Here is a 55,622-nt window from a genome sequence, read left to right on the forward strand (position 1 = left end):
AGACCAACACAGTCGGCTCGAGCGCCGAGGGCACTGTGTTGGTCTCGACACGCTCGCTCATCCGAGGGTCTGAACGAAGTGGCCCTCGACCAGCGGGGCAAGGGTTCAGGATGCCGGACGAACGATGCCGTGGTCGTACGCGAAGACGATGGCGGCGGCGCGGTCGCGGAGGTCGAGCTTGGCGAAGATGCGGCCGATGTGGGACTTCACGGTCAGCTCGGAGATGACCAGGCGTTCGGCGATCTCGGAGTTGGTCCAGCCGGATGCGAGGCCACGGAGGACCTCGAGCTCGCGGTCGGTGAGCTCGGAGACCTCGACCGCGCTCGACGGCGACGGCGCGACCGCTGAGCGGTAGGTGGCCAGGACGCGGCCGGTGATGGCCGGGTCGAGCCAGGCGTCGCCGAGAGCGACGGAGCGTACGGCCATGACCAGCTCCTCCGCGGGTGAGTCCTTGAGGATGAAGCCGGCGGCCCCGGCACGCAGGGCGCCGGAGACGAGCTCGTCCTCGTCGAACGTGGTCAGCACCAGCACCGGGGGCGCCGACGGCAGCGCGCGCACGAGACCGGTGGCGGTGATCCCGTCGACCTGCCGCATCCGCAGGTCCATGACCACGACGTCGGCCGGGTTGGCCTCGAGAGCCGCGATGACCTCGGAGCCGTCGGCGCACTCGGCGACGATCTCCAGCCCGTCACGCCGGCGCAGGATGCGGCGCAGGCCGCTGCGTACGAGCTCTTGGTCGTCGACCACGATCACCCGGATCGGCGAGGCTGTGTTGCCGGCGGCGGGGTTGACCGGCGTCATGCGAGGACCTTGCGTACGAGACAGTGCGGCGGGATCACCAGGTCAACCTTCCACATCGACTCCTCGGCTCCGGCCGACAGCCGGCCGCGGAGCTGCTCGGCGCGGGCGGCCATGCCGGCCAGCCCGGACCCCTCCCCGACACTCACACCGACCCCCCGCCGGGCGCCGACGAGCGGGTTCTGCACGGAGAGGCGTACGCCGTCCGAGACCGCCAACGAGACCGAGATGGGTGCGCCGGGAGCATGCCGGATGGCGTTGGCGAGAGACTCCTGCAGGATCCGGTAGATGCCCAGCCCGATGCCGGCATCGATGCGGGAGAGGTCGCCGGAGGACGAGAACGTGATGGTCTGGCCGGCGCTGCGACCCTCCTCCACGAGCCGGACGACGTCCGCAGCCCCGGGCAGAGGAGCCGTCCCGGCGCCGTCGGCCGACAGCACCCCGATCGTACGCCGGATCTCGGTCATCGCTCGGCGCCCGATCGTCTCCGCCTCGGTGAGCGCGGAGACCGCCTCGTCGGGGTCGTCGCCTTCAGCGACTGCGCGTCGAGCGGCGGTCAGGTGGAGCAGGGTGATCGAGAGCGAGTGCCCCACCAGGTCGTGGATCTCGCGGGCGATCCGGGTGCGCTCGGCCTCGGTGGCACGTGAGTGTTCCTGCTCGCGGGCGAGCCGCTCGGCGCGCAGGGCCCGCATCTGGGCGAGGATCAGGAGCCCAAGGATCCAGCCGACGAACAGCAGCAGGAAGTGGACGCCGACGCCGCTGGGGGTGTTCGTGGCGAAGACCCCCATCACCATGGCCGAGGCGGCCGCGTAGAGGGTGCCGGTCCGGAAGCCTTCGCGGACGACCATCTCGAGGGCGAGCGGCACGAGCACGGCCGGCGCGAAGTCGTGCTGCGGCCAGAACGCCGTCGCTGGCTGCGACATCAGCCAGGCCGAACCGGCCAACGTCGGTATGAGGTCGACGGCCCACATGTGGTGCTTGAGCCATTCGCCGGTGTTGGGGATGAAGAAGAGGCTCAGCGACGGGACGGTGATCACCAGCCCAGCGAGCACCATCTCGCCGGCCGCCTCGCGCTGGAGCACCGCGACGGTGACCATCGCGACGAGCCCGGCGGCCGACAGCAGCGGCGCCCACCAGGGGATGTCGAGATCCTTGCTGCGTACGCGTCCCTCCAGGAAGTCGCGCACGTCGCGAGCAAGGCTCTGGGCACTCATGTCGTCCAGTCTAGGAACGCGTGACCTGGGTCGCATCCGACCGTGGCAGGCGGTCGACCTGCTACCAGGGTAGGAAGCCAGGTGCCTGACAGCGTCCGATGTCTGGGGCTGATGTGGGCAATAGCGTCGTGATCACCCCGGCGCCGGAGGTCGAGCTTGTCGAGACCCCTGGCCCAGGACAGACCCAGCAAGAGGACGGTGAACACGATGACGTGGACGCAGACCCATGAGCGGTTTCGCTTGCTCAACGAGGCGGAGGCCGAGCTGCGGGCCGGCTTCTCGCGCCGACTGCCCTGGTCGGCGGCGTATGCCGATGCCTTCGGCACCCCCGAACGCCTGACCCAAGCCCTCCGCCATCGTTGGCGGATCCGTTTCCAGGCGCAGCTGGACCCATCGCTGTCGCAGGACGAGTACGAGGAGACCTTCGCCGATCTGCTCGCCGACCTGGCTCCGCTGATGGGCCGGATCGGCACCCACGAGTTCAGAGAAGAGCTGACCGATGCCTCCGCTTGAGGCGTCACCGCTCGAGAGACCCCGGTCGTACGCCCGCTGGGCCCTATCCCACGGGATCAGCCGAGCGGTGCTGAGCTCCGCGTCGTGGCGCGGCGACCCGCTCGCGGGGCTGATGTGGTCCCGGGACACGCCGGACTACGGGCCCCTGCGAGCGCGTGGCCCGATCCACATGCAGCCGTTCATGGCCGGCACGGTCTCGTACGCGGCTGCCAACGAGATCCTGCGCAGCAGCGACTTCGGCGTCGGCGATGGCCAGGCCGAGCTGTCGGTGCCGCTGCGGTGGTTGCTCGCCAAGGTGAGTGCTTCCGATGCCCTCGGCCCGTTCGATGCGCCGTCGATGCTCGCGGTCGACCCGCCGCTGCACACGCGCTATCGCAAGCAGGTCTCGAAGGCGTTCACTGCCCGTCGGGTCAGCTCGATGGCGGAGACGGTCACCGCCGTCGCGGGTGAGCTTCTCGATCAGATCGACCCGCACGAGGGTCGGGTCGACATCATCCAGGAGTACGCCACGAAGCTCCCGCTCGCCGTCATTGCCGAGCTGTTGGGGGTGCCTGACTCGGAGCGGGCGGACATCCTCCGCTGGGGCGACCAGGCCGCCGCCATCCTCGACCCCGGCCTCTCCTGGCGCGACTACTCGCAGGTCGAGGCCGCGATGCGGTCCCTGCACCACTGGTTCGAGGACCACGTACGCCGTCTTCGCTCCGACCCGGGCGACGACCTCCTCAGCGCCCTGGTGATCGCCGGCGATCTCGATGACATCGAGCTTCACGCCGTCGGGCTCCTGCTGCTCGGCGCGGGCTTCGAGACCACGGTCAACCTGATCGGCAACGCTGTGGCGGCGTTGGACGGCCACCCGGACCAGCGCGACCTCCTCCTGGCGGACCCGTCGTTGGTCGACGGTGTCGTCGAGGAGACTCTGCGCTGGGATCCGCCCGTCATCGTGACCGTCCGCGAGGCCTATGCGGCGGCGAGCGTGGCGGGCGTCGATGTCGCCAAAGGCACTGCCGTCGCCGTGGTTCTCGGCGGAGCCAACCGTGACCCTGCGGTCTTCGGCGACCCCGACACGTACGACATCACCCGGCCCAACGCCGACCAGCACCTCTCCTTCTCCGCCGGCACCCACTTCTGCCTCGGCGCCAGCCTCGCCCGCCTGGAGGCCCGCATCGGCCTCCGTCTGCTGTTCGAGCGTCACCCGTCCCTCCGCGTCGCAGGCCAAGGCGTACGCCGCAGCACCCGCGTCCTCCGCGGCTACGCATCCCTGCCCGTCGCACTGTGAGCCGTGGTGTACTACTCCTACTGAGGCACCCGCCGGGGGTGCGTACGGAAGCCTCGGGAGGGCGGACCATGGGTGACAACGGACAGGTAAGCGTTGACGCGGTCAGGTTGGACAACGCTCGAAAGGCCTTGGAAGACGAGCGTCAGTTGGTGATCTCGGAGCGAAAGGCGCTCGTCGACCCGGTCGCTGGAATGTTCGGCGGGTCTGCCCGCGGCGAGTGGCTCGCTGGCGTCGTTGCGAAGGGTCATCGGAACATCGACCGATCCCTCGGCGAGACCGCGGAAGGCCTCAAGTCGACCAGTGACGGCATTCATGAAGCGATGGTCGCGCTTGAAGGCGCGGACGTCGACGCGGCGGTCACTGCGCAGAAGTTCGCCTCCGCTGTCGCTCTGATGAGTAATCCGCTCTCGATCTTCGACAAGGCAGGACCGGGCAAGTACTTCGCAGTCTGATCGGCTTTTGGCGAATCTCAGAGCCGCTCGAAGGTCGGCATGACTTTAGCGATCAGGGCGTTTGCGCCCTTCCGATCGATGTCGCTCTTGTTGAAGTCCCAGTTCACAGTGATCTGCTGTTCACCGTCCTCAGTCACGGTGGCGTAGCTGTCGTTCCAAGTCCGATCCTTCTCGTACTGGAAGTGGTAGAAGAGCGCTCCATTGATCGTGACGTCTGGGAGACGCTTCAGACGAGCGGCGCCACTGGTGGTCAGCCGATCCTTCTCATAGCCTGCAATGGTCTCGACGTTGGATGTCATGTCGCCGCCGCCTCCGAGGTTGCTGGCAAGGAGGTTGCCGAAGCCAGGTGAATAGCCGAGGTCATCTTGAGGAGCAACCATCGAAACGGTCTCAGCCCCGCCAGCCTCGATGGTCCAATCTGGTGGAACCTGGAGCCGAGCAGCGTCGACCGACGCCTCTTGCCAATCGTTGGGAACGGGAGATGCGGTTGGCGACTCGCTGGCAGCAGTGCTCCCACTTGTTGTGCTCGGGGACTCCGGGTCGTTTCCTGTAGACGACGCGCAACTGGTTCCAGCGAGGGCAGTAGTCAGGATCAACGCGGTCACCGCGATCGTCCGAGAGGTCGTCATGGGGGAGACTCTAGAGCAAACGGCTGCGCGAGCCTGGCGTCGCGTACGCCCATGCTGTCTACTTTGTAAAGGGGGCAGTCCGGTGCCCCAACTGAGTCCTCGGGAGGGACGATGACGGTCAAAGGTCCATGGATGCAACGCCTCGGTGAATACGTACGGGGAAGTAATCCTGAAGCGATCGAGTCGATGGTCCGAAGTTGGGAACGTGCTACCGACAGGTTTGATGCGGCCGGCAACACCATGATCAGCAACGCTCCACGCGTTGAGGACGGGTTCTCTGACACTTCGTTGTCGGGTGCCGCCGCAAGGCGTGACATGGAGACGTCGGGCAAGGAGACCAACAAGAAGCGCGATGTGCTCGAGAAGGCGACAGCGGCGCTGTGGATTGTTCGTGACCGGATGAAAGAAGCGCAGGAAGCGCACAAGCGGCTGGAGGTGACACTCCCGTCCTCTCACAACCCGGTGCCACCGGAATCGTCCTTCAACACGAAGCCGGGTGGTGGCACGTCGACCGCCGAAGCCACGGCGAACCAGCAGAAGTACGCCGATGCCAAGCAGGACTACGCCAAGGATGAGGCGGCGATCGCCGATGCCGAGCGTGAAGCTGCGCAGAGGGTTCAGGCCGTCGATGTCTCCGTCGAGGAGGCGGAGCCAAAGGTACGCGCGTTGTACGACGGCGGCAGCGACTCCAACGCGCTGCCTCCTGGCACCTCGACGCAACCGGGTTCCGCCAGCCAGGTTGCGGCGGCGCAGGCGCGCATCGGAAAGTACAACTCCGGCACCCTCTACCCCGGTGGCATGGGCCACGAGCTGATCGCTCAGGAGAAGGCCAACATCGAGGCGCACAAGGCCGAGAACAAGCCGGAGTGGAATGGCACCGATTGGGTCAACGCCGACGGGACCCGTGCCCCCGCCACCTCGTACGCGATGGTCGAGACAGCTGATGGCCTCGCTCCGCTGGGCGGCGGTGCCGGCGGTGCGGGTGGAATGGCCGCCCTTGCGATCGCTGGCGGCGGTGCACTCCTCACTGCCGGTGTGGCCAAGGCGATGGCCAGCAGGTCCGGCGGGGGCACCGCAAAGGCCGCCACTGCCGGCGCCGCCTCGCGGTCAGCCGCCGCCAGGTCCACAGCCGCCAAGGCAGGCACCGCCGGGGCCCGCGCGGGAGCAGGCGCTGGTGCGGGTGCCCGCGGTGCGGGTGCTCGTGGCGCCGGAGCGGCGGGCGGGCGCGGCACGGGAGCCGGGGCGCGCGGCGGTGCTGCTGGAGGACGCGGCGCTGCCCGCAGCGGTGCTGCTGGCCGAGGAGCGGCCGGTGCAGGTGGCGGTCGCGGCGGCAAGAAACGGGATCAGAACGGCAGCCAGAACCAAGAGTGGGAAGCCGACTACACCGACGACTGGACCGAGACCGCAAGCGACGTCCTGGACCCCAATGCATCCCGCGGCTGGGTCCCCAACACAACGCAGGGCGACGACTCCGGCAACGGACGCTGAGAGCGCCAGCACGAAGGTGCGGCGCAGCTAGCGTTGCGAACAAGGATGTTTAAGGCTCCGAGTTCGGGGTAAGAGTGTGATGAGAACACACGCGAAACTCTCGGGGGGCGCGCATGAACGTACAGATCATCAGGTCTGATGTGGGGACATCGTCCGGGGCGATCAAGCCTGCTGCTGGCCATGTGAGGAGGGTCATCTTCGGGTCCCTGCCAGCGAAGATCGCCGGCGCCATTGTTGGTGGCACCGCTTCGGCACGACCAATCGGCTTGAGGATGAAGGAAGGCCGATCACGACTAGGGGGTCAAGACCGCGAACCTCTCATCATGATCGGACGCCGGATGACGCTCCCGGAAACGAGGCCCTTCAAACGGCACAAGACCACCGAGCGCGGTGACGCCGGAGCGGCTGGTGGCCAGGGTAGTCGAGGTAAGGATGAGGAGAACACTGCCGCCGACGTGGGCTATCAGGCCAACTACTCCAAGGACTGGGTCGACGACGAGTACGAGAACCTCGTCCAGCAGCAACGGCAGGATGCCGAGTTTGGCAAGTGCTGTGCGGGTGGGCCCGAGAAGTATGCGCCCCTGCTGCGCGCCGCTCACACCCATCACGCACGAACGATTCGGGCTAGAATCGCAGAGCGACCGTGCGTGGCCAGCGGGGGCCTGCAGTGAGACACCTCGGGGGATCTGAGTCGTGACGACATATACAGGCACTGATAGCGACGGATCAATTCAAGTCGAGATGAACGATCTGCGTCGAGTGCGCCGAATCAGCGTGCACTCGCTTAGCGACGAAGGTCGGTTGGCGGAGAGATTCTGGCAGCTTCTGCATTCGGCCTACGTTCGGGCTGAGGCCTCTCGCCTTTCGGACGTCTGGACGTCGGGAGAGCAAGATGCCTCGCGACCGTATCGGTCGCCCGTGGCCTGTGACCGACAATCGCGCCGTGGACACATACGGGTTGAATTTACGGCGGCGGGCAACCCTGTCAAACCGATCGTTGATCCTGATTGGCTTCTACGGGCCACTCTTTCGGAAATTGGCGACGAACTCGAAGAGGTGTTTTGTCAATGAGTGGAACGAATGGCGTTTGCGTCCAGACCGACAAACTGCGCCGGGCAGCGACTGTGTGGACGAGCGATGTTCCCAGTGGCCTAGGCGCGGCTTCGACCGAAGCCAGTGTCGGGGAAGGTGCGGGCGCCAAATACTTCGGAGTGGTTTTCGCAGCGGTTCAGAGCGTCCATGACGATTTCATTCAGTCTGTGGTGGGTTGCCTGATTGATGCCAAGGGTGCATGCGAACAGGTCGGCGAAGGCCTGGAGAATGCGGCCAGAATTCTGGACGAAACTGACGAAGCCGTCGAGGAGGGCGCGCGACAGCAGGAGCAAAGGGTAGCCCGTGTCTGAGTCCCCGGTAGTAATTCCTTTCGATCCGTACGATGGTGCGACAGTTGTCGGGCAGGCGACCAACCTGTTGCTGTTTAAAGACCCGTTCGAGTTTGCGAGAACAGTTCGAGCCGGCATCCAGGCACTGAAGGATGGTGTTAAGGATGGCAAGAATGCCGTCGAGAAGAAGATCGATGCGCTTGGGGAGCAAGAACTAATTGAAATGGGATTCATCAAGATCACAGGTGGGGACTTGTTGGGTGCGGCGATACCCGGTCTCGGTCCACTTGCCCACGTGGTCAGAGAAGGTCTCAAGCGTCAGCTCGATCAGACCCTCGACGGTGTAGACCAAGCTATAGATGAGGTTGAAGCCGCGCTCGACAAGTTCATCGACCTCGTTTTCGGTGACCCGGGAAGGTTGATGTCTATCGCCATGTCGTATCGGCAGGCCGCGAACACGATAGAGCAGACCGCCAGCGATGCCGAGGGTGATTCCAAAGATCTCGGAAAATACTGGGAAACCGGAGGCTCATATATCGGGTTTGAGGCATTTGAGCTTGCTTACGAAGATCAGATCGAAGCGATGCGCCTGTTTCCGGAAAGGCTCAGAAGTGCGGCCGATCTCCTCTCGCAGCTTGCTGAAATGATCAAGAGAGCTTGGTCTGGGGTCGCTCAAGCAGTCAAGGCGCTTGAAGTTGGAATTGTTGACACGATTGCTTCAGCCTTCGACGGCGGAAACCTGGTTCTTATGGAGATCGGCCCTATCTTATCGTTCGTGGCACGTGGAAAGGAGTTCATTAATGGGTGCCTTCAGCCGCTTCAGGAGGTGAACATGAATGCCGAAACTTCGACCTACATGAGTTGGACCGCGCTGTCTGATGCCGGCGCGGGCGTCGGAACCGATTGGTTGTGGCCCGCCCTCGATCAAGACAACTCGGCGGAGCTCTCGGACCCTGACCAATGGAAGATGCGCCCGAACATGAAGGACTCACGACAGTAATGCAAGCAAGGAAGTCAATTGCGAGCGCGTTGATTGTAGTATTCGTTGGATTGTCTTTCTTTCTCGCTGGTTGTTCGAGCGATAGCAAGGCTGAGATCGAAGCGATTCGCGCTTATGGGGAACTTGATTCCGGCAGGATCACAGAGGTCAAGGTTCCTAGTGGTATTCTCAAGTTTCGCGATGAACCCGTGGATTCTTTCCCCGACGAGGTTCGCTTTTCCAGTGACCCGGAAAGTGTAGTCCGTCTTGCGTGGTCTCTTGAGCGGTATTCTCCCGAGGTCGACGCACTCATGCATCCAGACGCTGCGGACGTGACGATATCGATTGCGTCAGGTGGCTCCAGCGCTAAATTAGTGAAGAGTGCCGACCAGTCCGAATCGCTTACGACTGGGATGGATTCCTTCTATCTTGGGATTCCACCCGGCGATAGCGAATTGGAACTCAAAGTGGACTTCGATGGAGTTGTCCAAACGGTTTCCCTCGGTGACCCGATCGATTCAAATGGATCTGTCATGGAGCAATATTCCTTCGCTGGCGGGGAATCCGCTGTTTCCTGTGCGCTCGACGATTTCGGTCGCGAAGGGCCAACGAGCTCTGAATTGGATTGCTCTGGTCAATACTTGAGGCTTCCCTATCTCGCTGAAAGGGGATGGGCGGCACCTGAGACTGAGTGGGTTGTGGCAGATGTCGAGCTAAGCGTTCCCTTGCGTTTGAACTCATCGACAGGCGGCGCTCCGCGGTTCGTGCCTGAGTCCGTCGTGGTCGGCGTCGATAGTTCGGCGGCTCCGGAAGATGCCGAGCCCATTGCAGTGGGCGACGGTAGATCGGATTCGGTCGAGTCTGTCTGGCGCACAAGCATTGGCCAGTCATTTTCGATCCCGCTCGAGGTCGAGCTTTATGCAAAGGTGGAGTCAGATTCGCCATCTGGGGGTGCCCCGGAGCAGCTTTATCGGACAACCGGAGAGGTGGTTGTCAAGTGATGGCGCAGGTCGACGAGGCATGAATTGTATAGGCGCGCGGCGCTGACCATCTCAGTGCGCGAAGAGCTTCCGAGGAGACCTCTCTGGCTCCATCCGTGGGACCGGAGCCAGCCGAAGAGCGGGTCCTTGATCCGGCTGGTCTCGAAGGAGTAGATCACTGGCTGGAAGCCGACCTCGGGCTGGTCGCCGCCGGTTGAGGACCGGTTGAGACCGCCGAACTGGAACGTCCCGCTCTTCTCGACGCGTTTGCCGGCACGCCATTCAAGCTCGCCGCTGAGCTTGAAGCCGTCGTCGTCGGTGAACTCTGCCTTCCACTCGGCGGACCGGCGGGAGTCGCTGTAGTAGAAGGTCCCGTCGGACTCGTTGAGCGTGACGGTGAGACGGTAGGACTCGTCGGCATGAGTGACCTGGGTCGGATAGAGGCTCGTCACCTTGGCGATGTCCCACCAGCCGGTGATCTGGTTTCCCTGGGCGTAGTAGCTGAAGGGTTGATCCGGGAGGTTCAAGGTCACGATCTGTGGCAGCAGCTTTGCTAGCGGCGTTGGCATCGGTTCAGGCACCCTCGACCTCGATATGGAAGTCAACCGTCGACCCTTCGACTGCGGTCACCTCGACGGCGACGCCCAGCTCGTCAGTGCCCGCGGTGAGCGTGCACGTCATGGTTTCACCGACCGCGCCGGCGAGATCGCCTGGGCAGTCGATCTCGTCGGGCTTCTGACCGACCTCCTCCTCGAGCATGGTGGAGATCCGTTCTTCGAGCTGGATCTCGTCGACTGTCGCCCCCGACGCACTCGCGTCCTTGGTGGCCTCAGCGACCTCGTAGCGGAATCTGAGGTCGGTGCCGTCGACCTCGGTGACGGTCAGTGTGACCGGGATGTCGTCGCTGCCGTCCTTGATGACGCATTTCATGGTGGTGTCGGTCTTGCCCTTCAGATCGCCGGGGCAGTCGACCTCGTCGGGTTTGGTCCCCGTCTGGTCCTCGAGTGCCTGCGAGAGCTGGCTCTCGACATCTGCCTCGTCCATGGACCCGCCGATGTGGAAGGAGGCAGAACATGCTGTGGCGGCCATGAGCACCGCGCCCGCGAATGCGCCCGAGATGGCGCGTTTGGCTGTCATGAAGTCATGTAATCACTTTGAGATCGATCTTCGATCGTTTATTTCCATCACCGGCCGCAGGCGTCATAGACGTACGCAGCCTCGTTCTGATCCACGAGGTCGCGGTCGCGGAGGATGGTGAGCGGAGCGCGTTCGGGATCGGCGCAGACGTCGGCGAAGGTGAGGTCTGCGCCCGTCAGGGAGTCGGGGTATTCGATCTGGAGCACGTGGTCGCCGTAGACGTCGGTGTAGGCGGCGCACTCGGAGTAGGCGCCGCACTCCTCGACGACCGCGAAGTCGAAGCCCAGTTCGTCGTGGGCGGGGCGGGCGGCTTCGGCGGCATTCTTCTGGGCGATCGCGAGACCGAGTTCGTGGGCGGCGGTGACATATGCCGAGGCCAGGGCGAGGGCGCCCTCTTGCGAGATGGCGTCGAAGCGGGTCCAGGTGTCGAGGTTGTCGATCTCGATGGCGTCGAAGCCCGCCTCGGCACATCCGTCGACGACCGGGGTGATCACCTCGAGGATCGACGCGCGGGCCGAGGCGGCGGAGGGATCGAGGATGAGCTCGTCGGGCCAGTCGGGATCGCGTACGGGACTGCCGGCGCCATCGCGAAGGATTGCCTCGGGGCGATCGGACCAGTCGGACCCGGGCTGGGTCTGGAAGCCGTTGACGTAGCAGACGTTGTAGGCGCCCTCGAGCGGGGCAGCGGAGGCGTCGCGTACGACGACGTCGATCGGGGTGCCGTCGGAGAGTTGTTCCGAGGTGCCGCCGAGCTGGTAGTCGAAGACGCCGTCAGTCGGTGGGAGCGCGACATCCGCTGCGGGGTCGGCAGCTGGAGAGGAGCTGCAACCCATGAGGGCGAACAGGGCCACGAACAGCACGAGGACCGGGCTGCCAACGGCAGCCCGGCCCTGCGTACGCGTGAGCGGATCAGTGGAGAACCGTAGGAGCGGCAGCTCCGTGCTCGGCCTTGGTCTTCGGCAGGAACCACGCGGGGATGAGCGTGGCCAGTACCAGGATCGCGGCGATCACGAAGGTGGTCGAGAAGGCCTCGGCCATCTCGACCGGGATCGCCTTGAAGATCTCGGGCAGCTTGGCCGGGTCGAGGCCCAGCGCGGCGGCGGCCTCACCGACCTTCTGCTGGTTGGCCGGGTCGGTCATGAACTTCTCCAGGCCATCGGCCGGGACTCCGAGCTTGTCGGCGAGGTCACCTGCCGCGGAGACCGATTCCTTGCCAGCGAGGGCGTTGGTGAGCAGCACCGAGAAGAGCGCGGTGCCGGCAGAGGCGGCGACCTGCTGGACGATGTTCACCAGCGTCGTGCCTCGGGCGATGGTGTGCTCGCGCAGCGTCGCCTGGGCAGCGGCGAAGGTCGGCATCATCGTCGCGCCCATTCCGAGGCCCATGATGAACAGCGACCCGAGGAGATACCAGTAGGGCGTGGTGTCGTCGAGCTGCGAGAACATGAACATGCCCACCGCGATCGTGGTGAGACCGCTGAGGACGATCTTGCCCGGGCCCATCCGGTCCGCGAGCATGCCGGCGAGCGGCATCGTCACCATCGCGCCCAGACCCTGGGGCGCCAACAGCAGCCCGGCGTGGAGGGCGTCCTCGCCGCGTACCTGCTGGTAGTAGAGCGGGAAGAGCAGCGAGGCACCGAAGAACGCCATCGCGAAGATCGCCAGGGTGATCACCGCGACGGTGAGCTCCTTGTTGCCGAAGAGGCGTACGTCGATCAGCGGGTGGTCATTTCGGGACGACATCGCCCACGGTACGAAGGCTGCGATCAGCAGCAGGCCCACGATCATGAACGAGAGCACCTTGGTGTCCAGCAGCGTGCCGGCCTCGGGGATCGAGGAGACGCCGTAGAGGAACAGCGCCAGACCCGGGGACAGCAGGATCATGCCGAGGAAGTCGAAGGACTGCGACGGCTCGACGTGGTCCTTGGGCAGCGCGCGCCAGGCGTACACCAGAGCGACGGCGCCGATCGGGACGTTGATCAGGAAGATCCAGTGCCACGAGGCGGAGTCGATCAGCGCGCCACCGATGATGGGTCCGAGGATCGGGCCGAGAAGCATGGGCACACCCAGGATCGCCATCACGCGACCGACCCGCTCGGGGCCGGCGGCGCGGGTCAGGATGGTCATGCCGAGCGGCATCAGCATGCCGCCGCCGAGGCCCTGGATGACTCGGAAGGCGACCAGCATCGGCAGCGTGGTGGCCAGCGCACACAGCACCGAACCGAGCACGAAGAGCACGATCGCGGTCATGTAGAGGCGTTTGGTGCCGAACCGGTCTGCGGCCCAACCGGTCAGCGGGATCACCGTCGCCAGGGCGAGGGTGTAGCCGGTCATCGTCCAGGCCACCTCGGCAGAGGTGGCGTCGAACTCGCGCTGGAAGGTCTCCAGCGCGACGGAGACTACGGTGATGTCGAGGATCGACATGATCGATCCGAGCACGACGACGCCCGCGACGATGAGCACGCTCTTGTCGAGGTGGTCGTCCGGCGTCTTCTCAGGCTTGGCAGAAGTTTCTGTCACGGGTTGTCAGCCTACGTGCGGGTCGATAGGTTCCCTAGCCATTATTTGCGTTTGAACGGTGACCTGGCTCACCCGCTGGTTTCTCGCGGCGAGCGGCCCCGGCGAGCATGACGACCTTGACCACCCGGTAGATCGGGCGGATCAGCCAACCGGGCAGCGTGCCGTGCCGCTCCTCCTCCCAGACCCGCGCACGCGGGTGGGAGTGCAGGAGCCGGTCGACCAGCTTCGGCGCCTCTGCAGGCGGCGCACCCGCGAACACGTCGATGCGGCAGACATGCTTGATGTTGGCGTACCCGTACTGCGCCGGGTTGACCAGTCTCAGCGGTGCACCGTGGTCCCCGTCGAGCGGCCGGCCATCCAGCCGGTCGGCGAGCAGGACATCGTCGGCCAGAAGATCTTCCAGCTCCGCCACGAAATGCTCGCCGTCGAGGCCGCGCACCGTGACGTGGGTGACGATCGTGCCAGGTACGACGGCCGGTGCGACGTGCCGCCGATAGACGTCGGCGAAGGCGGCGCCCTCCCAGTGCAGGCCGGCCACGGACCAGCCCGCGACGCAGTGGAAGTCGGCATCGACGTCGTGACGACCGGCGCCGACGAGCTCGTCCACGGCGACCTCGACCGGCGCCGTGAGCGCTCCGCCGAAGACCACCGTCGGATGTTCGCCGAACGCCGGTGGGGGCTGGTCTATACGTCGGCCGAAGCGTGGGAAGAAGTCGATCCGCTTCTGGCCGGGCGGGAGGGCGGCGCGTGGGTGGGTGGTCTCAGCCATGTCATCCACCGTGACAGTGCCCCGGCACGCCGCGCCTCAACCTTGGGGCGCGGCCACCTCATCCTCGAGGATGAGAAACCGTCGGCGGTGGCGGATACGGTCGTATCCATGTCCTTCGTACCCGTGACCGGCCGCGCCGTCTTCCGGCCTGCGCAGCCGCCGCGGGACTCGGCCGTGGAGTTCGTGGACTCCCGGCGGTCGGTGTCGTTGCCGATGCGGGCCGCGCTGCCGGTCCTGAAGAAGGCGTACGCCGCCTCCGACGTGCATCCTTCGGTCGCTCTGGTCGCGTCGGCAGCCCATCTCGGACTCCGGTTCGTGGCCGCCGGGCAGCTGGAGCCCGGCGGTGGCTCGTGGGCGGTCCGCTACAAGCCGGAGGACGACGAGCGGGTGCGGCTGCTGGCCGCGTCGCGCGCCTATGGCGACCTGGACGGCGAAGCGGCCGAGCTGCTGGTGCGGGAGATCGTGGCCGCGGTGGCGGACGCGGTGCCGACCTCGGCGCCCAAGGCCTCCGGGTCGGGGGCGTTCCGGGAGTCGCTGCAGACCCGGTTGGCGCGCTACCGGGCCGATGAGGGGCCGGTGACGGCCAAGCTGCCCTCCTTGGTGCGGCTCTCGTTCCGGGTCGAGGCGCCGGAGGAGGATCTGCTCGAGGGATCGCTGACGTTGGTGCCGCAGGTGCACGACGAGGCCGACCCGCTGCACGTTGTCGATGCTGCGCGGTTGTGGGATGAAGAGGACGATCACGGATTCGGCCCGCGGGCGCGTACGCATGCGCAGGTCGCTCTCCGGGGAGCGGCCGAGGCCTGGCCGGTCCTCGACCGGCTGCTCGATCTGCCTGTGCCCTCCTCGGTGACCCTGTCGACCGATGAGGTCGTCGGGCTGCTCGAGGACGGCGTCGAGTGGCTCAAGGAGCGCGGCGTCGACGTCCTCTGGCCGCGGTCTCTTTCACGGGACCTGACCACGTCGGTCGCGGTCGACCGGGTGCCGTCCTCCTCGACCGCCGCGCGCGAGGACCTGATGCGGGAGTCGCCGCTGGGTGAGAAGGGCCTCTTCGCCTTCCAGTGGCAGATGGCGCTCGGTGGCGAGCCGCTCGATGCCGCCGAGATGGACGCCCTGGCGATGGCCGCGGGGCCGATTCTGCGGCTGAGAGGGGCATGGGCGGTCGTCCATCCTTCGGTTCTGCGGCGGGCGCGCAAGCGGCTGCTCAAGCGGATCAGCGGCGTCGAGGCGCTGGCTGTCGCCCTGACCGGCCAGGTGCCGGAGGAGGTCACCCAGGCCGCGCCCGGCGAGAAGGTGATCATCGGAGCCTCGATCGCGCGCCTCCGCGACGAGGTGATCGCGGCGACCTCGGGGCCTGCTGTCGAGGTGCCCGCCGGTCTCCAGGCCACGCTGCGGGGCTATCAGGTCGAAGGGCTGACCTGGCTCGCCGGCATCACCTCGCTCGGGCTCGGTGGCTGTCTGGCCGACGACATGGGGCTCGGCAAGACGCTGATGACCATCGCGCTCCACCTCCATCGTCAGAAGGAGCACGCAGGCCCGACCCTGGTGGTCTGCCCGGCGAGCCTGCTGGGCAACTGGGAGGCCGAGATCGCCCGGTTCGCGCCCGAGGTGGAGGTGCGCCGCCACCACGGCGCCGAGCGCGACGCCGAGGGTGCGAGCGGCGTGGTGCTGACGACGTACGGGACCATGCGGCGCGATGTCGAGCTGCTCTCGGCGGTGCCGTGGGGGCTCGTCGTCGCCGACGAGGCGCAGCATGTGAAGAACGCCGCCTCGGCGACGGCGAAGGCGCTCCGCGAGATCCCCTCGCACGCCCGGGTGGCGCTGACCGGCACCCCGGTGGAGAACAACCTGACCGAGCTGTGGGCCCTGCTCGACTGGTGCGTGCCGGGTCTGCTGGGCAGCCGGCTGGCCTTCCGTCGCGCCTGGGCGAGCCAGATCGAGGCGGGCGCGGACGTCGGGAAGGCGAAGGAGTTCTCCGCGCTGGTCGGCCCGTTCCTGCTGCGGCGGCGCAAGTCGGACCCCGGAGTGGCTCCCGAGCTGCCGCCCAAGACCGAGACCGACCACCTGCTGACGCTGACGCGGGAGCAGACCGTGCTCTACGAGGCCTACGTGCGCGACGCGATGGCCCGGATCGAGCGGCTCGACGCCGACGACCCGCAGCGGCGTGGGCTCGTGCTCAGCCTGCTGACCGGGCTCAAGCAGATCTGCAACCATCCGGCACAGTTCTTGAAACAGGAGGGCGGTCGGATCACCGGACGGTCGCAGAAGGTCGACCTCCTCGACGAGCTGGTCTCGACCGTCCTCGCGGAGTCGGGGGCGGTGCTGGTCTTCACGCAGTACGTCGCGATGGCCCGTCTCCTCGAGGCCCACTGGGCTTCCGCGGGCGTCGCCCACCAGTTCCTCCACGGCGGAACCCCGGTGAAGGAGCGCTCACGGATGGTCGAGCGGTTCCAGGACGGCGAGGTACCGGTCTTCCTGCTCTCGCTCAAGGCGGGCGGCGTCGGGCTCAACCTGACCCGTGCCGACCACGTGATCCATGTCGACCGCTGGTGGAACCCGGCGGTCGAGGACCAGGCCACCGACCGGGCCCACCGCATCGGCCAGACGCGTACTGTCCAGGTGCATCGGCTCATCACCCAGGGCACCGTCGAGGAGCGCGTCGCGGAGCTGCTGCAGCGCAAACGGGTCCTGGCCGACGCGGTCCTCGGAGGCGGCGAGGCCGCGTTCACCGAGCTGTCCAACGCCGAGCTCCGCGAGCTGGTCAAGCTCGGTCCTCAAAAGCGCCAGAAGCGCCGCCGGATCGCCTCATGAGCACCCGATGAGCTCGGTGCTGACCTTCGCCCGCGAGCCGCACCGGCGCGGCATGGTGCGGGTCGAGTCGTGGTGGGGGCGGGCGTTCCTGAGGGCGATCGAGGAGCTGGCGTACGACGAGACCCAGCTCTCCGGCGCCCGGTCGCTCGCCCGCTCGGGGCGGATCGGCGGGCTGGTCATCGAGGCCGGTCGGTTCGCGGCGGCGGTCGAGGACGAGCGCGGGCTGTGGACCGTGACCGGCACGGTGCCGGTGCTGTCCGGTGACGCCGTCACCGCGCTGTCGGAGGTCGTCGGTGCCACAGTCGAGCGGACCGAGGCGCTCCTATCCGGCGAGCTGCCGCTCGACGTGGCCGAGCATGCCGAGGAGGCGGGGGTCGAGCTGGTCCCGTACGGCGAGGAGCTCACGGTGGCCTGCACCTGCGGCTACTGGCATGTGGTGTGCGGCCACTCGCTCGCGGTGATGCATCAGCTCTGCTGGACCGTCGACCGCGACGCGTCCGTCCTGCTTCATCTGCGCGGAGCGGAGCGTGACGAGCTCCTCGATCAGCTGCGTGACGGGATGCGCAGGCACCGGCCGGCGGGGCCCGCCGCCGCCGATGTCGCCATGACCGGCGAGTCGTCCCGAGATCAGGTCGACGACGTCGAGATCGCGCTCGACGCGGTGCTCCGGGCACGTCACCTGCTCGAGGAGTGAGATGCCCATGGAGCCCACGCGATAACCTCATGCAATGACCTCGGCCCCGACGAAGACCAGGCGCGAGCAGATCCTGGACACCGCGGCCGAGCTCTTCGCAGCCCGCGGCTTCCACGGCGTCTCCGTCTCCGAGCTCGGCGCGGCCTGCGGCATCTCCGGTCCGGCGCTCTACAAGCACTTCCCGAGCAAGGACGCGATGCTCGCAGAGATGCTCGTCTCGATCTCCCAGGAGCTGCTTCGCGAAGGGCGCGCCCGGGTGAAGGCCGCCTCGGGCACCGATGCGGCCATCGAGGCGCTGATCGACTGGCACGTCGACTTCGCCCTGCGCGACCGCGCCCTGATCGTCGTCCAGGAGCGTGACTGGCAGTCGCTCCCGCACGAGGCGCGGGAGCAGGTGCGCACCCTGCAGCGGAAGTACGTCGACCTCTGGGCCGACCAGCTCCGCGACCGCAACCCGTCGCTGACCCCCGACGCCGCCAGGGCCATGGCCCACGGCGTCTTCGGGCTGATCAACTCCACCCCGCACAACCGGGTCCTCCCCGAGGAGGCCACTCGCGACGTACTCGTCAGGATGGCCCGCGCGGCTCTGGCCTGACCGCGTCGTCGACGGAGCTCTGCCGACGAGCGGACAGAGACTAGGCTCCCGTCGTGCACTCCACTCTCGAAGACTCGGCTCGACAGCAGCGACCTCACCTGGGAAGGATCCTGATCGCCCTCGCCCTGGGGGTCGCCGTCGGTGTACTCACCTCGCTCCTGCAGAAGTACTTCGACTATCCCTGGCTCGCCCTGGTCAACGCCGTGAGCCCGTGGCTCACGACCGCGTTCGTCGCGGGAGCGCTCCAGCCGCGACTCTTGACCGCGGTGGTGGCGGGGGTGGCTGCGACGTTGCTGCAGGTCGTCGCCTATTACGTCACCGCAGACCTGCGCGGCTTCGGCGTCTCGACGAGCTACGTCGTGGTGTGGTTGCTGTGTGCGGTGGTGGGTGGCCCCATCTTCGGGGCTGCAGGCCACTCGTGGTGGCGCGCGGCTCCCGCGGGTGTCGGAGCGGCCCTCCTGGTCGCGGCCTATGCGAGTGAAGCCGTGGTCGGCTACCACTTCCGGTTGGGTTACACGTCTGCCGCGTGGCTGTTCGGTGCCATCGCCCTCCTCCTGGCTGTCGGCCTCGGCCGGCATCGCAGCCAGTACCCCGCGCTCGCGCGCTGGCTGGTGCCGGCCCTCGTCGCCGGGGTCGTCGGGCAGGTGGCCGTGGGGCTGGTGCTGTAGCTGCCCCGGAATAGCGCCGGGAGCGCTCTTGTCACCGGAGGTTAATAACCGTTAACCTCGACCTCATGGCGGCAAACCTGCGGGAGCTCACCGACGAGCTGCGTGAGCGGCTCGAGCGCGTACGGCAAGGCGGGAGCGAACGCTCCCGGCAACGGCACACCGACCGGGGCAAGCTGCTCCCGCGCGACCGGGTGGACGGGCTCCTCGACCCCGGGTCACCGTTCCTCGAGGTCGCTCCGCTGGCGGCGTACGGGATGTACGACGACGCGGACGAGTGGGCGGTGCCGTCGGCGGGCGTGGTCGCCGGGATCGGGCTGGTCAACGGCCGCAAGTGCATGGTCGTCGCGAACGACGCGACCGTGAAGGGTGGCACCTACTACCCGCTGACCGTCAAGAAGCACCTGCGGGCGCAGACGATCGCGGCGGAGAACAACCTCCCGTGCATCTACCTCGTCGACTCCGGCGGCGCGTTCCTGCCGAAGCAGGACGAGGTCTTCCCCGACCGCGAGCACTTCGGGCGGATCTTCTTCAACCAGGCCAACATGTCCGCGCGCGGCATCCCGCAGATCGCCTCCGTGATGGGCTCGTGCACCGCCGGCGGCGCGTACGTGCCGGCGATGAGCGACGAGACCGTGATCGTGCGCGACCAGGGCACGATCTTCCTCGGCGGGCCGCCGCTGGTGAAGGCGGCCACTGGCGAGGAGGTCACCGCCGAGGAACTCGGTGGCGGGCTCGTCCACGCCAGTAGGTCCGGCGTCGTCGACCATCTCGCCGACGACGACAAGCACGCGCTCGAGATCGTCCGTGGGATCGTCTCGACGCTCCCCGCCCAGGAGGCGAGGCCGGTCGAGGCCTACGACGAGCCGGTCGAGTCTCCCGAGACCCTCGCCGACGTGGTGCCCGCCGACACGAAGACCCCCTATGACGTACGCGAGGTGATCCGCCGCATCGTCGACGGGTCGAAGCTGCAGGAGTTCAAGGCGCTCTACGGCGAGACGCTGGTCTGCGGGTTCGCCCACATCGAGGGACAGCCGGTCGGCATCGTCGCCAACAACGGCATCCTCTTCTCCGAGTCGGCGCTCAAGGGTGCCCACTTCGTGGAGCTGTGCAACCAGCGCGGCATCCCGCTGGTGTTCCTGCAGAACATCACCGGGTTCATGGTCGGCAAGGAGTACGAGAACAAGGGCATCGCCCGCGACGGCGCCAAGCTCGTCACCGCCGTCGCCTGCTCGGTGGTCCCGAAGTTCACCGTCGTCATCGGCGGGTCCTACGGCGCCGGCAACTACGGCATGTGCGGTCGTGCCTACGACCCGCGGTTCCTGTGGATGTGGCCCAACGCGCGGATCTCGGTCATGGGCGGCGAGCAGGCCGCCTCGGTGCTCGCGACGGTCGCTGGCAAGCCGGACGACGAGGAGTTCAAGGCGCCGATCCGGGACCAGTACGAGACCCAGGGCTCGCCCTACTACGCCACCGCGCGGCTGTGGGACGACGGCATCATCGACCCCGCCGACACCCGCCGGGTGCTGGCGATGGGGCTCGCGGTGGCGGCGAACGCGCCCACGCCCGAGCCGCGCTACGGAATCTTCAGGATGTGACTGGAATGGTTGAGTCAGCGATGTTCGAGAGTGTTCTGGTCGCCAACCGTGGCGAGATCGCGCGCCGGGTCTTCCGAACCTGTCGTGAGCTGGGGATCCGGACGATCGCGATCTACACCGCGCTCGACGCGGACGCCCCCCACGTACGCGACGCCGACGAGGCCGTCGAGGTCGCGTCCTACCTCGACGCCGACGCGGTGGTGAGCGCCGCCGTCGAGGCAGGTGCCGCGGCGATCCACCCGGGCTACGGCTTCCTCTCCGAGCGGGCCGAGTTCGCCCGGGCGGTGGCGAAGGCCGGGCTGACCTGGGTCGGTCCGACGCCCGAGGTGATCGAGCAGATGGGTCGCAAGGACGCGGCCCGGGAGATCGCGGTCGCCGCCGGCGTACCTGTGGTTCCGCGGGGCGAGGACAGCCCCTACCCGCTGCTGGTCAAGGCCGCGGCCGGTGGCGGCGGCAAGGGCATGCGCATCGTCCGCGCGCCCGAGGAGCTCGACGAGGCCCGCGCGGCTGCCGCCCGCGAGGCGCTGAGCGCGTTCGGCGACGAGACCCTCCTGATCGAGAAGTACGTCGAGCGTGGCCGCCACATCGAGGTGCAGGTCTTCGGCGACACCCACGGCGACGTCATCCACCTCTTCGAGCGCGACTGCTCCGTCCAGCGCCGCCACCAGAAGGTGATCGAGGAGGCGCCCGCCCCGACGCTCACCGACGAGCAGCGAGACCTGGTCCTGACCAGCGCCGTCGCGCTCGCGAAGCAGGTCGGCTACACCGGTGCCGGGACCGTCGAGTTCCTGCTCGACGACGCCACCGGCGAGGCCTACTTCCTGGAGATGAACACGCGTCTCCAGGTCGAGCACCCGGTCACGGAGGAGATCACCGGCGTCGACCTCGTGGCCCTCCAGCTGCGCGTCGCGGCCGGTGAGCCGCTCGGCGTCACCCAGGACGACTTACGCGTCGACGGCCACGCCATCGAGGTCCGTGTCTACGCCGAAGACGCCTTCGAGGGCTTCCTGCCGCAGGCCGGCCGCACCTCGATCGTCCGTTGGCCGTCCGGTGCGCGCGTCGAGCACGCCCTGGAGAGCGAGCAGGTCGTCTCGACCGCGTACGACCCGATGCTCGCCAAGATCATCGTTCACGGCGCCGACCGCGAGGAGGCCCGGGCGGCGATGGTCAAGGCGCTCGACACGACCGCCGTCCTCGGGCTGACCACCAACACCGGCTTCCTACGTGTCCTGGCAGCCTCCGACGCGTTCCGTGACGCGGAGATCGACACCGCCTGGCTCGACCGCAACGACGTGCCCGCCCCCGACGCCGACGTGCCGCGCACGCTCGTCGCCTGGATCAGCGCGATGCTCTCGGCGGTCTCGGACACCACGACGCCGTTCCGCGCCGACGGCTGGCGCCTGGCCGGTTCCCCGGCGCCGACCATCGTCGACCTCGACCGTAGCGTCACCGTCGACCGCCTCTCCGGCCGCGTCGCCAGCGATGGCGTCAGTCACGTGGTCCGCCAGATCAGCGCGGCCGACCACGTCCTCGTGGCAGTCGTCGACGGCGTACGCCACTGGGCGGCCGTGGTCTCGACAAGCTCGACCACCGGTGGCCGGGTCGCCGAGATCGTCCACCAGGGCCAGCGCTTCGACCTCTCCCCGCCCGACCGCGTCGCCGGCGCCGCCGCCCACCACAGCGACGGGGCCGTCGCGGCCAAGATGCCCGGCACCGTCATCGACGTCCGCGTCCAGGTCAGCGACCAGGTCGAGGAGGGCCAGGTCCTCGGTGTCATGGAGGCGATGAAGATGGAGGTCTCCCTCAGGGCCCCGTTCGCCGGCACCGTGACCGTGGTCGGTGTCGGTGCCGGCTCGCAGGTGCCGCTCGGTGCGGAGCTGTTCGTGGTATCGCCCGATGCGGAGTGATCCGTCAGTACCAGCTCTGGTTCTGACTGCTGTTGCACTCGGCCAGGCCCCCGACGTACGGGTCCTCGATGCACCAGCCGTAGGCCTGGTTCTGGAACCGGATGGTCCCGTCGGCCCAGCGCTTGATCCACCAGCTCTGCTGCTGGCTGTCGTTGCAGGGGAGGCTGCGGAGGAAGATGACGCCGGTGCCGGTGCCCAGCTGGGCGTGCAAGCACTCGCCGGTCCTGGCGTTCTGGAAGCGGCGGGTGCCATCGTTCCAGGCTTTCACGATCCACTGCTGTGTGGTGACGCCGGCACAGGCCGCGGTGCGCGGCTCGGTCGTGGTGTCCTCGAGGCACAGCCCCGTGGCCTGGTTGCGGTAGGTCTGGGTTGCCGCCGAGGCGGGTGTGGTGAGGCCGGCGACCAGCCCGACCGTAGCGATGACCGCGGCAAGAAGCACGGCCGCCGAACGACGCAGCCCGTGCGACCGCACCATGGTGAGATTCGACATCTGAGGACCTTCCTTCGCTCTCGCCCCGGTCCGGATGGAGCGGGGACCGTGATCGACGATCCCGTACGGCGCTCTCACATCTCTGTCTCTTGTCTGTCAGTTTCGACGGGCTCCCCATCCACATCCGCGCGTTAGGTTGACCGAATGAGCACCCTTCCGACCGTCGTACGCCAGGACGGCCTCCCTGCACAGGTGACGATCTACGAGGTCGGTGCGCGTGACGGCCTCCAGAACGAGAAGACGGCGATCGACACCGGCGTCAAGGCAGACCTGATCACCCGGCTGCTCGATGCGGGGCTGAGTCCGGTGGAGGCGACGAGCTTCGTGCACCCGAAGTGGGTGCCGCAGCTGGCCGACGCCAAGGAGCTGATGACCGAGCTGGTCGACAGGCTGGGGGACCGGGCGCGGGAGCTCCCGGTGCTCGTGCCCAACGAGAAGGGGCTCGACCGTGCCCTCGAGCTGGAGCTTCGTCACATCGCGATCTTCGGCAGCTCGACCGAGACGTTCGCCAACAAGAACCTCAACCAGACCTTCGATGGTCAGTGGGCGATGTTCGAGCCGACGATGAGCCGCGCGAAGGCCGCAGGCATGACCGTCCGCGGCTACCTGTCGATGTGCTTCGGCGACCCCTGGGAGGGTGAGGTCGGGGTCGCGAAGGTGGTCGAGGCGGGCAAGCGGCTCTTCGATCTCGGTGCCGACGAGCTCAGCCTCGGGGACACGATCGGCGTCGCGACCGCCGGTCACGTGAAGGCCCTGATCCAGGCGTTCGGAGACGCCGGTGTCACGACCGACCGCCTCGCGCTGCACTTCCACGACACGTACGGTCAGGCGCTGGCCAACACCCTCGCCGGGCTGCAGTCCGGCGTGACCACCTACGACGCCAGCGCGGGCGGCCTGGGCGGTTGCCCCTACGCCAAGAGCGCGACCGGCAACCTCGCCACCGAGGACCTGCTCTGGATGCTGGACGGACTCGGGATCGAGCACGGCGTCGATCTCGGCAAGGTCGTCGACACGAGCCGTTGGCTCGCTGAGCACCTCGGCAGGCCGAGCCCGTCGGCTGTCGTACGTGCTCTGCCGTGAGTAGGTCGGAACAACCCCTAGACTGCCCCCAAGAGTGACGGCCGGGTGACAATCGACGGACCGCCGCGACAATCTCTACTAACTTGGTGCAGAATAGCGGGATCATGGCGCGCAAAGTCTTTCTCCACGTCGGCGCTCCGAAGACGGGCACGACGTACCTCCAGGACAGGTTGTTCCACAACCGGGTGTCCCTGGAGAAGCATGGCGTCTTCTACCCGGTCGGCGGTCAGCCCGACTTCTTCCGGCCGGCGCTCGATCTGATCGACCGTCCGTGGGGCGGGATGCGGAAGACCGTTCACGGCGAGTGGGACACGCTGGTCAGGCGCGTGCGCCGCAGCGAGTGCGAGACGATCCTGATCAGCCATCACCTCTTCGCAGGGGCGAGGCCCGACCGGGTCGAGAAGGCGATGACCGACCTCGGTGAGGGCGGACGCACCGAGGTGCACATCGTCTACACCGCCCGCGACATCGGGCGGGTGCTGGCGGCGGAGTGGCAGGACCAGGTGCAGCGCGAGCGCAAGGTCACCTTCGCGCGCTACCTCGAGCGTATGCAGATGGCGAAGCAGTCGCGCTCGGCCGCCTGGTTCTGGCGTACGCACGGCCTGCCCGACGTCCTCAGCCGATGGGGTCGCAACCTGCCGCCGGAGCGCGTGCACCTGGTGACCGTGCCGCCCGACGGGGCGCCGAGCGAGGTGCTCTGGCGCCGGTTCTGCGAGGTCGTCGGGATCGAGGAGTCCTGGACCCCGATCGACAGCGACCGGCACAACCAGTCGCTCGGCCGTGCGGAGGCGACGCTGCTGCGCCGGCTCAACGCACGGCTCGAGTCGCAGGAGCTGCCGCGCGAGGACTACCGCCACATGGTCACCGAGGTGATCGCCAAGCGCACCCTCGCCCACCGCGAGGGTCGCGAGCGGGTCACCATCCCGCCGTCCGCCCTCGACTGGGCCGACCAGGTCGCCGAGTCCTGGATCGAGTGGGCCGAGCTGGCCAAGGTCGACATCTCCGGCGACCTCGAAGACCTCCGCCCGCAGCGACCCGAGCCCGATGCCGCGTGGGTCGACCCGGACACGCCGCGCACCAAGGATGTCGCCGACGCGGCGATCGACGCCCTGGTCGCGGTCGTCGTCGAGGCTGCCCGCACCACCCCGCCCCCGCGTTCGGTCGCGTCCCGCGCTGCCGGTGTGATGCGGCGGGTCAAGGGGCGACACACCTGATGCCTGCGTCCCGCGGTTGGGGATGGGCCGCGCACCTGCGCGAGGGCGGCACGACGCCGTGGGCATCCTGGTCCGAGCCCGCCGCACCCTTCATGGCCGCTCACCTTCCGGGCGCCGAGGTGCTCGAGCTGCTGCGGCGGCTCAACGAGACGGGCCCGTTGGAGCCCTCGCGGGTCGAGGCCCTGCTGCGTACGAGCCCTCCCGGCCGTGGCCGCCGAGACCTCCCTCTGCTCGGGGACACCGAGACCAGGACGTACGGTCCGCCGCCGGTCGATCCGGCGACGCTGTCGTCGCGGGAGCTGCTGCGGGCGGCGAGCGTGCTGCTCGCCGAGGACCTGCTCGAGACCGAGGAGGAGGTCCCGGCGCGGCGCCAGCCGTGGTGGTCGCGTCGGCCCGGGAAGACAGCGGGCGACCGGCAACAGCTCCCCTACCGTCTGGTCGGGTCGCCGTGGCTCACGCTGCCCATCCGCGAGGAGCTGGAGCGGCAGGGCAGGCTGCCCGACGGCGACGGCTACACCGTCTACGTCCTCGGTGGCCCGCTGGACGAGATCGCCGCCGGGGCGTGGAAGTTCCGCACCTTCACCAACCGGGTCAACCCCTGGAGCATCTGGATCCGCGACGCCCAGTGGCGAGGCTGGTTCGGTCCTCGTGCCGACCTGCCCCGGATCGCCCGCTGGTGGGCCGATCGGGTCGGGAAGGACCGCGTCGAGATCGTCACCGACCCTGCGCTGCTGCCCGGCCTCCTCGGCGTCGACAGCGTTCCGGGCCCTTGGGCGATCTCGGCCGAGGCGAACGAGGTCGCTCGGGTGATCGGGCAGGTCCTCTGCGTACGAACCGATCTCGAGGCCCAGCGGAAGCTGCTCATCGACCAGCTGCGACCGCGGTTGGAGAAGCTCGAGCCGCTCCTCCCGGGAGCGCGGGAGGTCGGCGTTCCGGCAGAAAGTTTTGATTGGGTCGAAACACAGGCGCGGGCCCAACGTGATGCGCTGGTGCAAGCCGGATACGCTCTCCACGGAGACCCTGACCGGCTGCTCCCCTCCGGGACAGCGACGCAGGGTCCCGACGAGCGCCGGGCGCTGGCGCTCGCGTTGTCATTGCTGGCGGGGCGTCCTTAGAGGAGTAGAACGTTGGAGACTGGGCGGCGCGTGCTGCTTCACGTCGGCACCCCGAAGACGGGCACGTCCTATCTTCAGGATGTTCTCTTCCACAACCGTGAATCCCTCGCTGAGCAGGGAGTCCACTACTTCGCCGACCGCTTCGATGCCCATTTCCTGGCGGCCCTCGACCTGATGGACCTGCCCTGGGGCGGCATCGAGGAGGAGGCGACCGGCGCCTGGGACGCGCTCGCCGAGAAGGTGCGCGCCGTCGAGAACGGCACCGTGATCATCTCCCACGAGATCCTGGCGAGCGCCTCCTGGCAGCAGGCCAAGCACGCGCTGGACTCGCTGGGTGACTCCGAGATCCACATCATGCTCTCCGCGCGCGACCTGGCCCGGCAGATCCCGGCCGAGTGGCAGGAGAACGTCAAGCACCGCTCCGTGGTGACCTACTCCGAGTTCCTCGAGGAGATCCGCGACCCAGACCGCGAGGGGCGGATCGGGTCCTGGTTCTGGGGTGTCCAGGAGCTGCCCGACATCCTCGACCGATGGACCCAGGGTGTCGCGCCCGAGCGCGTCCACCTGATCACCGTCCCGCCGCCGGGCGCGTCCTCCTCGCTGCTGTGGGAGCGGTTCTCGGCTGCCTTCGGTCTCGACGACCTGACCATCGACTTCGAGGGGATCGACCGCGGCAACCCCTCCCTCGGGGTGCCCGAGGCAGCCCTGCTGCGCGAGATCAACCTGGCGGTCGTGCCGGTCATCGAGCCGGCCGACTACCGGCCGTTCGTACGCGAGTTCCTGGCCCACCGCACGTTGGCCAAGCGCCGCGACTCCGCACGCCTGGCGCTCTCCCCCTCGACCCTGCCCTGGGTCGAGGCGCTGTCCCAGAGCTGGGTCGATGCGCTGACGGGACGTGGCTACGACGTGGTCGGCGGACTGGACGAGCTGCTGGTCCCCGCCGACCTCGCAGGCAAGCCGTTCATCGACCCGGACACGATCTCCTCGCGCGAGGTGCTCGATGCCGGTGTCGCCACCATCGACGCGCTGCTCCATGAGGCCATCAGGCTGCGCAAGTCAGAGGCCCGGCTGGAGGACGAGGTCGCCGAGCTCCGCGCCGAGCTCGACCACACCCGGACGCTGGTGCCGAAGCAGCGTGCCCGTGAGGGGCTCGAGCGGCGCTGGTGGGGCCGGGCGGTGCTGAGGCTCTACCGGCTGGTTCGGCGCCCTGCCGGCTGATGATCTCGGTCTGGTTGTCCGTCTAGAAGGGCCTCGCGGTCCGCTGGCCGCCTGCGTATGGGTCGGGTGGATGTGTGTCCGTTGGTCTCGTGTCTGGTTCCAGCACGGGTGGGGCCAATACCGGGTTTGGGTTGGGAGATTTAGAAGCAGGGTGTCCGGGTTGTGTGCCATTTGGGTGTCTTGCGGGCTTCCAGCAGCGGTTCGGGTTGGGTTTGGGATACCTGTTCCTGATTGGGTTTTCGATCCCTTTCCTTTTGAGCTCTCGCGTGCCTTTGGTCACATAATATGTTATGGTGGGGGTAGGCGTGAACGTGAAGGCCGACCACCTCGACAGAGGCGTGCCTCTCAGCCCGGCAGACAACGGGCGTGGGGTATTCCAGGGGATCCAGGGGCGTGAGCGCTGAGCTGCGAGGGTAAGTAATAGCCCGTACTTGACGGGCCTCCGGGACCAGCGAACCAAAGGGTGGATCTGCGTGGGTGCGGATCCTTTGAGTTCGTACGTCGGGAGGTGACCATCGCGATGAGCACGCTGCAACAGCCCCAGCATCCCGTGCTGAAGGCCGTCGTCACGATCACCGACACCCTCGATGAGGTCACGGACGCGAACCCCACGTTCATGGCTACCGATCAGAAGGCCGCCGCGCTCCTCGAGATCGCCCGGGCGAAGGCCCAGCTGGCGGAGCTCGAACTACGCGTGATGGCCGCTGCCGACGATGTGGCTGCGGAGAGCGCGGCTCGTGATGTGGCCGCGTGGCTGCATCACCACACCCACCAGCGCCCCGAGGCCCTGCGCGACGACCTCCGGCTCGCGCACGCTTTGGACCGGACCTATGGCCGGGTTGCTGCGGCGATGCGTGCCGGGGACTGCAACCTTGTCCAGGCACAGGTGATCGTCGCCGCTCTCGACGACCTGCCTGCCGATCTCGACCCCGAGATCCGTGTGAAGGCCGAAGAGGCCCTGGTCGCCTACGCGACCCAGTTCGACCCCACGCGGCTGCGCCGCCTCGGGCGCCGGATCCTGGACCTCATCGCCCCGGAGATCGCCGAGGCCGAGGAAGCCAAGCGGCTCGCGGCTGAGGAGGCCCACGCTAGGAAGAAGACCCGGCTTACGATGCGCCGTATCGGCGACGGGACCACGCGGATCTCCGCGGTCATCCCGGACGCTGCCGCGGACCGGTTGGCGACCAACCTGGAGGCGTTCGCCTCGCCCCGGCGTGATGACGGGACCCGCACCGAGACCGGTGAGTACCTGCCCTACGACCGACGGCTCGGGCGTGCGTTCTGCCAGATGCTCGAGACCCTCGACCCGGGCCGGCTTCCGATCCACGGCGGGGATGCGACCACAGTGATCGTGACCATCGACCTCGACCAGCTCCGCACCGATGCCGGCATCGGCCAGATCCTCGGCGGCTCCCCGATCACCGCGGCTGAAGCCAGACGCCTCGCGTGCACCGCCGGCATCATCCCCGCCGTACTCGGAGGTGCCTCCGAGGTCCTCGACCTCGGCCGTATCCAACGCTTCTTCACCGCAGCCCAACGCCGAGCCCTGCTACTCAGGTCAGCGACGTGTGAGGCCGAAGGCTGCGACATCCCCGGCACCTGGGCCGAAGCCCACCACTGGATCGCCTGGGCACAAGGCGGGCCCACCGATCTCGACAACGCAGCCCTGCTCTGCAGTCACCATCACCACCGTGCCCATGACCCGGCGTATCTTCACGAGCGCCTGCCCAACGGTGACATCCGCTTCACCAGACGCAGATAGGCCTACCGGATCGGACCCGGGCCCTCGGGGATCCAATGCCGCCGTCGACAGGCGAAGGCGGTGAAGGCGCCATGCTCGCGCTTGCCCGCCGTGGCCACTGTCCACTGAGGCGGCGCTGACCTGCTTCCTCGCACTACGATCGCCGAATGGTTGCGGTGGCCGGCTCGATCCGGCGGGTGTCGGCGGTCGGATCCTCGGGGTCGGGCAAGTCGACGGTCGCCAGGAGGCTGGCGGACATCCTTGGCGTGCCGTACGTCGAGCTCGACGCGATTCATTGGCGTCCGGGGTGGGTGGAGGAAGAGCCGGACGTGTTCGTGGACAGGGTCCGCGAGGCGACTCGCGCTGACGCTTGGGTCATCGACGGGAACTACCAGAGCAAGGTCGGCACCTTGGTGTGGGAGTCGGCGGAACTCGTCGTCTGGATCAATCCGCCGCGGTGGCGCGTGATGGTGCAGGTCACCCTGCGTACGCTGCGGCGGGCCGCGAGGCGTGAGGAGCTCTGGAACGGCAACCGCGAGGGCTGGGGCGGCCTTCGGCTCTGGAGCTCGAGCGACTCGGTGATCCGCTGGGCATGGGACTCGTACGCTCCGCAGATCGAGAGGTACGAGGCGGCGATGGTCGATCCGCGCTATCGCCATCTCCGGTTCGTCCGGCTTCGCTCGAGGCGGGACGTCGAGCGGTTCCTCGAAGAGGTGGGACGGTCAGGGCTGCACGGCGGCAGGCTTCCGGGTGAAGGTCAGGTGGGTGACGCCGCTGGGTGAGGAGACCGACTCGATGTCGTAGTCGTTCTCCGTGCCCTCCAGGCCGTCCCAGAGGCGTACGCCGCGGCCGAGGACTATCGGGACCTGGACGAGATGCATCAGGTCGACCAAGCCGGCGGCGACGAAGTCGCGCACCACCGTTGCGCCGCCCCCGATGCGTACGTCCTGGCCATCGGCCGCCTCGAAGGCGGCGGCCAGTGCCTCGGCCGGGGGAGCGTCGAGGAAGTGGAAGGTGGTGCCACCCTCCATCTCCATCTCCAGCGACGGACGCGGTCGACGGGTGAGGACGAAGGTCGGCGAGTGGAACGGCGGGTTGGGACCCCACCAGCCCTTCCACTCGGGGTCGTCCTGCCAGCCCGGCGGTCCGAACTTGTTCGCGCCCATGATCTCGGCGCCGATGCCTTGGCTGTGCCGCTGCGCGAGAGCGTCGTCGACGCCCGCGGAGCCGGCGGCATCCCAGAAGCGGGTGGCGAACATCCATTCGTGCAGGCGCTCGCCGGCGTGGCCGAAGGGCGCCTCGGCCGACTGGGGCTCGCCGGTCGCGAAGCCGTCGAGGGAGATCGAAAGATTGTGGACTCTGGTGAGTGGCATGGGTTCCTCCGTGGACCATGACGGCGCCGAGGTCAGCTCGTCGCCGGGTCGAGCGTACTGCTCGCGGACGGAGACGACGACGCCTTTCTCCGGGCCGCCGTGATGGAATCACGAGGTGTCGCGCCGTCGGAGCGCGGTATGGCTCGGAGGGTGACGATGACCGGCTCGTTCTGGTGGGACCTTGCGATCGGTGTCGCGGCCGCCCTGCTGCTCACCTGGATCGGTCTCGTCGTCGCCTTGCTCGTCGTCCGTCCGCGCGGCGAGCTGCTGCGCGAGGCACTGCGGATCCTGCCCGATGTGGTGCGGCTGCTGCGTCGGCTCGCGGCCGACAGGTCGATGCCTCGCGGCGTACGGCTCCGGCTCTGGCTGCTGATGGTCTATCTCGCCCTGCCGATCGACCTGGTGCCCGACTTCATCCCGGTGCTGGGCTACGCCGATGACGCGATCATCGTCGCCGCCGTCCTGCGCGGCGTCGTCCGTCGAGCCGGGATCGACGCGGTTCGAGCCCACTGGCCAGGCACCGAGGACGGCTTCGCCGCGCTCGTGCTGGTCGCAGGGCTCGATCGGGACTAGCCCGCGGACGACGTCGTCCTTGACTCCGTTCCAAGAACAGGGTTTGGGATGTCCGTATGGCTACCAAAACCGTCACCAGGACACTCGCCACCAGAACATTCAGTGGCCCGTTGACGCTCATCCGACAGCACGGACGGGCCTACGCGTACCTCAACCTCATGGCCTACGGCCTGCTTGTGGCCGGGATGATCCTCGGCGCCCTACGTCCCGAGCTCAACGCGATGCTCACCGGCTCGATGGACGAGTCCGGTCAGACCGGGCTCGTCGTCTCGCTGCTGGCCCGGCCGTGGCTGTTCGCGCTGGTGATCCTGGGGGTGAACCTCGGGAAGGTGGCCCTCGGCTTCGTCACGCTCCCCTCGATGGTCGTGCCCTTCGCCGGGATCCCCGTCTTCGCCTACTGGGCATTCACCACCGGAATCGTCCTGGCTCCCGTCGACCACAACACCACGATGACGCTGATCCCGCACTCGCTCACGATGGTCATCGAGCTCCAGGCGTACGTGCTGCTGCTGCTCGGGGCGTACGTCCTGGGCCTGGCGTGGGTCCGCCCGGCGAGCGTCGGCGTGACCACGCGGCGGCGCGCGTGGGTCCGGGGGCTGCGACTCTTCGGGAGGATGTGGGTCCCGGCTCTGGCGCTGTTCGTCGTCGGGGCGGTCTACGAGGCGTACTCGCTCCGCTACCTCCTGCCGCTGCTCATCAACTCATGACACTGGCATGATGCGGCGCATGGCGTGGAGCACTCGGGAGCTGGCGCGGATCGCGGGGACGACGGAGAACTCGGTGCGCTACTACCACCGGGTCGGGCTCCTCCCGCATCCCGAGCGTGCGGCGAACGGCTACAAACGCTACGAGGTGGCCCATCTGGTCCAGCTCCTGCGGATCCGGCGTCTGCGGGAGCTCGGCGTCCCGGTGAAACGGATCGCCGCTCTGGGTCCCGGTGACCCGAACGCGACAGAGAACATCCGAGCGCTCGATGCCGAGCTGGAGGCGCGCATCGAACACTTCCAACGCGTACGCGAGGACTTGGCGCAGCTCGTCTCGCACGGCGCACCTCTGGAGACTCCGGCCGGCTTCGCCTCGTTCGCCTCGCAGCTCTCCTCGACGCAGCAGGCCCTGCTGGCGATCTACGCGCAGGTCTTCGACGCCCGGACGCTCGCGGCATTCCGGCAGGCGCTCCTGCATCAGGAGGACGCCGACGTCGAGTTCGACCGTCTCGCTGCCGAAGCAGACGACGCGACCGTCGAGGACCTCGCCGAGAGGTTGGTCGAGACCACCCGACGGCAACGGGAGCATGCCCCCGAGCTGGCCGATGCGCTGGACCGTTCGCCGCTCGGCCGGTCCACGGCCGGCCTCGTCCTCGCTCACGCTCTCGTCGACCTCTACAACCCCGCGCAGCAGAGAGTGCTGCAACGCCTCGATGCGCTCATGCCGCGTCAGGAGTGAGACTGCTCGCCTGGATATCGCGGCACCTTCGCAGGGAGAGCCCGAGTCGTACGCTGGACCGGTGGTCGAACGTATCGATCGGAACAGCGTGGTGGCTTTCCGGCTGGCCTCGCACCATCTCGATGTCCGGCTCGGCGAAGCGGACCTGCTGACGCCGCCCGATGTGGCGTGCAGGACAGCCCACCCGGCTCGGCGCTGCTCGCCTTCCACGCGCGGGTCGAGGGCGTGACGGCCGATGTGGTCGAGGCGACGCTCCAGGACAGGAGCATTCTGCTGACCTGGAGCCTGCGGGGCGCCCCTGCACATCGAGCTCGAGGCGTTCCAGGCGTTCACGCCGCTGAGCCGCAAGCGGCAGGAGGCGCTCGTCGCCGAGGCGGAGAGCCTCGCGCCACTTCGGAACGCGTACGCGGTCACGGTCGACTTCATCGACTGAGGGCGCGCCCGGTCAGGCGGGCCAGTAGGTCCCGGTGGCCAGGTAGGTGGCGCCGTTGACGATCAGGAAGAGGAACGCCGCGGCGAGGAGAGCGGTCATGACGTACGCGGCCGGGCGGGCGGTGCGACGAGCGAACCTGATCGCGCGCTGGACCGGGCGGGAGTCGCGGCCGGCGGCGAGGGCGAGCACGACCAGGCACAGCGGGGCCTGGCTGATCAGGAACCATCCGGTGAAGACGGCAGCGACAGCGAGCATGCTCTGCATGCTCGCGCCGACCGTCGCGACGCCGAAGAAGCTGGGGTCGGTCAACGCGCTCACGCCCCAGAACGTGCCCATCAGGCTCATCCCGATGGGTCCGGCCAGCATCGGCCTCGTCCTCTCCGGCTTCGTGTCGTTGCGGTGGGCCCAGCGGTAGGCGGCCCAGAGCCCGACGCCGGCGGCGAGGACCAGCTGCACCGTCAGACGCACCGGGTCGGGGACCGTGAACAGGTCGCGCAGCCAGGCGGCGACGTGCTGGACGGATTCACCGAGCACGATCCCGGTCAGGACGGTGGCGAGCCAGGCAGTCCCGAAGAACAGCAGGATCACGCGGCGCCGGACGCCGGCAGCCAGCGCTGGTACGACGACGAGGGCACCGAACGGATCCAGGCCGGCTATTCCGAACCCGATGATGCCGCCGATCGCAGCCAGCGGGTTCACGAGTGCATCCCCGGCACGGCCGGCACGAGCGGGGCGAAGAGCGCCACCAAGCGGTCGACGGCGGCATCCTGCTCGATGACGCCCGCCTGGATGGCGGTGACGAGGTTGTCGGCCGCACCCAGGAACATCGTCAGCAACGCGGTCTCCTCGCCTGCGGGCAGGCCGAGCATCTCCCAGATCCGGGAGAACGCATCGGGCACCTCGAAGAAGTGATCCTCGACCTCCTCGGTCGCGGCGCGCGCCGCGGAGACCGTCTCGTAGACCGCGCCCGCTCCCAGGCTGTGGTCGACATAGGTCCGGGCCAGGACCGACAAGAGCTCGGCCGGCGACGCCCCGTCCCGGCGTGCGTCCTCGAGCGCGCCGATCACTGCCGCCTCGTAGTCGGCCACGACCTGGCGCTCCATCAGGGTCAACAGATCGGTGAGGGAATCGAAGAGACGGTAGGCGATCGGCTTGGAGACCCCGCAGGCCTCGGCCACCCTGGCGAGCGTGACCGCGCGCCCGCCTTCGGCGCGGGCGATCTCCACGCCTGCAGCCACCAGCAGCTCTCGCCGTTGCGCGGCAGGCAGGCGCGTCGAGCCACTCACGATCGTTCCTCCGGGGCATAAGTTACTGTCCGTAACATTAACAACCAGGAACAAGGCGCTCGGCTCCTGTTGTCCCCGGTGCGCGACGCCGGCCGATGGTGCTGAATAGGCGCATGTCTTCGTCTCCGCAGGTCGTGGTGTGTGGTCCCGCGTCCTGGAACCACCTGATCGCGCTGGACCATCTGCCCGCGCCGGTGCCTCACATGCAGTTCGCGCGCCGGTCCTGGCACACGGTCGGGGGCACCTCCGCGGGCAAGGCGCTGCATCTCGCCGGGCTCGGCGTCGACGTACGTCTGTGGGCTCAGCTCGGCGCCGACGAGGACGGCGCGCGGCTGAGAGAGCGGCTCCGCCGGGTCGGTGTCGTCGTGGAGGCGATCGCCAGCGAGCAGACCGAGCGGCACGTCAATCTCATGGCCGACGGGGGAGGCCGGGTCTCGTTGTACGTCTCGACCCCCTCGTCCCCGAGTGCCGACGCGGTCCGGGCGGCGGTGAGCGGGATCGCCGCCGCGGATCTCGCGGTGATCGACCTGAGCGAGCTGGGCCGGCTGGTGCTCGAGGCGATGTCGATGCCGTCGGTGCCCCAGACTCCGCTGTGGATGGACCTGCACGACTACGACGGGTCCACCGTGTTCCACGAGTCGTTCGTGCGCGCCGCCGAGGGCGTGTTCATGAACGACGACGCCACCGACGACCCCTGGAGGTTGATGGCCTCCTGTCTCGAGCGCGGTCCTCGCCTCGCGGTCTGCACTCTCGGAGCGAAGGGTGCGATTGCACTGGAGGCGGATGGGACCCGGCACGAGGTGGCAGCGGTGCCCGCCAACGTCGTCGACACCAACGGCGCCGGCGACGCCTTCATGGCGGGCTTCCTGGCCGCGAGGCTGCGTACGGAGCCGGTCGCTGTCGCTCTCCGGGCCGCGGCAGAGCAGGCCCGGGTCGCGATCGAGACCGAGCACCTCCACCCGGCGCTCGACCGGGTCTGTTAGCCGGCGGTCTCCTCGGCAGGATGTGCCGGCACGGTCAGCAGGGCCAGCATGGCGATGACGGCGGCGCCGGCGAAGGCGTAGAAGCCCCACGGGTAGGCGATGCCGGCGGTCAGGAGCGCGCCGCCGAGGAACGGCCCGACGATGGCACCGACTCGGCCGATGCCGGCGGACATGCCGAGCGCCGTGCCGCGGATCCGGGCGGGGTAGAGATGGCTGACGAAGGCGTAGACCAGCACCTGCGCGCTGAAGACGAAGATTCCGGCTGCGAGCACCGCGCCGTAGACCAGGAAGCTGTTCTCCATCTTGATCGAGAGCAGTGCCAGCATCACCGCGGCGACGCCGAACCAGGTCACGACCGTCGGCTTGTTGCCCCTGGCGTCGGAGATCAGGCCGGCGAGAACCAGGCCGATCACGGCACCGACGTTCAGGGTGAGGAGCAGACCGAGGCCGGCGTCGAGGGAGTAGCCCGCCTCGCCCATGATCGTGGGCAGCCAGGTGTTCAGGCCGTAGACCAGCAGGAGCCCGCAGAACGATGCCGCCCACAGTCCCAGGCTGACCCACAGCAGGCGGCCGCGAACGACCTCGGAGGGGCGTACCTTCTCGGTGGCGACCGTCTCCAGGTAGGCCTGCGACTCCGGGAGCTTCGCCCACATCACCGGGACCGTCAGCAGGCCCGCGACACCGCCGATCACGAACATCGCCTCCCAGCCCAGCTGCGGGATCACCCAAAGAGCCAGCAGGGCGGTGAGTACGGCACCCACGTGATAGCCGGTCATCATCCGGGTCATGGCGGTGCCCGAGCGTCCCTGGCGGGCGTGCTCGCTCATGAACGCCAGCGCCGTCGGCAGGCAGGCGCCCAGGCCGAGCCCGGCCAGGAAGCGCAGCGCGATGAACACCGTGGCGTTGGGGGCGAAGGCGACGGCAAGGGTGAGCAGCGAGAACAGCGCGATGCTGCTGATCAGCGTCATCCGGCGGCCGAAGCGGTCGGCGAGCGGGCCGATGGCCACTGCGCCGATGCCGACGCCCACCAGACCGAGCGTTGCGGCGGTGGTCAGCGACGCTCTGGTGAACCCGAGGGCGCCGGTCTCGGCCAAGGTCGGGATCACCGCGCCGAGCACGACGAGGTCGTAGCCGTCCAGGGCGACGGCGAGCCAGCAGAGCATGACCGGCCAGAGGCTACGGGTGCCGCCGCGGGCAGCGGTCGACGATGTGGTTGGGGACACATTCATGGGACGAACCTAAGAGGAGTCGCCCCTGTGACCGCCGCCACGACTTCCATCCAGTGGAAAGCCCGGGCAAATTTTTGTCAAAGTCGCCGTCCGATCGACTGAGCGGCGACGCGGAGCGCGCCGTACAACCGCTGCTCGCTCCCCTTGAGCGAGGGAACCACCAGGCCGAGGGCGGCGACGACCCGGTCGCGCTGGTGGATGGGTACGGCGATCGAGCAGGCGCCGAGGGTCATCTCCTCCCGGGTCGTGGCATAGCCCTTCTCGAGCACCTGCCGCAGCTGCCGACGGAGGGTGCCCGGCTGGGTGATCGTGTAGGACGTGATCCGAGTGAGCCCGCCCAGCACGGTGTCCTGGACCTCGCCAGGGGCGTGGGCGAGGAGGACCTTGCCGACCCCGGTGGCGTGCAGCGGAAGGCGGCCGCCGACCTTGCTGACCACCGGGACGGACTGATTGCCGCGCAGCCGGTCGAGGTAGACCACCTCGGTCCCGTCACGTACGGCGAGATGCACGGTGGCGAGGGTCGCGCCGTAGAGGTCGTGGAGGAACGGCTCGGCGACCTGACGCAGTCCGGTCTCGGCAGGCGCGAGATGGCCGATGTCCCAGATCTTGCGGCCGATGACGTACTCGCCGGTTGGCAGCCGATCCAGGGCGCCCCACCGGGAGAGCTCGCCCAGGAGCCGATGAGTCGTGGCGAGCGGAAGGTCCGAGCGCGCGGCGATGTCGCTGAGCGACATCGCGCGGTGCTGCTCGTCGAACGCGCTCAGGATCGCCAGCGCCCGGCTGGTCACGCTCGTGCCGGCCTGCCGACTGTTCCCTGCCATCGTTGCGGAGGCTACTACCTCAGCCCCCGAAGGCGGGGTGCAGCGGCTTGCCGGAGCCGCCGGACCGGGTGGTCGGGGTGGCCTCGATCGGATCGAAGGTCCACAGCGCGTACGCCCCCGGGCCGACGTGCAGCGTCGAGCTGCCGATCGTCTCCGTGTGCGGCTCCTCGGCCGGCTCGTTGAGGGCGAGGATGATGTGGCGTACGCCTGCTTCCTCGGCCGGCACCGGGAGCAGACGGATGGTGGTCATGCCGTCGAAGGCCAGGACACCGCCGTTCTTCAGGACGCGGATAGTGATCCCGGCGGCCCGCCACAGCGGCACCATCTTCTCGATGTCGGCTTCGGTCGTGGCGATCTGGATGCCGATGACGTCGCGCATCTGGTGGTCGAGGTAGCGGTCACGGTTGTAGCGGTCGCGGCTGACGTCACCCTCGTAGGCGGCCGGCGGGAAGCTGAGCCGCGGGTCGTCGAGGAACTCGTCGCGATACTCCATCGCCCAGGAGAAGAAGGTGTCGTAGGCGGTCGTCGTGTAGGTGACGTCGAACCAGGGGATCGGCTCGCCGTCGCCGAGATCGGTCACCTGGGTGAACTCGACCGGGTCGACGCCGAGGTGGTGCAGGTTGTCAGTGGCGGTCGCCAGGTCGCCGTCCTTGTCCGCCGAGACGGCGAGCCCGGTGTCACCGGCGACCGCGTCGGGGGCGTCGCCCGGTCCGAAGAACTCCAGGTAGGTCTCCTTGCCGAGCAGGTAGCGACCGGTCCAGGTCTGGCTCCCGTCGTTGCCGGTGTTGATCCGACGGTCGGCGAACTTTCCCAGATACTCCGAGTGCTCGATCGCGTCAGCCGTCTCCCGGTCGACCATCGCCCAGGCGTGGTTGAAGGCCAAGAGCGGGTCCTGACGCTCCTGCTCCTCGGCTTGGGCAGGGGTCGCTGCCCCCGAAGCGATAACGAGTGCGGCGGTCGCAGCCGCGATGAAGCCCGAGATTCTCCATGGAGTCCGCATGGCTCCCAGTTTGGTTCACCCGGACGTTCCTGTCCTCGAAATGTCGCCGTAGGTCAGGCGCCGTAGGTCAGGCACCGTGGCTGGCGGTGGCCATGGTGGCGCCGAGGCCGATCATGACGACTCCGCCGCCCGCGCTGAGGCCATCGAGGCGCTTGGGCTTGCGGGCGAACCAGGCCTTGGCCCGGCTCGCCGCGACGACCCACCCCGAGTCGCAGGTGAAGGCCATCGCCGAGAAGATCGCGCCGAGCAGAAGGATCTGGGGGACCGCTGGTGCCGAGGCGTCGATGAACTGAGGCAGGAAGGCCAGGTGGAAGACGATCGTCTTCGGGTTGGTCGCCCCGACGATCAACCCGGTGCGGATCGCTCCCCAGGCGGTCGTCTGCGCGACGTCCTCGCCGTGGAGAGCGGCCCGGGCGTCGCCTCGGTGGCGGATCGCCTGGACGCCGAGATAGACGACGTACGCAGCGCCGACCAGTTTCACGACGGTGAACGCGGTGGCGGAGGCCGCCACCAGCGCGCCGAGGCCGACGGCCACCGCCAGGACCTGACCGAACTGCCCGAGCGCGTTGCCGCCCACGGCGAGGACCGCCTCGCGGCGGCCGGCGGTCAGGGCGCGGCCGAGCGCGAAGAGAACGCTCGGGCCGGGGATCAGGATGAAGATGACGGAGGCGAGCGCGAAGGCGGCGAACTGGTTCAGGGTCGGCACGTCAGTCATTCTGCGGCAGGGTCGTAGCGGCGTACGAATGATTTCTGGTGGGCGAGACGCGCTGCGCCGAGTCGGCGCAAACTGACGGGTCCCGCGTCGAGTCGGCTCGTCATGACGAGCCGACTCGGCACAGGGGACGTGCTGGGTCAGCTGCTCTGACGGGCGGCGCGGATCTGCTCGACGAGGATGTCTCCGTGGCCGGCATGGCGGGCCAGCTCCTGGATCATGTGCACGTAGACGAAACGCAGCGTCACCTGCTTCCCGTGCCAGGGGAACTCCTCGTCCAGCTCGTGTGCGGCGGCGACCTCGCGCGAGTGCTCGCAGGCGGCCAGGTAGGCGGCCCGGACGGACTCGACGGTGTCCTCCGCATCGAGCACGAAGCTCTCGTCGACCGTGTCCGGCAGCCCGATCTCCTTGCGGGAAACGTTCGCGACGCGCGAATGGAACCACACCTTCTCCACGAAGGTCGCGTGCTTCACCAGCCCCAGCGGGGTGGTCAGCGACGGGACCAGCTTCCGTCGCGCCTCCTCGTCGTCGAGGTCCTCGAGGATCGTGCTGATCTCACCGCGCTGGATGTCGACCATTCCTTCGAGAAGCGTGCGTTCGTCAGCCCGTCCGATGCTCATGTGTGCAGGTTAGTGCCCGAGCGAGAAGGTCTGAGCCGTAGCCTGATCCCATGTCGACGGAGGACGCCGGACCGGTCTTCGATGGTGTGAAGATCGGTCGTCCGGCCACACGAGCGCTGTTGGCAGCGGGCTATCGCGCACTGTCGGACCTGCCCGACGACCTGGACACTCTGCTGACGCTCCACGGTGTCGGGCCCAAGGCGGTGCGTCTGCTGCGCGAGGTGCTCAGCAGCGCTCCCTGACGTACGCCTCGGCCTGTCGGCGATCCCAGCCACGCGCCTCCTCGAGCCCGCGAACGAGCATCGAGACGTACGCAGCCGACGGCAAGGTGTGCGGGACAGCGTCGAAGCCGTGCGGCGCGGTGAAGGTGAGCATCGGGAGGCCGTCGCGGCGCCCGACCTCGATCAGGGTCTCGTAGTGCCCCGGTCCCGCCTCGTGGCGGCCCTCCTCGAGCCCGTCGATGACGACCTTCTCGATCGGGTCGCCGGGGGCGGGCGGCCGGTCCATCTCCTGGGCGGCGATGTCGGCGAACTGCTCGGCGGTCATCCGGAAGGCCCGGGCAGCGGTCCACGACCCGGCCGCGTCGTGGTCGTAGAACGCCACCCCGCCGGTCCACGTCATCGACTCGCCCGCGAAGTAGAGGCGTCCGGGGAGGTCGACGGCGACGTCGTCGACCGGCATGGCAGGCGTACGGGCCCCGACGTACGACCGCAGCGCCCCCACCGGTTGGCCGCCGAGGACGTAGGCACCGAGACGGTCGCGGCACATGTTGGATCCATAACTGACGTACCAGACCTCTGAAACCATCGCGGCGCAGCCTACCGAGGGCGTGGACCGAGGGGGCCGACGCCTAGAGAACGGCGAGAACTCCGTCGGCGTACTTCTCCAGCTTCGCCTCGCCGATCCCGCTGATCGTGCCGAGCTCGTCGCGGCTGGCCGGTAGACGGGTGGCGATCTCGCGGAGGGTGGCGTCGTGGAAGACGACGTACGCAGGCACGCCCTGCTCCTTGGCGACCTCGCCGCGCCACGCGCGCAGGCGCTCGAAGACCTCGGCGGCCTCCGGGGACAGGTCGGCGGCTGCCACCTTGGGCTTGCGCTCGCCGGAGCTGCTGCGCCGGGCCTGCCGCGGCGGCTCCTTGCGGAGCATCAGCTGCTGCTCCGAGCGGAGCACCGGACCGGCGGCGTCGGTCAGCGAGAAGACCCCGTAGCGGGGGTCGACCGCGAGCATCTCCCGGGCCAGGAGCTGGCGGATGACCGAGTGCCAGTCGCTCTCGGCGATGTCGGTGCCGATGCCGAAGACCGAGAGCTCGTGGTGGCGGAACTGGCGGACCTTGTCGGTCTCCTTGCCCCGCAGGATGTCGACGATCTGACCCGCCCCGAAGCGCTGTCCGTTGCGCTCGCGGTCGAGCCGGATGACGGTGGAGAGGACCTTCTGGGCGGGGATGGTGCCGTCCCAGGACTCCGGCGGCGTCAGGCAGGTGTCGCAGTTGCCGCAGGGCTCCGTGGCCTGGCCGAAGTAGCGCAGCAGCTGCACCCGACGGCAGTCGACGGTCTCGCACAGCGCCAGCATCGCGTTGAGGTTCTGGCCGAGCCGGTGCTTGTGGGCCCGGTCGCCCTCGGAGGTCTCGATCATCTGCCGCTGCTGGACGACGTCGGCCAGCCCGTAGGCCAGCCACGCTGTCGACGGCTGTCCGTCACGTCCGGCTCGGCCGGTCTCCTGGTAGTAGCCCTCGACCGACTTGGGCAGGTCGAGATGGGCCACGAAACGTACGTCCGGCTTGTCGATCCCCATCCCGAAGGCGATCGTGGCGACCATGACGATGCCGTCCTCGCGCAGGAAGCGGGACTGGTTCTGCGAGCGGGTGCGGGCGTCGAGGCCCGCGTGGTAGGGGAGCGCGGGGATGCCGGCGCCGACCAGGGTCGCGGCTGTGCGCTCGACCGAGTTGCGGGAGAGGCAGTAGACGATGCCGGCCTCGCCTGGGTGCTCGGCCCGGATCAGGTCGAGGAGCTGCTTGGCGGGCTTGTCCTTCGGGGCGATCCGGTACTGGATGTTCGGCCGGTCGAAGGAGGCCACGAAGTGGCGGGCGTCCTCGAGGTTGAGCCTGGTGGCGATCTCGCGGCGCGTCTCCGCGGTCGCGGTCGCGGTCAGCGCGATCCGCGGCACCTCCGGCCAGCGCTCGTGCAGGTGGGAGAGCTGCAGATAGTCGGGCCGGAAGTCGTGACCCCACTGCGAGACGCAGTGGGCCTCATCGATGGCGAACAGCGAGATCTTGGCCTGGTCGAGCAGTCGCCCGGTCTCCGGCACCCGCAGCCGCTCGGGAGCCAGATAGAGCATGTCGAGCTCACCGGCGAGCAGCGCCTTCTCCACCTGCTGCCGCTCGTGGGGCATCTGGGTGGAGTTGAGGAAGCCCGCGCGCACCCCGAGCGCGGAGAGCGCGTCGACCTGGTCCTGCATCAGCGCGATCAGCGGCGAGATGACGACTCCGGTCCCGGCCCTCACCAACGACGGGATCTGGTAGCACAGCGACTTCCCACCACCGGTCGGCATCAGCACCAGCGCATCACCGCCGGTCGCCACGTGCGCGACGATCTCGGCCTGGTCGCCACGGAACTCGTCGTATCCGAAGACACGGCGCAGGACATCCAGCTCCGGGGTCAAGTCCGCGCCTCGCGCGGTCGCTTCCTCGCTCACGCGAGCGACCCTACCGGCCGCCACCGACACCTCAGACGCTGATCTGCTCGCGTTTCACCGTGGCCCCGTCGACGGCGGTGGAGCCGTGGGCGCGCTCGAGCGCGGCACCTTCGACGTCCATGTTCGGGAGGATGCGGTCGAGCCACTTCGGTAGCCACCACGCGGAGCCGCCGAGGAGGTGCATCAGGGCCGGCATCAGCAGCATCCGGACGATGAAGGCGTCGAGCAGCACACCGAGGGCGAGGCCGAAGCCCATCGAGCGGATCATCACCGACTCGGCGAAGACGAACCCGCCGAAGACCGAGACCATGATCAGCCCGGCCGCGATCACGACCGAGCGCCCAGCCCGGAAACCCTGGGCGACGGCGAGGCGGGCCGGCGCGCCGTGGACGTACGCCTCCCGCATCCCGGAGGCCAGGAACAGCTGGTAGTCCATCGCCAGGCCGAAGAGGATCCCGACCAGCAGGATCGGCAGGAAGCTCAGGATCGGTCCGGTGCTGTCCAGGCCGATCAGCTCGGCGCCGATGCCCTTCTGGAAGACCGCGACCACCAGGCCGTACGTCGCCAGCAGGGAGAGCACGAAGCCACCGGTCGCGATGAGCGGCACCAGGATGGAGCGGAAGACCAGGATCAGGATCAGCAGGGAGAGCCCGACGACGACGCCGAGGTAGGGGAGGAGTACGTCGGTGAGCCCCTGAGACACGTCGATCGCGACCGCGGTGGCGCCGGCGACGCCGAGGGTGATGTCGCCGTTGACCGCCGGCATGTCCCTGATCGTGTTGACCAGCTCGTTGGTGGAGACGCTGTTGGGGCCCTCCTCGGGGACGACCTGGAAGGCGGCCGTACGACCGTCCTCGGAGACCGCAACGGGAGCCACAGCGCGGACGTTGTCGAGGTCTGCCAGCGTCCTGGCGACCGTAAGCTGCGCCTGCTGGACGCCGGACTCGCTGAGCCCGTCGGGCAGCTCGGCGGCGACCAGCAGCGGGCCGTTGGCGCCGGCGCCGAAGCTGTCCTCGGTGATCGTGTAGGCGGTCTTGGCCAGCGAACCCTCGGGCTCAGAGCCGCCGTCGGGCAGGCCGAGGCGCATGTCGAGAGCGGGGACCGCGAGGGCGAGCAAGGCGATCACAGAGGCGATGACCGTGACCAGCGCGCGCCAGGTCGGCATCGGCTTGGCGCGGGCCTCGGCGGCGTCCTGTGCGCTGACCTTCTTCTTCGCCCGCTTGGAGACGATGCGGCCGCCGACGAGCCCGAGGATGGCCGGGGTCAGGGTGATCGCGACCAGGACGGCGATCGCGACGCAGGCGGCGCCGACCGATCCCATCAGGCCGAGGAACGGGATGCCGGTCATGTTGAGCGCGACCAGCGCGACGATCACGGTGGACCCCGCGAAGACGACGGCGGTGCCGGCGGTGCCGTTGGCGAGCGCGATCGACTCGGTGACGTCGGAGCCGTGGAGCAGTTGCTTGCGGTGTCGGTTGAGGATGAAGAGCGAGTAGTCGATGCCGACGGCGAGGCCGAGCATCAGGCCGAGGATCGGGGTCATCGAGGCCATCTGCACGACGCCGGAGAGGGAGAGCGCACCGAGGGCGCCGATGCCGACGCCGGTCAGTGCGGTGACCAGCGGGACGCCTGCGCCGATGATGGTGCCGAGCATGACCAGCAGGACGATCGCGGCGACGCCGACACCGACGATCTCGCCCGGGCCCATCGGGTTGGGTGGCTCCTGGGACAGCTCGGCGGAGACGCCGATCTCGACCCCCTCGACCGGGTCGTCGGTGAAGTGGTCGACGGTGGCCTTCTTGGTCTCCTCGGACATCTCCAGACGGCCGACGGAGTAGGCGACGTTGACCAGTGCGGCCGAGCCGTCCGCGGAGACCATCCGGATCTCCTCCGAGAGTTCCAGCAGCTGGGCGCCGTTCTGGGCCTCGGCGGCGTTGGTCTCGAGGTCGGCGGCGCTGTCGTCGAGCTTCGACTGCTGCTTGTCGAGGGCGGCCTGCTGGGCGTCGATCTGGGTGGTCGGCAGCCCGGCGGCCTCCGTCTTCGCGCGAGCCTCGTCGATGTCGGCCTGCGCCTTGTCGAGCTTCGCCTGAGCACGCTCGAGCTTGCTGCGGCCGGCCTCGATCCTGGCCTGTCCCTCGGCGACCTTCTCGGCCTGCGCCTCGCGCTGGGCCTCGGTCTGGAACGGGTCGGTGACCGCGGCGACGTCGGGGAGGTCCTCGGCACTGGTGATCAGCGCCTGGATCTCCTGCTTCTGGGTGGAGCTGAGCGGGCTGCCGTCCTCGGTCCGGAAGGCGATGGTGCCGGATCCGCCGGCCAGGTCGGGCAGCCCCTCCTGGAGCTCGTCGACCACCTCGGACGACGGCAGGCCTGGGATGTCGAAGGTGGTGGTGAGCTCGCCGGACCAGGCGACGTACGCCCCGGCAGCGCCGGACAGCGCCAGCACCCAGGCAAGGATCACCAGCCAGGCGCGGCGCGCGGCCGTCTTGCCCAATCGATACAACAGCTCCGCCATGGCGGCATCCCTCCGGTAATTCGCAACGGTGCGTCCAGTAAATCACCTGTGTCCTGACGGACAAGGATCGTCGAGGGAGTGATGGGTCACATCCAAGTCTTCGCCACGGGATGGTGAAGGCTCTTAGGATGCCGTTCATGCCAGCGTCAACAGGAGCTCGCCGTCGAGGAGCCGTACGCAGCGAGGAGGCTCGTCTCGCGGTGCTCGAGGCGACCGGGCGGCTCTTCGCGGCCCGGGGCTACGACCACCTCACCATCGAGGGCATCGCGGCCGAGGCTAGTGTCTCCAAGCAGACGATCTACCGCTGGTGGTCGTCCAAGAGCGCGGTCGTGGCCGATGCCCTCATCGAAGACATGCTGCTGCCCGACAGCCCGGTCGTACCCGACACGGGGGACATCCGCGCCGACCTGATCGCCTGGATGCAGGATCTCATCGACCTCGTCGCCCAGCCCGGCAACGACGGTCTCGTCCGGTCGCTCGTCGCCGCAGCCTGCGAGAGCCCCGACATCGGCGCCCGCCTCAACGACGCCCTCGGCATCACTGCGACCGTCTCCACCCGCATCGAGGCCGCCGTCGCGGTCGGTCAGCTGCCGGCCGATCTGCCGGTCATGGAATTCGTACGAGCCCTCGTCGGCGGGTTCGTGCTCCACTCCCTCGAGCGCACCGAGCCCGCGCCGGATGCTGCCGAACGCCTGGTCCGGGCCCTGCTCCACTAGGAACTACCCAAGAAAGAGGGCGTGCGGGCCGTTCGTCCGGGCTACGGTGGAAGGTATGCCGAAGGTGCCTCCGCCCGTCTATGTCGCAGTAGGCCTGGCCGCCCAGCATCTGCTCGCTCCACGCCGCCGACCGACCCCGGTGAGATCTGTCGCCGCCGGTGCCCTCGCGGCCGGATCGGTCTGTGTGGCGGCCAGCGCGGTGCATGCGTTCAGTCGCAAGCACACCACGGTGAACCCGCTGGTGCCCGAGCGCAGCACCGCCGTCGTGGTCGACGGCCCGTTCCGCTACACCCGCAACCCGATGTACGTCAGCATGACCGGCGTCCTCACCGCTCACGCGCTGCTGCGCGGCGGCTGGCTCCCGCTGGTCCCCGTCGCCGCGTTCGTCGCGGTCATGGACCGCATCCAGATCCCCGCGGAGGAGCACGCGCTGTCGTGGAGCTTCGGCCGGACCTACGAGGAGTACCGCCGCGCTACGCCCCGCTGGCTGGGTCCGCCCCGGAGGTGACACGGCGTGGCTGAGCTGCTCCACACTGTCCTAGACACCACCGAAGTACGCCGCCTCGCGGAGTTCTACCGCCAGCTCCTCGGCCTCGTCTACCGGCCGGGCGACGAGGAGCCTGGCGAAGACGACTGGCTCGTCCTGACCTGGCCCGACGGGCGTCGCGCGCTGGCGTTCAATCGGGTCGACGAGTCCGAGACGGCTCCGTCCGGCTGGCCTGCGCCTGGGGCGGTCAAGCACATGCATCTCGACACGGTCGTGGGGTCTGTCGAGGAGCTGGATGCTGAGCATTCTCATGTGCTCGGGCTCGGGGCTGAGCTTCGTTATGACCGGTCTGATGATCCTCAGGAGCCGTTGCGGGCTTATGCGGATCCTGCTGGGCATGTCTTCTGCATCTTCGTCCGCTGAGACCACGCCCCGCTGGTCGAGACCGTGCCCCGCTGGTCGAGCCGCCGGAGCCGCTGGGCGGAGGCGTGTCGAGACCTCCCACTCCCGCTGGTCGAGCCGCCGGAGCCGCTAGGCGGAGGCGTGTCGAGACCAACACAGTTCCCTGCCGGAACGCTCAGTCCCCGGTGGTCGAGCTTGTCGAGACCTCCCTGCCGGAGACGCCCCACCCGAAGGCCGGTCAGGGCCGCCGACCGACTTCGAGGATGTTCTCGACCCGGCCCGGAGTCAAGGACGGCCTTCGGCCGCCGGCTACGCCGGCCGCATTCGCGGTCCTTGACACCGGACCACGTCGAGAAAAAAGATGGCTGGCTATCGGGGCGGCGGCCCGGGTGTGGCGCAGCGCATTCTTGCTTCGGAACGGTGATGTCGTGGGGTGCGAGGGTGGCCCTTCGGGCCACTTGTAGTCCACAAGCACGAGGCCGTTCGCTCACCGCGAAAACAGCGGCTGACCTGCGCATATAAGTAGATTCGTGCGGGCTGAAAGAGTAGAATCAGACCCATCACAACACGCCCCTAAACACACCGGAGAGGAGGGGCGGCGATGAGTCTCGAACCCGAGATCAACCACTGGGGCACCAACCCCAAGGACCCGATCGACGCAGAGCTCGCCGCCCTCGAATCCTCCCTCGACAACCTGCTCACTAGGAACCCTGCCTATTGGCGCACCGGTGAGAAGAAGGACCGGTTGAAGCGTCTGGAGATCATCCAGGCCAAACAAGCCGCGTTGCGGCTGCGGGTCCTCGCTGTCTCGGGTGACATCGCCGAAGAGACCGGCGCGAAAGACGTCTCAGGGTGGATGTGGACCGACCTGTTGGTCGACAAGAAGGTCGGACGTTCCGAGGTGAAACTCGCCGCCGGACTCGCGAAGTACGAGCTCGTCGCCGCCGGCCTAGCCGAGGGGGTCGTGTCCCAGGACAAGGCCCGGGTGATGGTCAAGGCCCTCGAGGTGATCGAGGCCGACCCCGAAGCCAGCACCGAGAACCTGGTGCTCGCGGAGAAGCTGCTGGTCGAGTACGCCACCGAGATGACCGCGACCAAGCTCGAGATCATCGGAAAGCGGATCCTGGCCGAGGTCGACCCCGAACGGTTCGAAGCAGCCGAAGCCAAAGCCCTCCAGCGCGAAGAAGAACGCGCCCAGCGGCGTACGTTCTTCACCTCTCGCGCCAACGGCGACGGGACCGTGGACATCCACGCCCGCGTTTCGAACGCGATCGGTCACCGACTCCGGACCATCCTGGACTCCCTGGCGCAGCCGAGGAAGCTCTCCGCTGAGGACCGGGGCCGTAAAGCCCCCTATGACCGGCTGCTGGGCCAAGCGTTCGCTCGGGTCATCGAGACCTACGACGTCGACCAGTTGCCCCGCCACGGTGGCCATGCCACCACGGTGTTCATCACGATGAGCGTCGAGGACCTCCGCAAGGACCTCGGCACCGCTGCGTTGGGGTTCGATGGGGAGCAGATCACCGCCGCTGAGGCGCGTCGGATGGCGTGCAACGCCGACCTCATCCCCGTCGTACTCGGCACAGGTTCCGAGATCCTCGACTTCGGCCGCAGCATCCGCCTGGCCCACCCGGTCCAACACCGGGCACTGCGGCTACGGGACAAGTGCTGCCAAGCCGAAGACTGCGACGCACCAGCCGCGTGGACCGAGGCACATCATCTGAAACCCTGGTCGATAGGCGGCCTCACAAATCTCGCGAACATGGTGTTGCTGTGTCCCAGCGATCATCGCCGGATCCACGACCCCAACTACGACTATGAACGCCTCCCGGACGGACGGATCCGGTTCACCCGCCGCGTCTGACCGCGCTGCGGCCTGCTCCGGCCCACGGATCCGACCTTGTGAAGGGTTTCACGAGGTCGGACCCTCTGTCCTAGCCGACGACCTAGTGGCCTCGGCGCGGCACGGGAGCGCCCTTGGGAAGGGTTCACGAGGTGTCATCGTCTAGTGCAGCGCCCCCGACGAACGTCCCCTGGCAGGGCAGGCCAACCCCGGTCCCCAATCCCGCACCCGACCCAAACTCGCTGCGCCAAACCCCGCCGCCGACCCGATAGCCAGCCAAATTTCTCGCCGGATCCCGGTGTCAAGGACCGCGAAGCGGCCGGCGAAGCCGGCGGCCGAAGGCCGTCCTTGACTCCGGGATCCGGCGTGAACACCATCCAAAACGGGTCGGCGGCCCCAACCCAACAAAGACGACCAGCCACAAATGCCCGAAAACTCGCCACCCAGGTCAAGAACACATCGCCCACCACCGCATAGCGCTATCGCACACGATCCCCGGCCGCCGCGATAGCGCATGGGCAACCCGCCCCGACCGTGGCACCATCGAGATATGACCATGCCGGGAGTGCTTCGGCCCTACGTCACCTCGCTGGTCACCTACGACGTGGACTTCGGGGCGCCGGGGGTGCACCGGGGGATGCCGTCGACCGAGATCACCTTCGTGCTGTCGGTCGACGAACCGCTGGTCACCTCATGGGGGAGTGGCACTGAGCCGGTGACGGCATGGTCGCTGGTCTCCGGGCTGCACACTCGGCCGGCGGCGATCCATCACCGCGGCCACCAGCGGGGCGTGCAGCTCGGGCTCACCACTGCAGGGGTGCGGGCGCTGTTCGGGATGCCGGCGGCGGCCTGGCGCGGCGAGCTCCTGGCCCTCGACGAGGTGGCCGCACCAGGCGGCGTACGCGATCTTCCGGAGCGGCTCGCAGGGGCCGATCCGCAGACCTGGGGGCAGTTGGTCGTGGCCAGGCTGGTCAACGCTCTGGCGCGCCACGGCGAGCCCGGGCCGCGGGCGGAGGTCGGGCGGGCGCTGGCGTTGCTGACCGGGGGAGCGGGGGTGCAGGAGGTGGCCGACGACGTCGGCTACAGCCGACGGCGGATCAGCGACCTGGTACGCGCCGAGACCGGCGTCGCGCCGAAGCAGTTCCAGCGGCTGGCGCGTTTCGACCGGTCGCGCGGACTCGTCGGCCGGATGCCGCTGTCGGAGGCCGCGATGGTCTGCGGCTACGCCGACCAGGCGCATCTGACCCGCGAGTGGCACGAGTTCGCCGGGTGTACGCCGACGACCTGGCTGCGCGAGGAGTTCCCATTCGTTCAAGACCTCGCCGACCGGCAGCCGGTTGACTCGAGGCATGAGCAAAGAACTTGTTGAAGACGTAGCGAAGATCAAGTACTGGCAGTCGATGGCGTTTCAGGACGCCGAGGCGATGTTGACGTGGCTGAGCGCGATCGGCTTCGTCGAGCACGCCACCTACCGCGAGGACGGCATCGTCGTCCACGCCGAGTGGCTCTGGCCCGCCGGGGGAGGACTGATGTTCGGGCAGGTACGCGACGAAGGGGTCCTGAAGGCCACCGGAGGCTCCTCCGCCTATCTGATCGACGAGGACCCCGACGCCCTTTTCGACAAGGCGGTCGCCGCCGGAGCCTCCGTGGTCCGGCCGATGGTCGACCAGCCCTACGGCGGCCGCGGCGGCACCGTCACCGACCCGGAGGGCAACTCGTGGTCCTTCGGTAGTTACCAGCCGTCATAGGTGCTCCGCGATATCGCACACCCTGGTCGGCAGCCGCGATAGCGCACCACCAGCCCTGAGACGAAGAGGTCCCGGCCGTACCGACCCTTTAGCCTTGGAGCCATGAGACAGGCCTACGAGTCACGGGCCGGGGGAGCGCTGACCGGTCCGGTCGAGATCGTCGGCGTGGGGCTGCTGGGCACCTCGGTGGCGCTGGCGTGTGCGGCGGCCGGACTCGACGTGCTCCTCAACGACGCGGTCGCGAGCCACGTACGCACCGCGACCGGCCTCGGGGCCGGCCGTCGCCGCAAGCCCGGCGACGCCCCGCAGCTGGTCGTCGTCGCGGTCCCGCCGGCACATCTCGGTGAGGTGATCACCCAGGTCCTGGCCGAGAACCCCGACGCGGTCGTCACCGACGTCGGCAGCGTGAAGGCATCGCCGCTGGCCTACGTGCGCGAGCACAGCCGCGACGACGTACGCCGCTACGTGGGCGGGCACCCGATGGCCGGCAGCGAGCGCTCCGGACCGTTGGCCGCGACCGCGACCCTGTTCGAGGGACGCCCCTGGGCGGTGACGCCGCACGCGGACGCCGACCCGGTCGCGACCGAGCTCGTCGCCGAGCTCGCCAGGCTGTGTGGCGCGGTCCCGCTCACCCTCAGCCCAGAGGACCACGACCAAGCGGTCGCCCGGACCTCCCACGTACCGCACCTGATGGCCGCCCTGGTGGCCGGTCGGCTCGCGGTGGCGCCCGAGGGACACCTGGGCCTCAGCGGCCAGGGCGTGCGCGACGTGACCCGCGTCGCCGCCGGCGACCCCGGCCTCTACGGCCAGATCGTGGCCGGCAACGCGCGGGCGGTGACCGATCTGCTCACCGAGCTCCGCGCCCAGCTCGACGAGATGATCTCGGCCGTCGGCAACGGCGACGCCGCTGCCCTGGACGTACTTCTCAAGGAGGGGCAGGCCGGCACCCGGGCCATCCCCGGCAAGCACGGCCGACCCCAGACCGCCCAGGCGAGCGTCTACGTCACGGTGCCCGACGAGCCGGGCAACCTGGCCAGGCTCTTCGCCGACGCGGGGGAGAGCGGCGTCAACATCGAGGACGTACGCATCGACCACGACCCCGGCCGCCCGGTCGGTGTCATGGAGCTGATCGTGGCCGCCGACGCGGCCGACCGGATGCAGGCCGTTCTGGAGTCCCGAGGTTGGGTCGCTCACCGGTAGGCTCCCGCCCGTGAGCAGCAGCAATCCCACCACTGACCCCGCAAGCATCGTCATCGCCGTCGACGGCACGTCCGGCTCCGGAAAGTCGAGCACCTCCCGCGGGGTCGCCGACCGTCTGGGGATGCGCTATCTCGACACCGGTGCGATGTACCGGGCGATGACCTGGTGGATGCTCAGCAACGACATCGACGTGCACGACGCCGAGGCGGTCGCGGCCGCGGCCGGCAAGCCGGTGATCACCTCCGGCACGGACCCGCTCGGCCCCACCATCGCCCTCGACGGCGGCGACGTCTCGGTCGAGATCCGCAGCGACCGGGTCAACGGAGCGGTCTCCCCGGTCGCCACGGTCCCCGAGGTCCGGACACGCCTGGTGGCGCTCCAGCAGCAGGAGATCCGCGATTCGCTCGCCGCCGGCTCCGGCATCGTCGTCGAAGGCCGTGACATCGGCACCGCGGTGTGGCCCGAGGCCGATCTGAAGCTGTACGTCACCGCAGACCCGGCCGCGCGTGCGGCGCGTCGCGCCGCCGAGGAGGGCGGCACCGACGCGGAGGCTGTCCGGGCGTCGCTGGAGAACCGCGACAAGATCGACTCCACGAAGGGCGGTGCGGCGGTGCCGGAGGGCGCCACCCACCTCGACACCACGCCGTACACGCTGGAGGAGGTCATCCAGCAGGTGGTCGAGCTCGTCGAGACCACTGCACGCGGCACATCCGACAAGGCGGGGGAGTGAGCGCGAGCCCGCACGCGGGTACGCCCCGCAGTGAGCTCCCGCGCACGGATGACGTTCCGCACCCGAGCCGGTGGGCGCTCTACCACATCAACGTCTACGCCCGGTGGGTGATCCGGCGCCGCTTCGACGTGCGGTTGCACGAGACCGACAACATCCCGAAGACCGGTCCGGTCGTCTTCGCCTCCAACCACATCGGGATCATCGACGGCCCGCTGCTGGCGATCTTCACGCCGCGACCGGTGCACGCGCTGACGAAGCTGGAGATGTTCGAGCACTGGTTCCTCGGCCCGTTCCTGCGCTGGGCGGGGCAGATCCCGCTCTACCGCTTCGGCAGCGACCCGACCGCGGTGAAGATGGCGCTGCGCGTGCTGCGTGAGGGCAACGCGATGGGGATCTATCCGGAAGGCACCCGCGGCGCCGGCGACCTGGCACACTTCAACCGCGGAGCCGCCTACCTCGCCCTCGCCTCGGGCGCCCCGGTGGTGCCGGTCGCCATGTTCGGCAGCCGCGACCCGGGTGGCGGGATCTCGTCCCTGCCGCACAAAGGTGCTCTGATCGACATCGTCTATGGCGAGCCTTTCCACGTGGAGCGCGTAGGCTGGCCACGTACCAGGGAACAAGTCGGGCATGTGTCGGGTTTGCTCCAGAAGCACATGCTGGTCCAACAGGACCACGCGATGGCGTTGACCGGACGCGAACTGCCCGGTCCGCTACCTACCGAGGAGAACGATGACTGACCCCGACGTTTCGTACGAGGACGTACGAGACCTGAACGAGACCGACGAGACCCCGACCGGCCCGCAGCCGGTGCTGGCGGTCGTCGGCCGCCCCAACGTCGGGAAGTCGACCCTGGTGAACCGGATCATCGGACGCCGCGAGGCCGTCGTCCAGGACGTCCCCGGGGTGACCCGCGACCGGATCTCCTATGACGCCAACTGGAACGGCAAGGGGTTCACGCTCGTCGACACCGGCGGCTGGAACCCCGACGCCCAGGGTCTGGCCGAGCGGATCGCCGCCCAGGCCGAGATCGCGGTGTCCCTGGCTGACGCCGTCCTCTTCGTCGTCGACGCGACGGTCGGCATCACCGACGCCGACGAGGCGGTCGTACGCATCCTGCGCAAGTCCGGCAAGCCGGTCATCCTGGCGGCTAACAAGGTCGACGACATGCGCACCGAGGCGGAGGCGGCCGGGCTGTGGAACCTCGGGCTCGGTGAGCCGTGGCCCGTCTCCGCCCTCCACGGCCGTGGCTCCGGCGACATGCTCGACGCGATCCTCGCGGTGCTTCCCGACCCGCCGCCGATGCCCGAGGGCGCCGAGATCGGCGGTCCGCGACGTATCGCGCTGGTCGGCAAGCCCAACGTGGGCAAGTCCTCCCTGCTCAACAAGCTCGCGAAGGAGGAGCGGGCGGTCGTCGACAACGTCGCCGGCACGACCGTAGACCCGGTCGACGAGCTGATCATGCTCGGTGACCGGGAGTGGCGCTTCATCGACACCGCCGGCATCCGCAAGCGGGTCAAGGAGTCCTCCGGGCACGAGTACTACGCCTCCTTGCGCACCACGACCGCGATCGATCGTGCCGAGGTGGCCGTACTCGTGATCGACGGCGGGGAGAAGATCTCCGAGCAGGACATCCGCATCCTCCAGACGGTCCGCGAGGCCGGTCGCGCGCTGGTCATCGCGTTCAACAAGTGGGACCTCGTCGACGAGGACCGCCGCTGGCAGCTCGACCGTGAGGTCGAGCGCGAGCTCGTCCAGGTTCAGTGGGCCCCGCGGATCAACGTCACCGCCCGAACCGGATGGCACGTCGACCGCTTGGTCCCGGCGCTCGACAAGGCTCTCGAGGGCTGGGAGACGCGGATCGGCACCGGCGCGCTCAACTCGTTCCTCGGCCGTCTCGTGGCCGAGCACCCGCACCCGGTCCGCTCCGGCAAGCAGCCCAAGATCCTCTTCGCCACCCAGCCCTCGACGGCGCCGCCGACCTTCGTCCTGTTCACCAGCGGCAAGCTCGAGGCCTCCTACGAGCGCTACATCGAGCGCCGGCTGCGCGAGGAGTTCGGCTTCGTCGGCACCCCGATCGTGCTCCAGCAGCGGGTTCGGGAGAAGCGCAAGCGCTAGTGCTCCGCGGGAGCGGGCGCCAGCTGAGCGTCCGCCCCCGCGTGCACCCAGCCGTTGTTCGCGGCGTGCCAGCCCAGCTGCATCCGGGTCTCCACGCCGGCCAGGTCCAGCAGCGCGCGAACCCTGCGCTGCACCGTACGCAGCGACGTACCCAGCTGTTTTGCGACGACCGCCCGGTCGGTGAGCCCGGCGAGCGCGTGCTCTCCCGCACCAGCAGCGCACCGACGACATCGCCCGAGAAGGTGGCCTCCGCGTTCGGGATCAAGCGCTAGCCGAGCGAAACGGGCCCGCAGGTCACCACCGGTGACCTGCGGGCCTGACGTACGTCCTAGGCCGGCTTGGCCTCGAGGCGCTCGAGCACGCCCTGGTAGAGCTTGGTCAGGGACGCGACCTCCTCGGGGGTGAACGCGTCGAACATGACCTGGCGGATCAGCTTCACGTGCTCGGGGGCCGCGGCCTTGATCGCCTCGAGCCCGGCAGGGGTGAGATCGACATAGGCACCGCGCCGGTCGTCGAGGCACTCACGACGTTCGACGAGACCACGCGCCGCCATCCGCATCACCTGACGCGAGAGCCGGCTCTTCTCCCACTGGAGCTTGTCGCCGAGCTCGAACATCCGCAGCGAGCGGTCGGGGACGTCGGTCAGGTTGACCAGGACGTCGTAGTCGGCGAGGGAGAGGCCGTTCTTGGCCTGGAGGTCGCGGTTCATCCGAGATGTGAGCTGTGCGTTGACGGCCAGCCAGGCACGCCACGCGACCTGTTCGTCATTGCTGAGCCACTTGACCTCATCCATGAGGGCTACCTTACCGAGTCGTGACCGGCGCCTTCAGCACGACCGTGGATCGGCGGCCTGACGGCGTCGGCTACGAAAACGGTTGATGCAGAAACTAGACTCTGTTCCGGCCCCTTGGGCGCCGGCCACGTAGGGCGGGTCGGGCTCCGGCACCGGCATGAGGAGAGCGATGAGCATCGACCTGGACAACATCTCGAAGGACCGTCAGCGGATCAAGAAGGAGTACCTCCGCGAGGAGGCCGTCCGCCCCGCCAGTACGGCCCGCGGGATCCATCACACCGCGCTGCTCGCCTCGGACGTACGCAGGTCGATCGACTTCTACCAGGGGCTCCTGGAGTTCCCGTTGACCGAGATCTTCGAGAACCGTGACTACGCCGGCTCCGACCACTTCTTCTTCGACGTCGGGGCGGGCAACCTGCTGGCCTTCTTCACCCTGCCCGGGCTGGACCTGGGGGAGTACGCGGAGGTGCTCGGCGGGCTGCACCACATCGCGATCTCGGTGACCGCGGAGAAGTGGGACTACCTGCGCGCAAAGCTGGACGACGCGGGGGTCGACTACCTGATCGAGTCGAAGTCGTCGATCTACTTCGCGGGACCCGACGGCGAGCGGCTCGAGCTCCTCGCCGACCCGCTGGGGGAGATGTACGGAACC

General features: G+C 68.5%; 58 protein-coding genes (1 of these 58 running past the window's edge). 37 read left to right on the plus strand and 21 right to left on the minus strand.

The window, feature by feature from the left end; translation table 11 throughout:
- Positions 1-105 precede the first annotated feature (105 nt).
- Both H5T77_RS03890 and H5T77_RS03895 read right to left on the minus strand, forming a co-directional pair.
- Positions 106-801 carry a response regulator transcription factor gene (locus tag H5T77_RS03890; protein ID WP_292645296.1) on the minus strand — a complete coding sequence of 232 codons (696 nt, stop codon included), beginning with the start codon at positions 799-801 and terminating at the stop codon, positions 106-108.
- Positions 798-2,012: a sensor histidine kinase gene (locus H5T77_RS03895; RefSeq protein WP_292645299.1), complete on the minus strand. Its 1,215-nt coding sequence runs from the start codon at positions 2,010-2,012 to the stop codon at positions 798-800. The genes H5T77_RS03890 and H5T77_RS03895 overlap by 4 nt, the downstream gene beginning before the upstream one ends.
- A 207-nt stretch (positions 2,013-2,219) precedes the next feature.
- On the opposite strand from H5T77_RS03895, the gene H5T77_RS03900 reads away from it, so the two are divergent.
- From H5T77_RS03900 to H5T77_RS03910, 3 genes are all read left to right on the plus strand, one after another.
- Positions 2,220-2,525 carry a hypothetical protein gene (locus H5T77_RS03900; protein WP_292645301.1) on the plus strand — a complete coding sequence of 102 codons (306 nt, stop codon included), beginning with the start codon at positions 2,220-2,222 and terminating at the stop codon, positions 2,523-2,525.
- Complete coding sequence (locus tag H5T77_RS03905) at positions 2,512-3,801, plus strand: cytochrome P450 (RefSeq protein WP_292645304.1); 1,290 nt, start codon at positions 2,512-2,514, stop codon at positions 3,799-3,801. Before H5T77_RS03900 ends, H5T77_RS03905 begins: the two co-directional genes overlap by 14 nt.
- Before the next feature lie 68 nt (positions 3,802-3,869).
- Positions 3,870-4,253, plus strand: coding sequence for a hypothetical protein (locus H5T77_RS03910; RefSeq protein ID WP_292645306.1), 384 nt, complete (start codon positions 3,870-3,872; stop codon positions 4,251-4,253).
- A 17-nt stretch (positions 4,254-4,270) separates the two neighbouring features.
- Here H5T77_RS03910 and H5T77_RS03915 read toward each other — a convergent pair whose 3' ends face one another.
- Positions 4,271-4,882 (minus strand): RAD23 family protein, encoded by a 612-nt coding sequence (locus H5T77_RS03915; protein WP_292645309.1) that lies wholly within the window; start codon positions 4,880-4,882, stop codon positions 4,271-4,273.
- A 315-nt stretch (positions 4,883-5,197) separates the two neighbouring features.
- On the opposite strand from H5T77_RS03915, the gene H5T77_RS03920 reads away from it, so the two are divergent.
- The 5 genes from H5T77_RS03920 (at position 5,198) to H5T77_RS03940 (ending at position 9,732) form a co-directional block, all read left to right on the plus strand.
- Entirely contained in the window at positions 5,198-6,370 is a 1,173-nt protein-coding gene (locus tag H5T77_RS03920) for a hypothetical protein (RefSeq protein WP_292645312.1), read from the plus strand.
- 113 nt (positions 6,371-6,483) lie between these two features.
- On the plus strand, positions 6,484-7,041 hold the full coding sequence (locus tag H5T77_RS03925; RefSeq protein WP_292645315.1) for a hypothetical protein: 558 nt from the start codon (positions 6,484-6,486) through the stop codon (positions 7,039-7,041).
- A gap of 396 nt (positions 7,042-7,437) precedes the next feature.
- Positions 7,438-7,773 (plus strand): hypothetical protein, encoded by a 336-nt coding sequence (locus H5T77_RS03930; protein WP_292645318.1) that lies wholly within the window; start codon positions 7,438-7,440, stop codon positions 7,771-7,773.
- The gene (locus H5T77_RS03935; RefSeq protein ID WP_292645320.1) at positions 7,766-8,752 is read left to right on the plus strand and encodes a hypothetical protein; all 987 of its coding nucleotides are present in this window, start codon (positions 7,766-7,768) and stop codon (positions 8,750-8,752) included. The genes H5T77_RS03930 and H5T77_RS03935 overlap by 8 nt, the downstream gene beginning before the upstream one ends.
- Positions 8,713-9,732 carry a hypothetical protein gene (locus tag H5T77_RS03940; RefSeq protein ID WP_292645323.1) on the plus strand — a complete coding sequence of 340 codons (1,020 nt, stop codon included), beginning with the start codon at positions 8,713-8,715 and terminating at the stop codon, positions 9,730-9,732. Before H5T77_RS03935 ends, H5T77_RS03940 begins: the two co-directional genes overlap by 40 nt.
- Here the strand turns inward: H5T77_RS03940 and H5T77_RS03945 are convergent.
- From H5T77_RS03945 to H5T77_RS03965, 5 genes are read right to left on the minus strand one after another with little or no spacing between them, the layout of a single operon-like run.
- Positions 9,699-10,316, minus strand: a complete 618-nt coding sequence (locus H5T77_RS03945; protein ID WP_292645325.1) for a hypothetical protein — start codon at positions 10,314-10,316, stop codon at positions 9,699-9,701. The two genes, H5T77_RS03940 and H5T77_RS03945, sit on opposite strands and share 34 nt — an antisense overlap.
- The gene (locus tag H5T77_RS03950) at positions 10,285-10,848 is read right to left on the minus strand and encodes a DUF4333 domain-containing protein (RefSeq protein ID WP_292645327.1); all 564 of its coding nucleotides are present in this window, start codon (positions 10,846-10,848) and stop codon (positions 10,285-10,287) included. The genes H5T77_RS03945 and H5T77_RS03950 overlap by 32 nt, the downstream gene beginning before the upstream one ends.
- A 47-nt stretch (positions 10,849-10,895) precedes the next feature.
- On the minus strand, positions 10,896-11,708 hold the full coding sequence (locus H5T77_RS03955) for an endo alpha-1,4 polygalactosaminidase (RefSeq protein WP_292645329.1): 813 nt from the start codon (positions 11,706-11,708) through the stop codon (positions 10,896-10,898).
- 49 nt (positions 11,709-11,757) lie between these two features.
- Positions 11,758-13,365 (minus strand): DHA2 family efflux MFS transporter permease subunit, encoded by a 1,608-nt coding sequence (locus H5T77_RS03960; RefSeq protein WP_292645331.1) that lies wholly within the window; start codon positions 13,363-13,365, stop codon positions 11,758-11,760.
- Between the two features lie 34 nt (positions 13,366-13,399).
- Positions 13,400-14,134: a molybdopterin-dependent oxidoreductase gene (locus H5T77_RS03965; RefSeq protein WP_292645333.1), complete on the minus strand. Its 735-nt coding sequence runs from the start codon at positions 14,132-14,134 to the stop codon at positions 13,400-13,402.
- A gap of 108 nt (positions 14,135-14,242) precedes the next feature.
- On the opposite strand from H5T77_RS03965, the gene H5T77_RS03970 reads away from it, so the two are divergent.
- The 6 genes from H5T77_RS03970 to H5T77_RS03995 all read left to right on the plus strand — a co-directional run bounded on the left by H5T77_RS03970 (position 14,243) and on the right by H5T77_RS03995 (position 22,401).
- The gene (locus tag H5T77_RS03970; protein ID WP_292645335.1) at positions 14,243-16,942 is read left to right on the plus strand and encodes a DEAD/DEAH box helicase; all 2,700 of its coding nucleotides are present in this window, start codon (positions 14,243-14,245) and stop codon (positions 16,940-16,942) included.
- Positions 16,943-16,949: 7 nt separating this feature from the next.
- Complete coding sequence (locus H5T77_RS03975) at positions 16,950-17,636, plus strand: SWIM zinc finger family protein (protein ID WP_292645337.1); 687 nt, start codon at positions 16,950-16,952, stop codon at positions 17,634-17,636.
- A gap of 34 nt (positions 17,637-17,670) precedes the next feature.
- On the plus strand, positions 17,671-18,231 hold the full coding sequence (locus H5T77_RS03980; protein WP_292645340.1) for an SACE_7040 family transcriptional regulator: 561 nt from the start codon (positions 17,671-17,673) through the stop codon (positions 18,229-18,231).
- Between the two features lie 53 nt (positions 18,232-18,284).
- Positions 18,285-18,899, plus strand: coding sequence for a DUF6518 family protein (locus H5T77_RS03985; RefSeq protein ID WP_292645343.1), 615 nt, complete (start codon positions 18,285-18,287; stop codon positions 18,897-18,899).
- 65 nt (positions 18,900-18,964) lie between these two features.
- Positions 18,965-20,494 (plus strand): carboxyl transferase domain-containing protein, encoded by a 1,530-nt coding sequence (locus H5T77_RS03990; RefSeq protein WP_292645345.1) that lies wholly within the window; start codon positions 18,965-18,967, stop codon positions 20,492-20,494.
- Positions 20,495-20,514: 20 nt separating this feature from the next.
- A complete protein-coding gene (locus tag H5T77_RS03995; RefSeq protein WP_292645347.1) occupies positions 20,515-22,401 on the plus strand; it encodes an acetyl/propionyl/methylcrotonyl-CoA carboxylase subunit alpha in 1,887 nt (628 codons plus the stop codon).
- Positions 22,402-22,405: 4 nt separating this feature from the next.
- Here the strand turns inward: H5T77_RS03995 and H5T77_RS04000 are convergent, their stop codons facing one another.
- A complete protein-coding gene (locus H5T77_RS04000) occupies positions 22,406-22,891 on the minus strand; it encodes an RICIN domain-containing protein (protein ID WP_292645350.1) in 486 nt (161 codons plus the stop codon).
- A gap of 144 nt (positions 22,892-23,035) precedes the next feature.
- On the opposite strand from H5T77_RS04000, the gene H5T77_RS04005 reads away from it, so the two are divergent.
- The 6 genes from H5T77_RS04005 to H5T77_RS04030 all read left to right on the plus strand — a co-directional run bounded on the left by H5T77_RS04005 (position 23,036) and on the right by H5T77_RS04030 (position 30,041).
- Positions 23,036-23,971, plus strand: coding sequence for a hydroxymethylglutaryl-CoA lyase (locus H5T77_RS04005; RefSeq protein WP_292645353.1), 936 nt, complete (start codon positions 23,036-23,038; stop codon positions 23,969-23,971).
- Positions 23,972-24,075: 104 nt separating this feature from the next.
- On the plus strand, positions 24,076-25,185 hold the full coding sequence (locus H5T77_RS04010; protein ID WP_292645355.1) for a hypothetical protein: 1,110 nt from the start codon (positions 24,076-24,078) through the stop codon (positions 25,183-25,185).
- Positions 25,185-26,300 carry a hypothetical protein gene (locus H5T77_RS04015; protein WP_292645358.1) on the plus strand — a complete coding sequence of 372 codons (1,116 nt, stop codon included), beginning with the start codon at positions 25,185-25,187 and terminating at the stop codon, positions 26,298-26,300. Before H5T77_RS04010 ends, H5T77_RS04015 begins: the two co-directional genes overlap by 1 nt.
- A 12-nt stretch (positions 26,301-26,312) precedes the next feature.
- Positions 26,313-27,518 (plus strand): hypothetical protein, encoded by a 1,206-nt coding sequence (locus H5T77_RS04020; protein WP_292645361.1) that lies wholly within the window; start codon positions 26,313-26,315, stop codon positions 27,516-27,518.
- Positions 27,519-28,038: 520 nt separating this feature from the next.
- Positions 28,039-29,280, plus strand: coding sequence for an HNH endonuclease signature motif containing protein (locus H5T77_RS04025; protein WP_292645364.1), 1,242 nt, complete (start codon positions 28,039-28,041; stop codon positions 29,278-29,280).
- Between the two features lie 146 nt (positions 29,281-29,426).
- On the plus strand, positions 29,427-30,041 hold the full coding sequence (locus H5T77_RS04030) for a P-loop NTPase family protein (RefSeq protein WP_292645367.1): 615 nt from the start codon (positions 29,427-29,429) through the stop codon (positions 30,039-30,041).
- On the opposite strand, the gene H5T77_RS04035 is transcribed toward H5T77_RS04030, so the two are convergent.
- Positions 29,982-30,632, minus strand: a complete 651-nt coding sequence (locus tag H5T77_RS04035) for a dihydrofolate reductase family protein (RefSeq protein ID WP_292645370.1) — start codon at positions 30,630-30,632, stop codon at positions 29,982-29,984. The genes H5T77_RS04030 and H5T77_RS04035 overlap by 60 nt on opposite strands.
- A gap of 138 nt (positions 30,633-30,770) precedes the next feature.
- Between H5T77_RS04035 and H5T77_RS04040 the strand changes: the two genes are divergently transcribed.
- From H5T77_RS04040 to H5T77_RS04050, 3 genes are all read left to right on the plus strand, one after another.
- The gene (locus H5T77_RS04040; RefSeq protein ID WP_292645373.1) at positions 30,771-31,205 is read left to right on the plus strand and encodes a YkvA family protein; all 435 of its coding nucleotides are present in this window, start codon (positions 30,771-30,773) and stop codon (positions 31,203-31,205) included.
- 110 nt (positions 31,206-31,315) lie between these two features.
- Entirely contained in the window at positions 31,316-31,912 is a 597-nt protein-coding gene (locus tag H5T77_RS04045; RefSeq protein WP_292645375.1) for a hypothetical protein, read from the plus strand.
- 19 nt (positions 31,913-31,931) lie between these two features.
- Positions 31,932-32,648: a MerR family transcriptional regulator gene (locus H5T77_RS04050; protein ID WP_292645378.1), complete on the plus strand. Its 717-nt coding sequence runs from the start codon at positions 31,932-31,934 to the stop codon at positions 32,646-32,648.
- A gap of 445 nt (positions 32,649-33,093) precedes the next feature.
- Here H5T77_RS04050 and H5T77_RS04055 read toward each other — a convergent pair whose 3' ends face one another.
- The gene (locus H5T77_RS04055; RefSeq protein WP_292645382.1) at positions 33,094-33,780 is read right to left on the minus strand and encodes a hypothetical protein; all 687 of its coding nucleotides are present in this window, start codon (positions 33,778-33,780) and stop codon (positions 33,094-33,096) included.
- The gene (locus H5T77_RS04060) at positions 33,777-34,367 is read right to left on the minus strand and encodes a TetR/AcrR family transcriptional regulator (RefSeq protein ID WP_292645385.1); all 591 of its coding nucleotides are present in this window, start codon (positions 34,365-34,367) and stop codon (positions 33,777-33,779) included. The genes H5T77_RS04055 and H5T77_RS04060 overlap by 4 nt, the downstream gene beginning before the upstream one ends.
- A 113-nt stretch (positions 34,368-34,480) precedes the next feature.
- Between H5T77_RS04060 and H5T77_RS04065 the strand changes: the two genes are divergently transcribed.
- Positions 34,481-35,350 (plus strand): carbohydrate kinase family protein, encoded by an 870-nt coding sequence (locus H5T77_RS04065; protein ID WP_292645388.1) that lies wholly within the window; start codon positions 34,481-34,483, stop codon positions 35,348-35,350.
- On the opposite strand, the gene H5T77_RS04070 is transcribed toward H5T77_RS04065, so the two are convergent.
- The 5 genes from H5T77_RS04070 to H5T77_RS04090 form a co-directional block, all read right to left on the minus strand.
- A complete protein-coding gene (locus tag H5T77_RS04070) occupies positions 35,347-36,579 on the minus strand; it encodes an MFS transporter (RefSeq protein ID WP_292645391.1) in 1,233 nt (410 codons plus the stop codon). The genes H5T77_RS04065 and H5T77_RS04070 overlap by 4 nt on opposite strands.
- Positions 36,580-36,656: 77 nt before the next feature.
- Positions 36,657-37,400 carry an IclR family transcriptional regulator gene (locus H5T77_RS04075; protein ID WP_292645394.1) on the minus strand — a complete coding sequence of 248 codons (744 nt, stop codon included), beginning with the start codon at positions 37,398-37,400 and terminating at the stop codon, positions 36,657-36,659.
- 19 nt (positions 37,401-37,419) lie between these two features.
- Positions 37,420-38,400, minus strand: coding sequence for a DUF5829 family protein (locus tag H5T77_RS04080; RefSeq protein WP_292645397.1), 981 nt, complete (start codon positions 38,398-38,400; stop codon positions 37,420-37,422).
- 67 nt (positions 38,401-38,467) lie between these two features.
- Entirely contained in the window at positions 38,468-39,106 is a 639-nt protein-coding gene (locus tag H5T77_RS04085; protein ID WP_292645400.1) for a LysE family translocator, read from the minus strand.
- A 146-nt stretch (positions 39,107-39,252) separates the two neighbouring features.
- The gene (locus H5T77_RS04090; protein ID WP_292645403.1) at positions 39,253-39,732 is read right to left on the minus strand and encodes a DinB family protein; all 480 of its coding nucleotides are present in this window, start codon (positions 39,730-39,732) and stop codon (positions 39,253-39,255) included.
- Between the two features lie 50 nt (positions 39,733-39,782).
- Here H5T77_RS04090 and H5T77_RS04095 point away from each other — a divergent pair, with 50 nt between their 5' ends.
- Positions 39,783-39,974, plus strand: a complete 192-nt coding sequence (locus H5T77_RS04095; protein WP_292645405.1) for a helix-hairpin-helix domain-containing protein — start codon at positions 39,783-39,785, stop codon at positions 39,972-39,974.
- Here H5T77_RS04095 and H5T77_RS04100 read toward each other — a convergent pair.
- Genes H5T77_RS04100 through H5T77_RS04110 form a run of 3 tightly spaced genes read right to left on the minus strand, consistent with a single transcriptional unit; the run spans position 39,958 to position 44,936 of the window.
- Positions 39,958-40,539: a histone deacetylase gene (locus tag H5T77_RS04100; protein WP_292645407.1), complete on the minus strand. Its 582-nt coding sequence runs from the start codon at positions 40,537-40,539 to the stop codon at positions 39,958-39,960. The genes H5T77_RS04095 and H5T77_RS04100 overlap by 17 nt on opposite strands.
- A gap of 43 nt (positions 40,540-40,582) precedes the next feature.
- Positions 40,583-42,424 carry a DNA helicase RecQ gene (gene recQ / locus H5T77_RS04105; RefSeq protein ID WP_292645410.1) on the minus strand — a complete coding sequence of 614 codons (1,842 nt, stop codon included), beginning with the start codon at positions 42,422-42,424 and terminating at the stop codon, positions 40,583-40,585.
- A 31-nt stretch (positions 42,425-42,455) separates the two neighbouring features.
- Positions 42,456-44,936 carry an MMPL family transporter gene (locus H5T77_RS04110; RefSeq protein ID WP_292645413.1) on the minus strand — a complete coding sequence of 827 codons (2,481 nt, stop codon included), beginning with the start codon at positions 44,934-44,936 and terminating at the stop codon, positions 42,456-42,458.
- 137 nt (positions 44,937-45,073) lie between these two features.
- Between H5T77_RS04110 and H5T77_RS04115 the strand changes: the two genes are divergently transcribed.
- The 11 genes from H5T77_RS04115 (at position 45,074) to H5T77_RS04165 (ending at position 54,449) form a co-directional block, all read left to right on the plus strand.
- Entirely contained in the window at positions 45,074-45,652 is a 579-nt protein-coding gene (locus H5T77_RS04115) for a TetR/AcrR family transcriptional regulator (protein WP_292645416.1), read from the plus strand.
- A gap of 55 nt (positions 45,653-45,707) precedes the next feature.
- Positions 45,708-46,160 (plus strand): methyltransferase family protein, encoded by a 453-nt coding sequence (locus H5T77_RS04120; RefSeq protein ID WP_292645419.1) that lies wholly within the window; start codon positions 45,708-45,710, stop codon positions 46,158-46,160.
- Between the two features lie 6 nt (positions 46,161-46,166).
- Positions 46,167-46,562: a VOC family protein gene (locus H5T77_RS04125; protein WP_292645423.1), complete on the plus strand. Its 396-nt coding sequence runs from the start codon at positions 46,167-46,169 to the stop codon at positions 46,560-46,562.
- A gap of 580 nt (positions 46,563-47,142) precedes the next feature.
- Positions 47,143-48,405, plus strand: a complete 1,263-nt coding sequence (locus H5T77_RS04130) for an HNH endonuclease signature motif containing protein (protein ID WP_292645426.1) — start codon at positions 47,143-47,145, stop codon at positions 48,403-48,405.
- Positions 48,406-48,934: 529 nt separating this feature from the next.
- On the plus strand, positions 48,935-49,753 hold the full coding sequence (locus tag H5T77_RS04135; protein WP_292645429.1) for a helix-turn-helix domain-containing protein: 819 nt from the start codon (positions 48,935-48,937) through the stop codon (positions 49,751-49,753).
- Positions 49,734-50,132: a VOC family protein gene (locus tag H5T77_RS04140; protein ID WP_292645432.1), complete on the plus strand. Its 399-nt coding sequence runs from the start codon at positions 49,734-49,736 to the stop codon at positions 50,130-50,132. Before H5T77_RS04135 ends, H5T77_RS04140 begins: the two co-directional genes overlap by 20 nt.
- A 102-nt stretch (positions 50,133-50,234) precedes the next feature.
- Positions 50,235-51,332: a prephenate dehydrogenase gene (locus tag H5T77_RS04145; RefSeq protein ID WP_292645435.1), complete on the plus strand. Its 1,098-nt coding sequence runs from the start codon at positions 50,235-50,237 to the stop codon at positions 51,330-51,332.
- Between the two features lie 10 nt (positions 51,333-51,342).
- Complete coding sequence (gene cmk, locus H5T77_RS04150) at positions 51,343-52,062, plus strand: (d)CMP kinase (protein ID WP_292645437.1); 720 nt, start codon at positions 51,343-51,345, stop codon at positions 52,060-52,062.
- Positions 52,059-52,799 (plus strand): lysophospholipid acyltransferase family protein, encoded by a 741-nt coding sequence (locus H5T77_RS04155; RefSeq protein ID WP_292645440.1) that lies wholly within the window; start codon positions 52,059-52,061, stop codon positions 52,797-52,799. Before cmk ends, H5T77_RS04155 begins: the two co-directional genes overlap by 4 nt.
- The gene (gene der, locus H5T77_RS04160) at positions 52,792-54,177 is read left to right on the plus strand and encodes a ribosome biogenesis GTPase Der (protein WP_292645443.1); all 1,386 of its coding nucleotides are present in this window, start codon (positions 52,792-52,794) and stop codon (positions 54,175-54,177) included. The genes H5T77_RS04155 and der overlap by 8 nt, the downstream gene beginning before the upstream one ends.
- A gap of 65 nt (positions 54,178-54,242) precedes the next feature.
- Entirely contained in the window at positions 54,243-54,449 is a 207-nt protein-coding gene (locus tag H5T77_RS04165; RefSeq protein ID WP_292645446.1) for a hypothetical protein, read from the plus strand.
- Positions 54,450-54,505: 56 nt separating this feature from the next.
- On the opposite strand, the gene H5T77_RS04170 is transcribed toward H5T77_RS04165, so the two are convergent.
- A complete protein-coding gene (locus tag H5T77_RS04170; RefSeq protein WP_292645449.1) occupies positions 54,506-54,970 on the minus strand; it encodes a MarR family winged helix-turn-helix transcriptional regulator in 465 nt (154 codons plus the stop codon).
- Positions 54,971-55,139: 169 nt separating this feature from the next.
- On the opposite strand from H5T77_RS04170, the gene H5T77_RS04175 reads away from it, so the two are divergent.
- Positions 55,140-55,622, plus strand: partial view of a VOC family protein gene (locus H5T77_RS04175; RefSeq protein ID WP_292645453.1) — the 5' portion only. Its footprint extends 12 nt past the window's final position; only the first 483 of its 495 coding nucleotides appear in the window; its start codon is at positions 55,140-55,142; the stop codon falls past the right edge of the window.

Origin of the sequence: Nocardioides sp., assembly GCF_014360585.1 — a bacterium.
Lineage (GTDB): Bacteria > Actinomycetota > Actinomycetes > Propionibacteriales > Nocardioidaceae > Nocardioides.

Coding starts and splice junctions, on each gene's coding strand:
- H5T77_RS03890 (WP_292645296.1), bottom strand. CDS start 801: ATGACGCCGGTCAACCCCGCCGCCGGCAACACAGCCTCGCCGATCCGG.
- H5T77_RS03895 (WP_292645299.1), bottom strand. CDS start 2,012: ATGAGTGCCCAGAGCCTTGCTCGCGACGTGCGCGACTTCCTGGAGGGA.
- H5T77_RS03900 (WP_292645301.1), top strand. CDS start 2,220: ATGACGTGGACGCAGACCCATGAGCGGTTTCGCTTGCTCAACGAGGCG.
- H5T77_RS03905 (WP_292645304.1), top strand. CDS start 2,512: ATGCCTCCGCTTGAGGCGTCACCGCTCGAGAGACCCCGGTCGTACGCC.
- H5T77_RS03910 (WP_292645306.1), top strand. CDS start 3,870: ATGGGTGACAACGGACAGGTAAGCGTTGACGCGGTCAGGTTGGACAAC.
- H5T77_RS03915 (WP_292645309.1), bottom strand. CDS start 4,882: ATGACGACCTCTCGGACGATCGCGGTGACCGCGTTGATCCTGACTACT.
- H5T77_RS03920 (WP_292645312.1), top strand. CDS start 5,198: ATGGAGACGTCGGGCAAGGAGACCAACAAGAAGCGCGATGTGCTCGAG.
- H5T77_RS03925 (WP_292645315.1), top strand. CDS start 6,484: ATGAACGTACAGATCATCAGGTCTGATGTGGGGACATCGTCCGGGGCG.
- H5T77_RS03930 (WP_292645318.1), top strand. CDS start 7,438: ATGAGTGGAACGAATGGCGTTTGCGTCCAGACCGACAAACTGCGCCGG.
- H5T77_RS03940 (WP_292645323.1), top strand. CDS start 8,713: ATGGAAGATGCGCCCGAACATGAAGGACTCACGACAGTAATGCAAGCA.
- H5T77_RS03950 (WP_292645327.1), bottom strand. CDS start 10,848: ATGACAGCCAAACGCGCCATCTCGGGCGCATTCGCGGGCGCGGTGCTC.
- H5T77_RS03965 (WP_292645333.1), bottom strand. CDS start 14,134: ATGGCTGAGACCACCCACCCACGCGCCGCCCTCCCGCCCGGCCAGAAG.
- H5T77_RS03970 (WP_292645335.1), top strand. CDS start 14,243: ATGTCCTTCGTACCCGTGACCGGCCGCGCCGTCTTCCGGCCTGCGCAG.
- H5T77_RS03975 (WP_292645337.1), top strand. CDS start 16,950: ATGAGCTCGGTGCTGACCTTCGCCCGCGAGCCGCACCGGCGCGGCATG.
- H5T77_RS03980 (WP_292645340.1), top strand. CDS start 17,671: ATGACCTCGGCCCCGACGAAGACCAGGCGCGAGCAGATCCTGGACACC.
- H5T77_RS03990 (WP_292645345.1), top strand. CDS start 18,965: ATGGCGGCAAACCTGCGGGAGCTCACCGACGAGCTGCGTGAGCGGCTC.
- H5T77_RS03995 (WP_292645347.1), top strand. CDS start 20,515: ATGTTCGAGAGTGTTCTGGTCGCCAACCGTGGCGAGATCGCGCGCCGG.
- H5T77_RS04000 (WP_292645350.1), bottom strand. CDS start 22,891: ATGTCGAATCTCACCATGGTGCGGTCGCACGGGCTGCGTCGTTCGGCG.
- H5T77_RS04005 (WP_292645353.1), top strand. CDS start 23,036: ATGAGCACCCTTCCGACCGTCGTACGCCAGGACGGCCTCCCTGCACAG.
- H5T77_RS04010 (WP_292645355.1), top strand. CDS start 24,076: ATGGCGCGCAAAGTCTTTCTCCACGTCGGCGCTCCGAAGACGGGCACG.
- H5T77_RS04015 (WP_292645358.1), top strand. CDS start 25,185: ATGCCTGCGTCCCGCGGTTGGGGATGGGCCGCGCACCTGCGCGAGGGC.
- H5T77_RS04025 (WP_292645364.1), top strand. CDS start 28,039: ATGAGCACGCTGCAACAGCCCCAGCATCCCGTGCTGAAGGCCGTCGTC.
- H5T77_RS04030 (WP_292645367.1), top strand. CDS start 29,427: ATGGTTGCGGTGGCCGGCTCGATCCGGCGGGTGTCGGCGGTCGGATCC.
- H5T77_RS04035 (WP_292645370.1), bottom strand. CDS start 30,632: ATGCCACTCACCAGAGTCCACAATCTTTCGATCTCCCTCGACGGCTTC.
- H5T77_RS04040 (WP_292645373.1), top strand. CDS start 30,771: ATGGCTCGGAGGGTGACGATGACCGGCTCGTTCTGGTGGGACCTTGCG.
- H5T77_RS04050 (WP_292645378.1), top strand. CDS start 31,932: ATGGCGTGGAGCACTCGGGAGCTGGCGCGGATCGCGGGGACGACGGAG.
- H5T77_RS04065 (WP_292645388.1), top strand. CDS start 34,481: ATGTCTTCGTCTCCGCAGGTCGTGGTGTGTGGTCCCGCGTCCTGGAAC.
- H5T77_RS04070 (WP_292645391.1), bottom strand. CDS start 36,579: ATGAATGTGTCCCCAACCACATCGTCGACCGCTGCCCGCGGCGGCACC.
- H5T77_RS04075 (WP_292645394.1), bottom strand. CDS start 37,400: ATGGCAGGGAACAGTCGGCAGGCCGGCACGAGCGTGACCAGCCGGGCG.
- H5T77_RS04080 (WP_292645397.1), bottom strand. CDS start 38,400: ATGCGGACTCCATGGAGAATCTCGGGCTTCATCGCGGCTGCGACCGCC.
- H5T77_RS04090 (WP_292645403.1), bottom strand. CDS start 39,732: ATGAGCATCGGACGGGCTGACGAACGCACGCTTCTCGAAGGAATGGTC.
- H5T77_RS04095 (WP_292645405.1), top strand. CDS start 39,783: ATGTCGACGGAGGACGCCGGACCGGTCTTCGATGGTGTGAAGATCGGT.
- H5T77_RS04100 (WP_292645407.1), bottom strand. CDS start 40,539: ATGGTTTCAGAGGTCTGGTACGTCAGTTATGGATCCAACATGTGCCGC.
- H5T77_RS04110 (WP_292645413.1), bottom strand. CDS start 44,936: ATGGCGGAGCTGTTGTATCGATTGGGCAAGACGGCCGCGCGCCGCGCC.
- H5T77_RS04115 (WP_292645416.1), top strand. CDS start 45,074: ATGCCAGCGTCAACAGGAGCTCGCCGTCGAGGAGCCGTACGCAGCGAG.
- H5T77_RS04120 (WP_292645419.1), top strand. CDS start 45,708: ATGCCGAAGGTGCCTCCGCCCGTCTATGTCGCAGTAGGCCTGGCCGCC.
- H5T77_RS04130 (WP_292645426.1), top strand. CDS start 47,143: ATGAGTCTCGAACCCGAGATCAACCACTGGGGCACCAACCCCAAGGAC.
- H5T77_RS04135 (WP_292645429.1), top strand. CDS start 48,935: ATGACCATGCCGGGAGTGCTTCGGCCCTACGTCACCTCGCTGGTCACC.
- H5T77_RS04140 (WP_292645432.1), top strand. CDS start 49,734: ATGAGCAAAGAACTTGTTGAAGACGTAGCGAAGATCAAGTACTGGCAG.
- H5T77_RS04145 (WP_292645435.1), top strand. CDS start 50,235: ATGAGACAGGCCTACGAGTCACGGGCCGGGGGAGCGCTGACCGGTCCG.
- der (WP_292645443.1), top strand. CDS start 52,792: ATGACTGACCCCGACGTTTCGTACGAGGACGTACGAGACCTGAACGAG.
- H5T77_RS04170 (WP_292645449.1), bottom strand. CDS start 54,970: ATGGATGAGGTCAAGTGGCTCAGCAATGACGAACAGGTCGCGTGGCGT.